Origin of the sequence: Bacillus litorisediminis, from assembly GCF_022808645.1 — a bacterium.
Lineage (GTDB): Bacteria > Bacillota > Bacilli > Bacillales > JC228 > Bacillus_BF > Bacillus_BF litorisediminis.
Genome location: NZ_JAKZKT010000029.1, coordinates 1 through 57,671, shown reverse-complemented (window position 1 = coordinate 57,671; position 57,671 = coordinate 1). Strand labels below are relative to the sequence as shown.

Below are 57,671 nucleotides of genomic sequence, written 5' to 3'. Positions count from 1 at the left end.
AATAAAAAACTGTGTGAGTAAGGAACCGTACGTATTCCTTACTTACACAGTTTATATTACACTCCCGAATAAGGAAACAAAGAAGAGTGTTCGCGCTGAACACTCTTCTTTTTCATTAATATGGATCTGCTTCATGTCCTTTTTCAACTGCTTCCTGTGGTGCATTCTCTCCGCCTTTGACGCCTAACGTGTGAATGCCAGAACCGCCTTCTTTCGCAGCCTTTTCAAGTCCTTCCCGCAAACGACGGCCGTATTCCTCATCAGCTTCCTCAGCAAGAGCAATCATTTTATCCTGAATGCGCTTATCGCATTTGGATAGGTCTGTAACTAAATTGTTAATTAATTCGTCCTTTTCCCACTGTTCAAATTCACGATAGGTTTGTCCTGCTTGCTTCGTATTATCGTTGCGGTCAATGGATTGACGAACCAGATTACCCTCTACCCAAGGCGTATACTCAACCCCGGTCTGTTCTGCTTCTTTCAAACCGCCTAAAATCGATGGCTCATAATTAATATGAAGGTTTTGGCCAGGAGCTTTGTCCTTATAGTACCTCATTTGTCCGCCTTCTTGATTTGTGGCCACTCGTTTTTTAGCTGCGTTGATTGGAAGCTGCAGATAGTTAGCACCTACACGATAACGTTGTGTATCTGAATATGAAAACGTGCGTCCCTGCAGCATTTTATCATCAGAGAAATCGAGACCGTCGACAAGGACACCTGTTCCGAAAGCAGATAATTCGACTTCATTAAAGTAGTTTTCAGGATTTTTATTTAATACCATTCTTCCAACTGCACGCCAAGGGAATTGGTCCTTTGGCCAAAGCTTTGTATCATCTAGAGGATCGAAATCTAGCTCAGGGTGCGGTCCGTCCTCCATAATTTGAACGAACAATTCCCATTCAGGATAGTCTCCGCGTTCAATCGCTTCATACAAGTCCTGCGTTGCATGATTAAAGTTTTTCGCCTGAATTTCTTCAGCCTCTTTTACAGTCAGGTTTTTAATACCCTGTTTTGGCTCCCAGTGATATTTGACTAGAACTGCTTTTCCTTCTTTATTCACCCATTTGTATGTATTCACGCCAGAACCTTGCATCATGCGGTAATTGGCTGGAATTCCCCAAGGTGAGTATACCAATGTAACCATATGGAAGCTCTCAGGCGAGCTCGCGCAGAAGTCGAAGAATCGTTCGGGGTTTTGATAGTTCGTAACCGGATCTGGTCGGAAGGCATGAATCATGTCAGGAAATTTCATGGCATCCCGAATAAAGAAAATTTTTAAATTGTTCCCTACTAAGTCCCAGTTTCCGTCTTCTGTATAAAACTTAACAGCGAAACCACGCGGGTCGCGAACAGTTTCGGGAGAATGGAGGCCGTGAACAACGGTTGAAAATCGAACAAAGACGGGTGTTCTTTTTCCTTTTTCCTGGAATAATTTCGCACGGGTGTATTTGGAGATTGGTTCATCTCCGCACATACCATAGGCTTCAAAATAACCGTGTGCTCCGGCACCGCGTGCGTGAACAATCCGCTCAGGCACTTTTTCTCTGTCAAAATGGCTGATTTTTTCAATAAAATCATAGTTTTCCAATGTCGCTGGACCCCGGTTGCCTACGGTCCGGATGTTTTGGTTATTAGTAATCGGGTGTCCTTGCCTATTTGTCAAAGTGTCATCATGTTCAATATTGTTTGGCTGGTTTTGGTCATTGATCATCCTTTGCCCTCCTCAAGCTAAAATTAATTATTTTGGTGTTTTCTACCACCCATACTTTGCCCATGTGATGGGATAAATATTCTGGTTTGGGGGTGGATTTTCAGATAGAGAAGAGGGCGACAATGATTGATGTATTTGTGAAGTTTCATAACTAATTTGTCATTATCAACGGAAGTTTGTAAGATATCAACAGATTTACGGATATATCAATCAATTTTTGCAGGTTACCAACGAATTAAAGATTTTATCAACAAATATTAGTCGTTTATCAACAAATTAGAACTTTATCAACAAATATAGTTCACTTATCAAGGATGTTTGGCAGATACAAACAGATTGCCTGTTAATCAACTACTTTATCTTTCCCAATAAAGTACTTTCTTGATTTATTTGATCCTGTAAAAGATAATCCCATTGACATTAATAAGTGATGAGCTGTGCTCGCAGATGATATTTTAAGGAAGTCCCTGCATTCTCTATTCGTTATAGACGGCTTAATTAATAATAAATAATCCAGTATCGCCTGCTTATGGGCATTACGGGAAGCAGCCTTACAATGTGGGCAGGCCCATTTCTGCTGCACTCTTTTCATTTCGAATTTTTCGCACTTTGGACATTGAATGCCTTTTATAATGTCAGAGGATGAGTATTGATACGTTTTTTGCGGATCGATTGCAAGGGGGTTATGGCTATTTAAAATTTGGGTGGTTAATTGTTTGAAAGCCTTATGACTAAGAAGATCAGTTTGATAATTGCTTGATATCTCTTGTACTTTTTCTTCAAGTGCATGGGCATGAAGAATATGATTTCTATATACTGGTCCGGATTTTGGGTCAATATAAGTACGCGGATTTCCAATCACGACCAAATGTTCTATAGGAATGTTATGATGTGAACCTATCCATTTTACAAACTGCCGGCTTTGCCTTTTTACTTGTTCGAGAGGGTCTTGTATGACTTGTTCATCACCATCGTCATTGGTCCAAATTAATTGTTTATAAACTTCGTCAAAGTATAGTTTACCGCTGATGTTTTTTACTTCGATAAGAAGAATGAACTTTCTGGAGATAAGTAATGTATCAATTTGAAAGGGCCTGTTATCGCAGATTAAGCGGAGACCGTGAAAAATGTGGAATTGATTTGGTGGCAAAAACTCAAGGTAATAGTCAATTTTATTTTCACCTGCAAGACCTTTTTTCCTTTTATTATACTCTTCTCTTAGTTTTGGAAGCATCCTATGGTTAGGGGAGAGCCTTCTAAATAAAGCCTCAATGATTAAAATTTGAATTGGAATGGATCGTGTTAAAGAAATCAAAAGCATCACTCCTTATTAATTTTTTATTTATTTCAATAAGGTGGGGTGAAAATCCTTTATTTATTGTAACGAAATGATTAATTTTAAAGTCATTTTTACTTTATCAACGGCTTTTGATTGTTTATCAACAAGTATCAGGTTTTATCAACAAATGAGAATCGTTAATCAACAAATATCAAAATTTATCAACGAAATCTGGTCGTTTATCAACAATTTTGAGATTTATCAACGACTTTTAGCGATTTATCAACACCAATCCTCTGTTTATCAACAAATATCCGGAATTTATCAATAAAAAACGAACCCTGATCAGGGTTCGTCTATATTAAAATGCCCAGTTTCCATTCCGGAAGATTGGTTCAACGGATCCATCTTCTTTAATGCCGTCAATATCCATGTCGGCCGAACCAATCATGAAGTCGACGTGCGTCATGCTTGAGTTAACCCCGTGTTTCTCGAGTTCTTCTTCACTCATTTTTTTACCGCCTTCCACACAGAAGGCATATCCGTTGCCAATTGCTAAGTGATTCGATGCATTCTCGTCAAACAGCGTATTATAGAAGAGCAAACCGGATTGTGAAATAGGAGAATTATGAGGAACAAGTGCGACTTCTCCTAAGTAGTGAGAGCCTTCATCTGTTTCCACAAGTTTTTTCAAAATAGCCTCGCCTTGCTCCGCTTTTACGTCAACAATTCTTCCGTTCTCGAAAGTTAATGTAAAATTATCGATAAGATTGCCGCCATAGCTTAGAGGTTTAGTACTTGATACGGTTCCGTTTACTCCGTCTCTTAAAGGTACAGTAAAGACCTCCTCAGTCGGCATGTTAGCCATGAAGGATACGCCATTTGGGTCTTCGCTTCCTGCACCGACCCATTGATGCTTGTCATGCAGCTCAATCACTAAATCGGTTCCCTTTGCTTTATAGTGCAGCTTTTTAAAGCGCTTGCGATTTAAATGTTCAACTTTTTCATGAAGCGTTTCGTCATGCTTTTTCCAGGCTGCCACAGGATCTTCCTGATCAACGCGAACGGCTTTAAAGATAGCATCCCAAAGCTTTTCGACGCTGTTGCTGTCATTCGGGAATACTTTATCGGCCCACGCCTTCGAAGGAACGGCAATAACGGTCCATGCCACTTTGTCTGATTGTGTGTATTGACGATATTTTCTTAATGCTTGACCGGCCGCCTTTTGGAAATTAGCGATTCTTTCTGAATCGACACCTTTTAATAAATCAGGACTTGAAGAAACAATCGCCATAAAAGCAGCACCATTTTCAGCTAATTCTTCTCTTTCTTTGGCTCTCCATATTGGATACTCTGTAAAAGCTTCATCTGGTGCCATTTGATATTTGATGCGGGTCAGTTCATCATCAGACCAGTCGACCATTACGTGTTTAGCCCCAGCTTCATATGCCTTTTTCGCGACTTCCCGTACAAATTCAACCGCGTCAAATGTGGCGGTTACAACTAATGTTTGGCCTTTTTGGACGTTGACACCAACTTTGACAGCCAGTTCAGCATATTTTTCTAATTGCTGTTGGAATGTTGACATATAATCTCTCCTTTACAGTCGTTTATTTTGTTATGTATATAGTGAATCTTCCTTATTTTATCAGATATCAAATTGGAATTAAATGAAAGTTATGAATATATTTTTACCCTGAAAATAGATTGGTTTACTTACCTTTCCTATTCTTTTTATATACAATAAACGTATGACAATTTTTGAGACGGATGTGTTTTTATGAATTCAATATTTATCCGAAATAAAACGGAACAGCACTGGGTCGAAAAGGCTAGACAATTAGCGGAAGAATTTAAAGTAACGTCGACTGAACACGATTGCAACGCCACTTTTCCATTTGATCATTTTGCAAGATTAAAGGAGGAAGGCTTTACGAAGTTAACCGTTAAGGCAGAGTATGGCGGTTCTGGCTTCACATTATATCCCTTCTTATTAGTTCAGGAGGAACTTGCAAAAGGGGATGGAGCCACTGCTCTTTGTCTGGGCTGGCATAATGGACTTTTCCTGCAGCTTAAAGAAACAGAAAAATGGGAATCAGCGATATTTGAACGGTTATCTAAAGAGGCTGCTCAAAAGGGATTTCTTCTGAATAGTGCAGCGACAGAGCCAAAGACCGGAAGCCCGGCTCGGGGCGGAAGGCCTGAAACGGAGGCTAAACGGACGAAGGACGGCTGGATCATTACAGGAAGAAAAACGTTCACTTCGTTAGCCCCTGCACTGGATTATTTTATTGTGACCGCTTGGATTCAAGAGAAAAATGCAATTGGTGAATTCCTCATTCCAAAGGAAGCTAAAGGCCTTGTGATTAAAGAAACCTGGAATACACTCGGAATGCGAAGTACGAGAAGTGATGATTTAATCTTAAATCAGGTTTTAGTTAGTAACGAAGCTTTTGTCAGTCTGAAAGGAATGGGGAAAAATGTGCCGCAAGCCTGGCTCCTGCATATTCCGGCTGTATATTTAGGGATAGCTCAAGCAGCTAGGGATTATGCGGTTCAGTTTGCGACGGAATATCAGCCGAATAGTTTGCCTCATCCAATAAGTGAGGTTCCTGAAGTGAGAAGAAAGGTCGCACTAATGGATCTTCAGTTAATGAACGCCCGCCATTTTCTGTATCATGTAGCATCCTTATGGGATTCACAAGAAGAGGTCCGGTTAGAGCTCGGTCCTGCCCTAATGGCGGTAAAAACCGCAGTGACCAATGCAGCGATAGAGGTGGTCGATTTAGCGATGAGAGTAGTTGGGGGCCACAGTTTATCGAAGAACGCTCCTTTAGAAAAATATTATCGGGATGTAAGAGCGGGACTTCATAATCCGCCTAGTGATGATATTACTTATAAAGTTCTGGGGGATCAGGCATTTAATAACTAAGCCAACTTTCGCACTAAGTGCATAAGTTTAATCGTTGACTGGGTCCAAGCTTAATTCGTGAGATTGTTTTTGCGGTTTAGAGGAAATGCACAATAATGGGACTGGGTACCAGAGTAATAACGGGCCCTGGTTCCGTTATTTGTGTTGAAACGGGCATTTTTCAAAGGGTATCGGTCTCTGGTTCCGCTAATTGCCCTAAACCGAGCAATTTTTGGATGATTTTCGGCAAATAGCGGAACGTAAATCCGCTTCGGTCCGGAAATCAGTGGTTTATTGCGAAATAGCGGAACGTAATACCGCTAAGAAATGTAAAAAGCAAATGGAACGAACATTGGAGTAGCGATCCCAGGTCTCCTGCCGGTGTCACTCTGCGAAAGTTGACAGTTCACCAAATTTCCATAAACAAAAAACTCGCTATCGAGCGAGTTTTTTTATGCCATTTTGCATCGGGAATAGCCAATTCTGCCTAAAGATTTTCCAAATTCCTACAATAAATAACTTTCCTGGATAATGCATCCATGTTATGATGTAAAAATAGTGTCGAAATATTCAAATTGGGGGGATTCATCTGAGACTTACACCGATTCTTCTAAAACAATTGTTAATTTGGGTGATCATGACACTAGTCCTAATCATTCTTTTAACAATTCCTAGAACAGTAGAATACGAGGCAGGTAGAGGGGGTATGTTTTTAGATGCTAATCCGACCTATTCCTTTGAACTTCATAAGGAACAGTTCCTCTCTTTTTTTGCTTCCTTTATAAACGGTGACCTTCAGGAGATTCAAGTCTATGAAAATCCGATTATTAAACATGTATCAGATTCAGTGCTGAAAAGTCTCATTATCGTAGTTCCTGCTATAGTAATTGGCTTTTTAGGCGGGATTATAAAAGGAGCTTTTGATTTTAAATACCGGAAAAGCAAATTAAACATATTCGGGAAGCCATTGACCTGGCTTTCCATCTCATTGCCGGATTTGTTTTTTATCGTGATGATTCAATTCTTTCTTATTTTCTTATACAAGGAAAGAATTCTGGATGAAGTTCATTTAACGGGTGATGAATACATACAAAACTATGTATATTGCATTATTTTTCTGGCAATCTATCCATTTTTCTATACAGCGAGGACAACCTTTATATCACTTGAAAGTGAAATGGGATTTGACTATATTCGCACGGCGAAGGCAAAGGGAACGCGAACCAATAAAATTATTATGACCCATGTTTTAAAAAATGCGCTGCCCGTTATTTTAAGTCATTTCGATACAGTTGTTCTTTACGTTTTATCGAATCTATTTATTGTAGAGCTATTAACCGGGTTTCGGGGAGCTGCTTACTTTTTCTACAAGTCTGTCAGTCCGCCTTTTACATTTACTGTTGGCCAGCAATTTGCGATTGATTATCTGCAGGCATTACTTTATACAATCTTCTTTACGTTGATCATATTTATTGCGAGGGCGATTGCCGCTATTAGTTCAGCCTCCATTACACCAGATGGGAGAGGGGAGACTGTATGAGAAACTATCATCTTCTTGTAGGAGGAACTCTGCTTTCTCTTATAATGTTGCTTGCTTTTTTTGCTCCTTACCTTCCATTTGTGGATGCTGAATTGACAGAGCAAGTAATGTATAAGGATGAGGAGGGAGTCATCCATGTTCCTCCTTACCCTCCTTCTGCAGAATTTCCGCTTGGTTCGGATTGGGCTGGAGTCGATTTTCTAAGCATGCTCTTAATGGGAGCAAAAGAAACCTTATTTATGGTATTTGCAATCCTGATTTTAAGGTATATCATTGCGGTTCCGCTAGGGATTGGTGCTTATTATTCAAAGGTGCTTCGGTTTATTTTAAACTGTTTTTATCAGTTTTCGATGAGCATGCCTCCCGTTTTTTTAGTTTCGATATTTATCGGTTTTCCGATTATACTTTTTTCGGATGTAAGGCCGATCTGGATGGTTACTATTATTGCTCTTATTGATGTCGGGAGAATTGCAAAGCTGTTCTATCAGTCTTTAGTGGAAATTGGGAAAAAATCATTCGTAGAAAGCGGAATTGTTTCAGGCTGCACAAAACCTAGGCTGTTTTTTAAATATTTTTGGCCATTTTTACAGCCTCACCTATTCACCAACCTTACCTTTGATGCTGGCAGAATTCTCTTCCTTCTAGCACAATTTGGGGTGATGGGAATTTTTATTCAGCATACCTATGAGTCACAGCTGGGGGGCTATTACCAGCTCATGAGTGACTCAATCGCATGGCCGATGTATTTTTATGAATTGCTTGCCAAGATCCGTGTGTATGAATGGATTCCATTATCGGCAGTCGGGGCGATTTCGATTACGATGATTGCGATTTATTTAACAGGTGAGGGACTGCAGCGCTACTTTCATCAGAAATATAACCGCAATGGCAGTGTGGACTTATAAAGTATAAAAAAGGATTGGGGAATTTGTGGTCTTCAATCCTTTTATGTTTCTAACTCAATTTTCGCAAATCGCAGGCAAATATGTGGCGGATTTACTAATGGATATGGGTTCCGTTATTTTTGACAAAATCGCAGAATTTCAAAGTTTGGCGGACATCAGTTCTGTTATTTGATGAAATGCCGGCTATTTTTTAATGATTTTAGTCAAATAAGGATCGTATGTCCGTACAGATAATCATCATGACAAATCCAATTGAGCCTGTTACGAGTCATACTTCCCGAATGTGATCAAAAATTCAAGGCTGCAAATGTATGATTTGGGGTATATGGCGGGAATGCAGAAAAGGAAGTATTCATTGGGAGCGAACTCCCAATGAAGTGAAAGCCTAAACTTCCTCGTCTTCAACCCGGTTTTTAAATGCTTCCTGAACAACCAACAATTCTTCATCTTCTTGGGCTTCCGTATTATGTTTTTCGACTAGGCTATTTTTAGGAAATTGACCTGGATGTCCTTTTTTCTTATGGTCAAATGCTTTGCCTCTTCCCACGATCAACACCCCTTTCACCACATAGAATACCCAAGCTTCTTGCATTCATCCCTACAAATAAAACCCCCAATCATCAATCTGACCGATTCATGAATGGGGGTAAACAATAAGCATTTATGATGAGACCGTTGTCGATTTAGCTTGTGTTTTATTTCTTCTTGTAAAGAGATAAAATAAAGGCGTATCCAATAAAGCTAATACACACTTAATTGCAAATTGAGACCAAATCATCGCCCAAAGGCTTGGGACTTGGCCAGCAAAGGCAATCGTAATAAATATCGCTGTATCAATAAATTGAGATGAAATCGTACTCACATTATTTCGAATCCATTTGTGCTTACCATTGAATTTATTTTTAAGGAAAGAAAACAAATGTACGTCTATATTTTGTGATACCAGATAGGCAATCAGGCTAGCCATCATATTGCGAAGGTTTGGTCCAAGCAGCACTTCGTATGCTTCCTGTGCAGACTGCGCGAACGGAGCTGCCGGTAAGACCATCCCTATTAGAATCATCACACTAGCAAATAGCTGGGCAATAAAACCATAAAAGACGGTTCTCTGTGCCTGTTCTTTTCCGTAACGCTCATGAATGATATCCGTTAATAGAAAAGTAAAAGCATAGGTGACAACAGCAGCTGGAATCACAAAGGTTTCTCCAAGGGAAACGACCTTTGTCGCCGTTACATTGGCCACTACTAATGATGTCGCAAATAAGACTGAGTAAAGCGTAAGAAGCTGATCTTTTGGCTGATTAATCATTGTTTTTCTCTCTAATGGCTGTTGTTTTTAGTTCGATTCCGCCACGAGGAGATTGGTAAATCGTCACTTCTACACGCTTTGGATCAATCGCATAGACGATATCATCAGCAATACGGGCTGCTAATGTTTCACAAAATGCACCTTCATCACGGTAAGACCACAAATAAAATTTTAGTGATTTAGACTCAATACACTTTTTATCGGGTGTATAAGAGATTTCAACCTGACCAAAATCTGGCTGGCCGGTTTTCGGACAAACGGCTGTAAATTCTAATGCTCTAAAGGTTATATTACTTACATTCGGACTATCGAAGGCTTCTTCTTTTAAAGCCTCTCTCCCTTCCTCGACACTCTTTGGTCTTGGCATCGGTCCGGATTGCGGAATCCAAGAGTTTTTCATAATAAAAATGGCCTCCTTAGTTTTGATAAAGCAGGATATCGCGAACTGCTTTTGGGAACAATATATTTCTTTCCCGACAAATTATTGTAACACAAATTAAAAAAATAGCACTCCTTTAATGTAAGAAGGTAAAAATTTCGTATTTGAAGAAGGAATGTAAATATTTCACAGAAAATTCAGAAACAGTTTAAACATTCAGTATTTCTATTGGTACAATAAAAGTGGAAGGCAAAAACCATTGGGGTGATCTCGTAATGGATCTTTTTGATTTAATCACGGAAGACCTTATTAAGAAAGCTTATAAAGAAGGCGAATTTGATCAGCTGCCAGGAAAGGGGAAGCCTCTTCCAAAGGATGATTTAGAGCATATCCCGCCAGATTTAAGGATGGCTTATCGTTTAATGAAAAATGCTGGTTTTTCTGTTGAAGAAAATCAGCTCAAAGCAGAAGTGATGACCATTGAAGATTTAATAAAAAACAGCCAAGATGATGAAGAACGAAAAAAGCATAAGGAGAAATTAAACGAAAAGCTTCTGCGCTGGAATCAAATGCAGGCGAAAAGAGGGATGAAAACAAACAGCGCTCTCTTTAAAAATTATGAAAGCAAAATTGAAAGCAAGCTCTTTTCAAAAAAAGAATGATAAGAAACAGTAGGCTGAAGAGGCAACTTTAAACTAAAGTTTGCCTCTTTAATTTTGTCCAAAGCTATTAAGAAAGAAGGGGGAGGAGTCGATATAAAGAGTAGAGAATTTTTTCTCACTCATTGCTGTAAATGCATGTAATGAAAAAAAATCTAAGAAATACAGAGGATGGGTGCAGTTTATGGATAAAACCTCGATAATAGGTCTGATATTAGCCGTCATAGCGATAGGATTTGGGATGGTGCTGAAAGGTGTTGAAATTGGTGTCCTTCTCAATCCGGCAGCGTTATTAATTATCTTTCTGGGGACAGCAGCTGCTGTTATTATTGCTTTTCCTACCAAAGAAATTAAACGGGTACCTAAACTATTAAAAATAGTGTTCACTGAACAAAAGCTTGTACCGGATACTGAATTAATTCAAAAGTTCTCAGAAATGGCACAGGTGGCCAGAAAAGAAGGTCTTCTTGCCCTGGAAACAATAGCAAGTGATATAGACGATCCTTTTTTGAGAAACGGGCTGACACTTGCAGTTGATGGACAAAATGCAGAGTACATAAGAGATGTATTAACAGAAGAAATCGAAGCGATGGAAGAAAGACATTATTCCGGGGCGGCCATCTTTTCTCAGGCAGGAACGTATGCACCGACACTCGGGGTGCTTGGAGCCGTTGTAGGGTTAATCGCAGCACTCACCCATATGGAGGATACGGAAGCCTTAGGGGCATCCATCAGTGCCGCTTTCGTAGCCACATTAATGGGGATTTTCTCCGGATACATGCTGTGGCACCCATTTGCAAATAAGCTCAAGCAAAAATCCAAAGCGGAAGCGAAACAAAAAAGAATGATCATTGAAGGCATTCTATCCATTTTAGAGGGAGAAAACCCTCGTTTGCTTGAACAAAAATTGGCTTCATTTTTGCCAGAGGATGAGAGAAAAAATCTCTTAAAAGAAGGCGTGAACGATAATGCGTAAAAGCAAAAAGAAAAAAAGTGAGGAACATGTTGATGAAGCATGGCTTTTACCATATGCGGACCTTTTAACCCTATTGCTTGCAGTCTTTATTGTATTGTTTTCAATGAGTACTGTGGATGCGACTAAGTTTGATAAACTTTCCAAAGCGTTTAACGATATTTTTACCGGCGGGACGGGAGCATTGGATTATCCAAGTCCAATGCCAGAAGGGAACGCTGAAGCAACAGATGAAAATGAAGAGCCTGATAAAAGAGATATAGCGGGTACTACGGTAACAAATACCCCTTCAGAAGAAGAGAAGCTTCAGGCCATTCAGACAAAAATGGATGCCTTTATTCAAGAAAAGGGGTTAGAAGAGGAGTTAGAGACATCTCTTACCGACGAAGGACTAATGATTACCATTGGTGATAATATCCTATTTGAATCAGGAAAGGCAGAAATAAGTCCGGAAAATATAAAAGTTGCTCGGGATTTATCCGAATTATTAGTGCTGGATGAAACCAGAAATATCATTATTAGCGGACATACGGATAATGTTCCGATTCGGAATGCACAGTTTGCATCGAACTGGGAATTAAGTGTAATGCGGGCTGTTAACTTTATGAAGTTGCTGCTTCAAAATGATAAACTAGATCCGAGATGGTTTAGTGCAAAAGGATATGGGGAGTTTCAGCCTATTTCTGATAATCGTACTGCTGAGGGACGAGCTAAGAATCGCAGAGTAGAAATTTTGATTTTGCCGAATCATCCTCCCGATGAAACGGCTAAAAATCGTACAAACTAACCGTACTGTATAACAGTATGGTTTTTTTTATAGTAAAATAATCACAAAAGACACTTGTTATATTTATGGACATTTGTTTAAATGAAGATAGGGAGATGGGGGGATATCATGAACGAAAAAGAACAAATTATTGTAGAAATTATTAAGGAAAACCCATTCATTTCGCAAAATGAGATCGCAGAGAGAACGGGTTTATCACGGTCAGCGGTAGCAGGCTATATTTCTTCACTGACGAAACAAGGAAAGATTTTAGGAAGGGCTTACGTACTTCCGGAAAAAATTAATTTCACTTGTGTAGGCGGGGCCAATTTTGATCAAAAGCTGCAGGTTTATAACCAAATTATTTATGGCACATCGAACCCGGCTTTCAGTGTGAAAGCTTGTGGCGGAGTTGCAAGAAATGTAGCTGAAAACTTAGGCAGACTTGGCTGCAGTGTTTCACTTATTACTGTTGTCGGGGATGACTATGAGGGTCAGTGGCTTTTGGACTATACCAAGGATTTCGTTGATATTACTCCTTCTCAGGTTTGGCCGGAAGAAGCAACCGGTACCTACACCGCTATATTAAATGCAAACGGCGAGATGGAATTAGCTATTGCAGACATGGGAATCTACAGTAAGGTTAATATTCCTTTTATTGATAAAAGATGGGGTTACCTATCATCTTCAGACATGATTTTAATGGATACGAATTTTTCAAAAGGTGTCCTTGAGCATGTCATTAAACGCTGTGCTGAGGAAGACCTCCCCTTAACGATTGCACCAGTATCTTCACCAAAAGCGAAAAAACTGCCGCAGCAGCTAAAAGGAGTAACTTGGTTAATCGCAAATCAGGAAGAAGCAGAAGTGATTGCTCACCAGCAGATTACTTCAGATGGGGATTATTTTAAAGCAGCGGAAAAAATCGTGAAAAAAGGGGTAGAACATGTGGTGATTACCCGTGGCGATAAGGGACTCGTTTTTTATACAAAAAGAGGGGAAGCAGGTGCTGTGATTCCACCTAAAATTGACGTTAAGGATGTTACAGGCGCAGGGGATTCGCTAGTTGCCGGAATTCTTTACGGAATATCAAAAGGTTTTGGTATAGAAGAGGCTTGTAAACTAGGGGTAGCCAGTTCTATCTTAACGCTGCAAACAACAGAAACGGTGTTTTCATCGATGAATCATTCAAAACTTCTTGAAACCTATTATAAATACTTCTCATGAGAACATAAATCATAAATAAAGGAGCTCCTAGATTTGAAAGTTCAATTAGTATTTTCAGAAGAAGTCAAACAGGCAAAGGAAAACGGCAAACCGATTATAGCATTAGAATCTACGATTATCACTCATGGAATGCCATATCCGCAAAATATTGAAACAGCCTTTGAAGTTGAAGAGATTATCAGAGAAGAAGGGGCTGTTCCGGCTACGATTGCGATTCTGGATGGCAAGATCCATATTGGGTTAAGCAAGGATGAAATTAAACAGTTAGCTGACTCTAAGGATGTCATAAAAGCGAGCAGGAGAGACCTGCCTTATATACTGGCGCAAAAGAAAAATGGCGCCACAACTGTGGCTGGAACGATGATTTGTGCACAACTTGCGGGAATTCCGTTATTTGTTACAGGAGGGATTGGCGGTGTCCATCGAGGTGCAGAGGAGACGATGGATATCTCAGCTGATTTAGAAGAGCTTTCGCAAACCAATGTCGCTGTTGTGTGTGCAGGTGCTAAATCTATTTTAGATTTAGGCTTAACGATGGAATATCTGGAAACAAAGGGTGTACCTGTAGTCGGTTACCAAACGGATGTGTTGCCTGCCTTTTACACGAGAACGAGCCCTTATGAGGTAAACAATCGATTAGATGATCCAAAAGAGATTGCCAAACTAATCCGAACTAAGTGGGATCTAGGGTTAAAAGGCGGTATTGTTATTGCCAATCCAATTCCCGAAGAAGATGCTCTTGATGAAAAGTTCATGAATCAGATCATAGAACAAGCATTAGCAGAAGCAGAAGCAAATCAAATCAAGGGAAAAGAGGTAACCCCTTTTCTTTTAAGTAAAGTAAAAGATTTGACGGAAGGAAAAAGCTTAGAAGCCAACATAGCTCTTGTTAAAAATAACGCCAGGTTAGGTGGAAAAATCGCAGTAGCGATGAGAAACCTTTCCTGAAAAAATGTGGGGTCTGACAAATGTCTGACTCCTTTTTTCATTATTCAAAGCTCTGTTTAAGCATAATGATGATTTTTAACTGCAGTTGTAATGAGCTAAAATCCACGTGACTCCTGCGGAAAAACGAGCCAGCCGATACCCCGCAGGTGAGGTGCGAGCGAGGAGGCTCGGTGGTTCGTCCGCGGATAGCGAGTTTATTTTAGCAAACAGTACTGTTTAACATAGCCTTATCAAAAGTGAAAGGGTTAGAATGACGATAAGGAACCAAACTATAGGGAGAAAAACTCAAAGAACACCTTTTAGTTAAATAAAATAAGATTTTAATGTAAAATGATTTTGTAACAGCACAGCTGTGTGAAGGGATGAAAAAAATGATTGTACTGAAATCACCAAGAGAAATTGAAAAAATGCAAAAGTCTGGGGAGCTTTTAGCTAAAGTTCACCAACAAATAAAAAAATTAATTTCTCCTGGAATCACAACTTGGGAAATTGAAGAGTTTGTCGATCGTTTCTTGAGGGAACATGGCGCAACACCTGAACAAAAAGGCTATCGCGGCTACCAATATGCAACCTGTGCAAGTATCAATGATGAGATTTGTCATGGATTTCCCCGTAAAGAACCATTGAAAGATGGCGATATTGTAACCATCGACATGGTTGTAAACTATGATGGAGCTCTTGCTGATTCTGCTTGGTCTTATCCCGTTGGCAATGTTTCTGATGAAGCGAAAAAATTATTGGAAGTAACCGAAAAGGCGTTATATTTAGGAATTGAGCAAGCGAAGGCGGGCAATCGTGTAGGGGATATCGGCCATGCGATTCAAAGCTTTGTCGAAAGTCAAGGATTTTCGGTTGTACGCGATTTTATCGGGCATGGAATAGGAGCCGTTATGCATGAAAAGCCGGATATTCCTCATTACGGACTTCCCGGAAAAGGAATTCGATTAAAAGAAGGTATGGTCTTTACGATTGAACCAATGGTCAATGTAGGAGCCTATCAATCAAAAATGGACAGCAATGGCTGGACTGCCCGTACGGTTGACGGATCTCTGTCTGCTCAGTATGAACATACCATTGCGATTACAGCGGATGGACCAATGATATTGACAGAACAAAAGAAGAGTCTGTAAAAACAGACTCTTCGTCAAAAAATGTAAGAGCTTTCAAAGACTTTTACAAATTTTTTATTTCCACGGCAATAATATTCGAAAATCGACAATCCGCTATTTTTGAACTTTTAATGAACCGATTTCCTCCACAATGGCTTGCATTTCATTGGGACTAAAATGAGGCTTATTCATCACCATTTTATGCAAAAACTTTAGATCTTCCAATGCGTCTTCTTTAAAACCTTCTGGCTTCAACACTTGCATATTGATTAGTTTAAGCTTAGTTGCGATATCGTTTAAAAGGTCAGCAATTACTTCTTGATTACTCATAAAGGGCCCCCTTTCCAAAAGAATCAATAAAATTTTGTATCATCATTTCATGAGCTGCAGACATTGTCAATCAAAGAAAGAAGGTTTTTCTATGATTCGAGTTTTATTTGTGTGTTTAGGAAATATTTGTCGTTCTCCATTAGCTGAGGCTGTTTTTCGACATAAGGTAAAACAAATTCATCTTGATCATCTAATTGAAGCTGACTCAGCGGGCACGGGTGGATGGCATATTGGGAATCCGCCTCACAAAGGAACGAGGGACATTCTAAAACAAAATAATATTTCCTTCGATGGGATTGTTGCGAGGCAAGTTAGCGCCAAAGATCTTGAAGAATTTGATTATATTATTGCCATGGATGCCAGTAATATAGAAAACTTAAAAAAGATAGCAAAGCAATTTCCGGCAGCTAAGGTGTACAGATTAATGGATTTTGTTAATCAGCCACTTATCATGGATATACCAGACCCGTATTTTACCGGAAATTTTGAAGAGGTTTATCAGTTAGTTGAGCAAGGCTGCACACATTTGCTCCATTTTATCATAAATCAGCATGAAGAGCTGAAACAAAAAAAATAAAAATTTACCAGTCAAGCGAAACGGCTAGAGTTCGCCGATTTTATTAAAATAAACGTAAGCTGGATAGGAGGCATGATGAAAATGGGGAACAATAAGTTCTGGAAAGGTGTATGCTGGGGTGCATTGATAGGCGGAGCGGTTACTTTATTCGACAAGCAGACAAGAAAAGATGTAGCTAATTCAGGCAGAAAAATAGCAGGAGCTATAAAAAATCCAAAACAGACAGCTCAAAAGGTAAAGACAATCGTAAGGAATTTACAAGATGCCTATGAGAATATTCGTGATGATGTTACATTTATATCAGACAAGCTGTATGAATTAAAGGATGTTCCGACAAGGGTTTCCGATATTATTACTGAATCCAAAAAAGTAGTGGAAGGTAAGGGGCCAAATTTTAATCAAACTGCAATCCAGTTACATTCTGGCAAAGAGGACAACCACACCGATACTGATAAGTAAGGGGTGAGTGAATGGGGAAGGTTGAGAACCCATCATTGATCTATCATTTTTACCAGAGGTTTGCAAATGATGACGTATTCGGGCTGGCCGCACAGCTCGCCTATTTTTTTTTATTATCGCTTTTTCCTTTATTGATTTTTCTGGTTTCATTAGTGCCGTATTTACCAATCTCTGAAGCAGACATCTTAAATGTTATTAGAGATTTTGCTCCCGGCCAAACGATGCAGCTGATTGAAAGTAATTTGCACGAACTGATGGAGCACCATAGCGGCCAGCTTTTAACCTTCGGGGTTATCGCAACTCTATGGTCTGCATCTAATGGAATAAATGCGATCGTAAAAGGGTTTAACCATGCGTATGATGTCAAAGAGACTCGTCCTTTTTGGCAGGCAAGAGGGATGGCCATCGTTTTAACAGTGGCAATGGTCTTTGTATTTATTGTGGCTCTTCTGCTTCCGGTGTTTGGGAAACAAATTGGGCTATATATTGCCGCGCATTTTAATAATTCGTGGGAATTTTTAGAGGTATGGGGTACATTACGCTGGGTAATTAGTACTGTCATTATTTTTATTGTGTTTCTAGGACTGTATATCATAGCTCCTAATAAGAAAGTAATGTTGGCAGATGCGATTCCGGGTGCTGTGTTCGCTACAATCGGATTTGCGGTTGTGTCGCTCGCTTTTTCATTTTATGTTGATAATTTTGGCAACTATGCTCATATGTACGGCAGCCTCGGGGGAATAATTGTCTTATTGATTTGGTTTTATTTAACTTCTTTTGTCATTATCATTGGCGGAGAAATAAATGCCTATATGGCTTTGGTAAGAAAAAGATAATTTGTTTGAGTAGAAATTAATACCTGCTTTTTTCGAATGCCATCTCGGAAACCATAGAAGTAAGGGGGGACGAACATGGCTAAGCATACGAAAAAAGATGGGAACACCAAGCAAAACAAGAAAAGTCATCCGAAACATAAAACATCTGGATCAGCTAATGGCCAAAATGGCTACCACTAGATCTTCATACGTATTTAAAGGGTCAGTTCCCCCGTTTATTTTACGGGGTCTGACCCTTTTCCTGTTCATGCGCTTTATTTCCAAATAACAGAATGACAAGAAACATAACAAGTAACATAGCGCTAATTATTAAAAAGAAGCTACTATTTTCGAAGAATTGAATAAAGGTTCCGCCAATGTAGGGACCGGCAAGACTTCCTATGCTAAACGCGATACCGCATAACAAATTCCCCGTCGGCAATAAATGTCTGGGCGTAATATCTGCCATAAAACTGATTCCGAGTGAAAAGGTGGATCCCACAAGCATACCAGCTACAAATAAGCAGATAGTTAAAGCAAATACAGAATCCTCGAGAAAACTGGCCATAGTAAAGCTGATAAATCCAAAAAGCAGTACAAATGTTAAGATCCTTTTTCTGCCCCATTTGTCACTCATAATCCCAAGCGGAAGCTGAAACACGATGGCCCCAATCGCAAACGCTGCTAAAAGAACTGAAATACTGGACACATCGATGCCAATCCGTAATCCGTAGACCGGAAAGCTTCCATTCAAGGAGGATTCTAAAAAGCCGTATCCGAGCGGAGGTAAGAGCGCAACCCACGCATATTTGATGGCATGGCCAAACCGCTTTAGCGTAACTCGTAAAGAATGAACCTCTATCGTTTGCTCCGGATAATCATTTTTCAAAGCGAACACAAAGATCCAGGCAAGTAAACATAGAATAGAAGATACAATAAAGGGAAGTGACTGATTGAAATTCACTAATGGAGTCATTAATGGTCCCACAGCAAAGCCTATGCCAAAAAATAAACCATAAAGAGAAATATTACGGCCGCGTTTGGCTGGATTCGAGAAAGATGTAATCCAGGTCTGTGTTGCAAAATGCAGAGCATGATCTCCAATTCCGATCAAAAGACGCAAAATAAACCAAAACCAAAAGGATGTCCACAATGGAAAAAGGGCCAATGATACAAAGACGAGCAGTCCTCCCAAAATAATCACTGGTTTATAGCCATATTTTCGAAGCGGCTGCTCCATAAAAGGGCTGATCAGCAGTATTCCAATATAGAGTCCCATGGCATTTAAACCATTTAGGCTGGAGGAAACCCCTTCATTTTCAAAAATAATCGCGATTAACGGGAGAAGCATTCCCTGACTGAAGCCTGAAATCCCAACAATACTTATCAACACCCAGAAGCGGAATTGATCTGATTTCATAACGCAAATCCTCTGTTTCATAATTTAGGTAACATACTGATGGTAATCCGAATTGCCGAACTTGGCAAGAGAAATACTGCCGAGTAAAATCAAGTAAAAAGAAAGGTGTGGGAGAATGGAGTTTATCTTAAAAAAAGCTGGAGGCTTTATGACGGAACTTCCATATGGGGAATTACATGTGTCCTCTGATGAGACTAAGGGGTTCCGCCCATTTCAGCTTCTAGTCTCCTCTATTGCAGTCTGCAGCGGCGGTGTATTGCAAAGGATCCTGGAGAAAAAAAGAATGAAGGTTGATGGTCTGAAAGTTAGGGCAGAGGTAAAAAGGAATGCTAACGAGGCAAACCGAATTACGGATATTCATTTGCATTTTGAAATTGAAGGTGATGTTAATCAGGCCGCCATGGAAAAGATTTTAGATATAACCAAAAAGAATTGTGCGATGTATCAGTCTGTTAAAGACAGCATCAACATCACAGAGAGCTTTGAAATCTTTTCTTAAAAAAACAAATAATAAGACCCCCGCAAACAGACTCGGGGGTCTTGAATTTTTTATCTTACTTGAAACGAAATCCATGTTTCATTGATAATTCTTTAACTATCGGAAAGCAAACGAACAAGTTTTTGCATGAAAGGTTGAAGCACTCGCACTAAAGTTAGTCATGCATCCCCCCTTGGGTCATGTTGTCTCGTGTGCCGCTAGCCCTCCTTTGATTAAAGTTAGGATTATTATAAAACAGAATCAGATAGTTGTAAATATTCTAAATATTACAACATCGTTACAAAATATATCCGATTTTTTATTAGGATGGATAATCCGAAGGCACAACGAAAAAAATAGGGGGGAATACTAGTGAGTATGAAAGGAGTAGAACTTCTTTGAAAAAAATATGTATGGCTTTCATTACTGTCTTTTTGCTGATTGGTACAATGGGAACAGCGGTCGCTGAAAAAAAATCAGAGCAATTATATCAGATTCCCAATTCTGTCTTAAATATTACGAAAGAAAACACGTATCCAAATCCAACACAGGATTTGCCTCATTTGCAGCCAAGCGATTTTACGGAAAGCCTATTGAATTCATCGAAAGTTCGGATTGAAAATCCAAATTTAATCCGAATGTTAAATGAATCGTCAGTAAATAAAACACCTTTTGCGCTTGGACTGAGAGCAACGATTTATCTCGGTGAATGGCCATTGTATTATGAATCAACCGAAACTTCTCCAAATTGGGAATACCAAAAGATTAATACCAATTATTATGATAATAGAGGCGGAAGAACGCCTTATCAAATCCACTATGTTCAGGAAGCCCAAAAAGTAGTAAGGGGCGGCTTAACAGCAAAGGTTTCCAATGCGGATGATGTTATGAAAATGATGATGTTAAAAGCAGCGGAAAAAACACAGCTTCCGCTTGCATTTGAAACAATTGTAGGGGCAGGAACCAAAAAGGATCATATATACAATATCCCTCCTAAACGGCTTGGTTACTTATATGCGTATGCCCCAGCGATCAATGAAAAGGGAAAAGTAACCTACGGTGAAGTATACATCACTCTTAAAGGAAGCAAACGGCAAATCGTCGTCAAAAACGTTACAACTCAAGGGATTGGAGCCTGGATACCGGTTCAAGACCATCTCTCCTTCTCCTTCGTCGCATCCGAAGTTCCTAAATAAAACGGGTTTTAAAAAGAAAACCGGGTATATTTTTCCCGGTTTTTTTGTTTTACGATATTAAATTTGAGATTGTTTTGAAGTAAAATCGACGTCTTGGTAGTACATGTTTTTAACCAGAACATTAGGACCTAAGCAGCTCACGGATGGACAGTGACAGAGCAGTTGCTTTGAAACGGATTCGTTTCTCCATTTTTGATACAGGTCAGGTAAGGAATCAGTTTGAATATGACCAAATGAGGGAACATCCCCAAAATCAGTTACAATAACTTCTCCAGAAAAAATATTAACATTTAAGCGGGAGCGGCCATCAGGGTCATTCCTTACTGTAATCATCGGATCCTCCAATAACCGTTTATACAATTGCAAATCGGCTTCATCGGCATGACATGGATAGAATGGCAAAGTTCCAAAAAGCATCCATACAGAAGGATCCCTGACATCAAGCAAGTGACGAATGGCTGCTTTCATCTCATCCAAAGATAAAGCTTCCAACGATGAAGCGTAGTCTACGGAGTACATAGGGTGAATTTCATGTCTCGCGCACTTCATCTCTTCAACAACCTGCTTGTGAATCTTCTCTAAATAAGGAACCGTTTTTTTATTTAGCATAGTCTCGGCAGATACGAAAACTCCTGCTTCAGCAAGACGTCTGCTATTTTCAATCATAGTGGTGAAAAGTTTAGCACGCTGCTCCCTTGTCGGCTTCTTCTCCATCATGGCAAAACCAGTATCAACAAACTCATCGACAGTACCCCAGTTATGCGAAATATGAAGTACATCGAGATAAGGTATGATGGGTTCGTATCGAGAAAAATCCAGTGTTAAATTGGAATTCAGCTGTGTGTATACCCCGCGCTGATGTGCATATTCAAGCAAGGGCAAGACATAATTTTTCAAGGATTTTAAGGAAAGCATTGGCTCCCCGCCCGTTATGCTGATTGCCCGCAAATGTGGTATTTCATCGAGTCTATGTAAAAGCAAATCTAATGGAAGTGCCTGCGGATCTTTCGTTTGTAAGGTATAACCGACCGCGCAGTGAGCACATCTCATATTACAAAGAGTTGTTGTTGTAAATTCAATGTTGGATAAAGTTAAATCCCCGTGCTCAACTAAGTCTAAATAAGCTTCCCATGGGTCGTGTTTCGGTGATATAGTTTTTTTCACCGGTACATTTTTTATGTCTATCATCTTTTTCATGCTCCTTTTTTATTCCAATCGTTATTATTGCATCTATATTGGATATGTCAATGGGTGATGACGAAAAATAAAGATGTTCATAAAAAAGGACAGCGTAATCCTTACGGGAACTGCATCACGATTTATGATAAAAGTGATAAGAAAATCGGTGAAAGGAGAGAGCTTCTTGACAAATAGCACTCAAAAAGACGAACCCATTCAATTGTTGAAACAAAGGCTTCATCTGTTTTTAGAAACATTAGAAAATATCGACCCTGAGGAAACGGAAATAGAGGATATTGATCGCTTATTAGCGATAATTGAGGATATGGAGGTAAAACTTCAGCAAGTAAAATAGTGATTCGTCACAATAAAAATGGTGTAAAACGAGAACAATCGCTTTACACCGTTTGTCTTTATCCTTTTTTTGTTTTATAAGCAAGAAACCCATCATCAACTGGGACGGTGGAACCATTGATTGCACTTGCAGCGTCTGTAAATAAGAATGTCACAACACTCGCTACCTTTTTCGGATCAATCAGTTTACCGCGCAAATGGAGGGATGCCAGACCTTTTTTCATTTCCTCATTTTCTCCTAAAATCGGAGTATCGATAAAACCAGGTGCAACACCGACTACCCGTATGCCGTAATCAGCTAATTCTAAGGCACCTGATTTTGACATCATCACGACAGCAGCTTTGGCCGCATTATAATTAAAGCTTCCAAGGGCTGCTCTGAATCCGTAAATAGACGCGGTGTTTACGATGGTACCCTGCACCTTAAGCTCCACCATTTTTTTGGCTGCATAATACATCCCGTAATAGACACTATGCTGATCGACATCAATAACACGATGATAGGATTCCGGATCCATTTCTAAGAAAGGTTTTACCAAACCAATTCCGGCATTATTAAAGATTCCATTTAACGTCCCGAATTTGTCAGCGGTCCATTCAATCATCCCTTTGACCTGCTCGGCTTTGGATACATCAACTTTGTAGGATGCAGCTTTACCCCCGTTGGATTCAATCTGACTCACAACATCTTTGGCAGCATCTTCATTATAGTCTGCTACTACAACCGTTGCCCCTTTTTCAGAAAGCTGTAAGACGGTTTCTTTCCCGATTCCGCTGGCTCCGCCTGTTACAATGATGACTCTATCTGCTAATTCAGCCACTTATGTAAAACCCCTTTCAAAAAAGATTATTCCAATTTCAATTTTATATTGTTCTCTTACTTCTATTTTTTATCCTGAATTGCTTTAAAAGAGTAAAATGTTTTATTCAAAAATAAGTGAAAAACGGGTATAATTGAAAGCGTTATTAAACGGCTTAGTTGCCTGAGGGGGAACATAAAAGATGAATTTAGAGAAACTTCAAGAGAGTATCTATCAATTGATTGTCGAAACATCTACAAACCTTCCAAAAGATGTTCGCCGCGCGATTCGCAAAGCCAAATCATTAGAAAACGCAGGAACGCGCGCTGCGATGAGTTTAGCTACGATTACGAATAATATTCAAATGGCAGATGAAAATGTATCTCCAATTTGTCAGGATACAGGATTGCCTACTTTTAAAATTAAGACGCCAGTCGGAGTAAATCAGCTTCGCATGAAAGATGCAATTTATGCTGCGATTGCACAGGCTACAGAAAACGGAAAGCTGCGTCCTAACTCTGTTGATTCCCTTACTGGCAAAAACAGCGGGGATAACCTTGGATATGGCACGCCTGTTATCAAATTTGAACAATGGGAAAAAGATTACATCGATGTTCGTTTAATTTTAAAAGGCGGCGGCTGTGAAAATAAAAATATTCAATACAGTCTTCCTTGTGAATTAGAAGGACTTGGACGAGCAGGAAGAGACTTGGACGGCATCCGCAAATGTATTTTACACTCTGTCTATCAGGCACAAGGGCAGGGCTGCAGTGCTGGCTTCATCGGCGTTGGGATTGGCGGAGACCGCACTTCTGGATATGAATTAGCAAAAGATCAATTATTCCGCAGTGTAGACGATGTGAATCCAAATGAAGATCTTCGCAAATTGGAAGAGTATATCATGGAGCACGCAAATGAACTTGGAATTGGGACAATGGGCTTTGGCGGTGAAACGACACTGCTTGGCTGTAAAATTGGGGTCATGAACCGAATTCCGGCAAGCTTCTTTGTATCAGTAGCGTATAATTGCTGGGCATACAGACGCTTAGGAGTTTTAATTTCTTCGGAAACGGGAGAAATCTCAGAATGGCTATACCAAGAAGGCGAAAAGGTTGAGTTTAACGAAACGGCTGAAACAGAGGTAGCTGCAGCTGCAGAAGCTGCTCCGCAAGTAATCACATTAGAAGCTCCAATTACAGAAGAAAAAATCCGTTCCCTTAAAGTAGGCGATGTTGTACAAATTAACGGAATGATGTACACAGGTCGTGACGCCATCCATAAGTATTTAATGGATAACGATGCGCCTGTGGATTTAAATGGCCAAGTGATTTATCACTGCGGACCCGTTATGCTAAAAGATGAAGATGGAAACTGGCAGGTTAAAGCAGCTGGTCCAACAACCAGTATCCGTGAGGAACCTTATCAAGGCGATATTATGAAAAAATTCGGTATCCGCGCGGTTATCGGAAAAGGCGGTATGGGACCCAAAACATTGGCAGCATTACAAGAGCACGGCGGCGTTTATTTAAATGCAATCGGCGGGGCTGCCCAATACTATGCAGATTGTATAAAATCGGTTGAAGGCGTTGACCTCATGCAATTTGGGATTCCGGAAGCCATGTGGCATCTGCGTGTAGAAGGCTTCACAGCGGTTGTAACCATGGATTCCCACGGCAATAGCCTGCACCGTGATGTAGATAAATCCTCACTTGAAAAATTGGCTCAATTTAAAGATCCTGTTTTTAAATAAAAGTGTGGCTAGATAACCGACCCTGGCTTGGGTCGGTTTTTTAGTTTGTTTCTGTACTAAGTTCGGTTAAACAGGTTCTTTGTTCGTTTAACCTGATGTGAGTTTCTTTGAAGGGTGTCTGAGTTCAGTTAACTAGTTATCAGTTCGTTTAAAGAGTATCTAAGTTCGTTTAACCGGATCTGAGTTCGTTGAAAATCGATCTGAGTTCGGTTAACCAATCTTTAAGTTCGTTTAAACCATGCTGAGTTCTTTTAAAGAAGTCTGAGTTCGGAAATACGAGGGCACAACGTAAAAAAACTTGGAAAAACAGCTCTAATAAGGTCATAATTGGCAGCAAAGCCATTGCATTGAACATTTTTCCCAAGCGGAAACTAAGCAAAAACGTTTCTGGGGGGAATATGATGAGCTTATTTAAAAAAATCGCAGTACTCATAATGGCATTGATGCTGGGATTGAGCCAAACAACTTTTGCGGTTTCCAATCAGTCGATTGGCTGGGGATTCAAAAGAGCCACAAATGGCGAACCGCCTGATGCCGGCAAGAAATACAATGAGCTTTTAGAAAAATATGATGCTATTTATAAAGGGCCAGGAAATCGGAAAGTTTTATATTTAACTTTCGATAACGGTTATGAAAACGGCTATACTGAAAAAGTATTGAACGTATTAAAGGAAGAAAATGTACCGGCTACTTTTTTTGTGACCGGACATTATATTCGAACCGAACCTGAGCTTTTAAAAAGAATGGTCAATGAAGGCCACATTGTAGGCAACCACTCCAATTCTCATCCTGATTTCACCCAAATTTCTGATGACCAGATCAGAAGAGAATTAAAATATGTAAAAGATGAGGTTGCCAAAATCACTGGCCAAAGACATATGAACTATTTACGGCCTCCACGCGGCGTATTTAGTGAGCGGTCTTTGAAAGTGGCAAGAGAAGAAGGGTACTTTCATATTTTTTGGTCACTCGCATTTGTGGACTGGAATGTGAATCAGCAAAAAGGCTGGAGATATGCTTATGATTCCATCATGAAACAAATTCATCCAGGTGCGATTATACTTCTTCATACGGTTTCAAAGGACAATGCCGATGCGCTGCAAAAAGTGATACAAGATTTGAAAAAACAGGGCTATACCTTTAAAAGTCTCGATGATTTATATATGATGAACTCATTTTAAGAGGCTTAGGTTAAGGAGTCTCTCGCAGCTTTTATGATGTTTGAAGAAATTTTTATATGGAATTAATGAAATGCCGGTTATTAGGGAACCAGTTAACCGGAATTTTGTTAATTTGAATGGTTTTTTATCCATTTTTACTGTGAATAATGTAGGAATCACTGGAATAAGTGATCGTTGCTAGACTCTGATTTTGCGCGCAACTTTTTAAAAATACGCGCAACTTTAAAACGAATGCGCGCAAGAATTGAAAAATACGCGCAACAATAGGGTCGATTCGCGCAACTGTAAAATTGTGGCACTGGAAAAGTTAAATCGAAAACGATTCTCGGCATCGAACATTTGTGCTATAATGGGCACAAATTAATCGATCGGAGATAACAGAGATGGTTCAAATAAAGGAAAAGATTCAAGGACCGTATCATTTTGATGGGATCCTGCAAAGGCTGGCACTTGACCCGTTAAACAATGTGGACCTCAATAACCGAGAAATTAAAATTCCTGTATATCTTCAACAAGCCAATATTCCTGTTACAGTAAAAGCAATCGGCACCATGGAGCATCCCGAATTTCAACTAACTTTTGAGGAGAAAGCAGGAACAACTGCCGAAGCCGTTAAAAAGGAAGTGGAACGTTTATTCCAATGGAATACCAATATGGAACAAGTTCATCAGCACTTCCTCAATACCGATTTAGCCCCTATTTTTGAAAAACATAAAGGGACACCGCTTGTGCTTGATTTTGGCCTGTATTCTTGTATAATCAAGTGCATTATTCACCAGCAGTTAAATATGGCTTTTGCTTTTACATTAACGAAACGATTTGTTGAGACCTATGGTGAAAAAATTGATGGAGTTTTATTCTATCCGTCTCCAGAAACTGTCGCGAATTTAACAGTGGAAGAGTTAAGGGAACTGCAGTTTAGCACTCGCAAAGCGGAATATGTGATTGGGGTTTCCAAGCTGATTGCTTCTGGTGAATTAGATTTACATATGCTGCAGGATAAAAACGATGAAGAGATCACCAGCACATTAATCAAAATAAGAGGCATTGGAAAGTGGACGGCAGAAAATTTCCTATTGTTCGGGCTCGGAAGGCCAAACCTTTTTCCTGCAGCAGATATTGGGCTGCAAAATGCCCTTAAGCAACTGTATAATATGGACCGAAAGCCTACCTATGAGGAAATGGACCGATGGAAAGAAGCATGGAAGCCTTACATGACTTATGCTTCTCTCTATCTATGGAGGAGTATCGAAAGTGGCACAAACAAGAAAAAAGCAGCATCCAGCTAATAAAACTCAGATGGCCTTAAAAGCGGGAGAAACCTTTCCGTTAACAATCAAGAAGCTTGGTATTAACGGAGAAGGTATCGGATACTTCAAAAAAGGTGCTGTCTTCGTTCCCGGTGCTCTGCCGGGTGAAGAAATTGTCGCAAAGGCTACTAAAATTCACGAACGATTTGCGGAAGCCGAGATTCGTAAAATCAGAAAGAAGTCGCCTTCGCGGGTGATGCCTCCCTGCAAGGTGTATGAGCTTTGCGGAGGCTGTCAGCTTCAGCATTTGAATTACGAGGATCAGCTTGGCCATAAACGAGACCTGGTCATACAATCCCTTGAAAGGTATACAAAAATCCCAACGGAAAATATAGATATCCGTCCAACCATTGGCATGGAGAACCCTTGGCATTACCGGAATAAGAGCCAGTTTCAAGTGGGAATGAGGGATGGAAAGATCATCGCCGGTTTGTACAGTATGGATAGCCATAAGCTGATTGATATTGGAGAGTGCATTGTCCAGCATCCTCTCACGAATAAAGTGACTGGCACTGTCAAACAGATTCTTGCGGACTTACATATTCCAGTCTATGATGAACGTTCCCGAAAAGGGAGTGTCAAAACAATCGTTACAAGGATTGGGGTTGAATCCGGAGAGGTACAGGTCGTGATTGTGACCGCAACGAAAGAATTACCACGAGAAAAAGCAATTGCAGATGAAATTCAAAAACGTTTACCTGAAGTAACTTCGATTCAGCATAACAGCAATCCTAAAAAGACCTCTCTGATCTTTGGAGAAAAAACAAGGCATCTCAGAGGAAAAGAAGCAATCCAGGAGCAATTAGACGTTTACACCTATGAGCTTTCAGCCCGTGCCTTTTTTCAGCTGAATCCATACCAAACGAGAAAGCTGTACAAAGAGGTGGAAAAAGCAGCTGATTTAACCGGGAAGGAAAAGGTTGTGGATACATACTGTGGCGTGGGGACGATCGGAATATGGCTAGCTGGTAAAGCAGGGGAAGTTAGGGGCATGGACGTCATTGCCGAAGGAATCGAGGATGCCAAAAGAAATTCCGAGATCCAAGGGATCAAGAATATCTCCTACGAGGTTGGAAAAGCGGAACAGATTTTACCGAAGTGGGTAACAGAAGGATGGAAGCCAGATGTGATTGTAGTCGATCCGCCGCGTACGGGATGTGACCAAGCCTTACTGAAAACTATACTGCAGGTCAAACCGAAAACATTTGTGTATGTTTCCTGTAATCCATCGACACTTGCGAAGGATATCGATGTGTTAAGTAAATCATATAAAATTGAGTATATGCAGCCGGTCGATATGTTTCCGCAGACGGCACATGTAGAGTGTGTTGCGAAGTTAGTTTTAAAATAGTCAGTCATCACCACTTAGCCAATGGCATAAATAGGGACGGTTCTTGTTCCTCATTTTTTAACAAAAAAATGAAAAACGAGAGAACTGTCCCCTTTTTTTGCGGGCTCTTTTTATATAGAATTTCTCCTGTAACTCTAACAAACTTCGGGTTGGTGACAGTCAGATTCAAACTGTTACCGTCATAAAATTCAATGTTTCTTCGATTATTATAGGGAATGATGAATTGCAATAGCTGTCACTATCATTTAGCGAAGTTTTATAGAATAAAATTGTTTTAGTTTCGAAATTCTACATATACTTCTAATATAGTACTGCGAGGGATTAAGATGAACTTAGAGAAGGAACTGGTTCAAAAATCCTACTATGAACACTTCATAGAAGGACATAAAAAAGGTCACCCAATTCAGATTTTGGGTGAAATGTACATGGATGAGAAGAAAAAAGAAATGCCCGATTTTTCCTCTATCCGCTTTTGCCAAGGCGAGGTTTATTTCCTGAATAAAGATTATGAAGCAGCCATTTTTAAATGGGAAAATGTTGAAAATGAATTAAAACCATGGGCACTGAAGAATATTGCAGATGCCCATTATGAAATGGATTTGCTCGCAATTGCTGAAGACTATTACAGGTCAGTAAATACCGATTCGGTTATTTTACAAACAGAAGTCCTGCTGCAGCTATTTTCATTAAACATAAAACTCGGCAAACGTGAGAAAGCAGTCGAATTCATCAAGAATGCGGTGAACTTAAATCCAGATTATTCTGGTGTGACAGATCTGGCTCGGACGTTCTTTGAGGAATGCAAGGATTGGGACAACGCTGTAGAGCTTGCTGTGAATGAGGCAATTCGAACAGAGTCACTTTCATGGTTTAAGGTTTTAGAAGAGTATGTGGAACGAAAGATTACAGTAAACATGGAGCCAAACTATTTTAAAGAAGCCTTGAGAACTTTATCAAGTCTCGATCAGTTTCGTTTTGAAAGCCTTGCTGCATTATTGTGGAATAGTTACAAACAGACTAATTTGTTTTTTTTATGGCTAAGAGAGATAAACGATCTTCTTCTAGAGGTTGATTTGGAAACGAATTATATATGGAAGAAGCTGCCAGACTTATATAAGGAAACGTATTTTGAACTAATAAGCGGAAAGTTTTTAATAAGAGACTTTTCAGATCTAATCCCTAATCATTTAATGAATTGGATGAAAGTTTCATCACCTTCAAATTCCCTGATTTCTTCATCAGCCGTACTAGCATGGCGTGAAGTTTTTCCAACTGATCTGGATGCATCTTTGGTTGGCCAGGCGAAAAATTTGCTGAATATGGCTAGCCATTATGATATTGGTATAGAAGAGGGATTAAGACTTTATGAATCTATTAAGAATTGGGCCGAGAAAGAAGGCATGTTAGTAGGTGAACACTTTGATTCTCTTATTAGAGAGTTTAAGGTGGAAGAGCTGCGTACCTCCAAAATCCTGTCTATTATTAGAAAGGTGATTGAGTTTCTGCTTGAAAAACGGGTAGAAATGGAAAAGGCATTAATAGACAAAATTCAATGGAACGAAGAGCTTTTAGCCAGACTTAACGGTATTCATCATCAGTTGAGTGACATGGAAGAAGAAAAGGCTCAAGCTATTACAAAGTCATTTCGCAATATTAAAGATGAATTCAGCCAGACTTTGATGATAAAGATACCTGAGTTGCTTCGAAATTGTTCGGATCTTGTAAAGGAAGACAGTGACTTTGGTAAAATCCATATCGAAATCAATGAAGAAATGAATAAGCGGATTGCTGATTATATGGAAGAAACAGCTATACATCATTTTCATGATGCTATTCAAGGCTGGGTTAGTGAATGTGAGGATGCTTTAAAAGATTCTCAAACCTTCTTAAATGAAATGAGTGAGAGTATTAATAAGCTATACCGTGAAGAAAAGATTACATTGGATTGTGACTTTAAGGTACTGGATGACTGGAGGAGAGACATTAATCGGTTGACGAGAGGAATTGTACATCTCGATAATGCGAATATAATAATGCGTTCCACTCCTTCTCAATTGGTTTTGAAAAGCGTAGGAAAACTGTTAGGTCAATTATCAAAGAATAAAGAGAAACTCCAAAATATCTATAAAAATTTCATTCAAAGCACGGACTATAGTCAAACAGTACAATCTATTATTAATCCTTTTATACAGCAGTTAGAGTTATTCGAGATGTCTATAGCAAGGGATATAAATATGTTTTATAAGAGTCCGTTTGAAGCTCTAAATAGAGCGATAATGGAAGCAGATGATCACATTACTAGAAATAAAGATAGTCTAAACAAAATACGGAAAAATCCTGAAATTTACCGGGATCCCATCACTTTGTTTGAACTAAGGCTCCGTCAATATGAGTTAATGAATAGTGCAGGTGAATCGATCTCTGAGTAGGTTTAATCAAATGCATGACTGCCTAAGGCTGCTGTTCGTAAAGGTGTCGCTGCTAAAAAAGTAACCCTTCGTTCCGGTTGGTACGGAGGGTTATTTTTATTTGTGTTTGGCAAGATAAACGAACTAATGCTACTTGTAAAAGGTAAAAAAATTCCATTAAATAGAATATAGTATTAGGCAAATAATACGTACGGTTATTGGAGAAATTGAGGTGGTTATTTGAAGAAGGGAATGCCATTTCTGACAGTTCTTTTTATTGGCATCTTACCGGATAGTCTCTTTTCCTACTATTACAAGAGCTTGTTGATGCGCAGAATTACCAAAGGGCCAACCTCAATTGAGATTGACCCTTTTATCGTTTAACCTGCCTTCACCTGAGAAACCTTGTTAGAGGACCGCTCTTTATTCATCTTATCGACTAAGACGGACAAAGCACCGTCGCCTGTTACGTTCGTAGCCGTACCGAAGCTATCCTGTGCAAGATATAAAGCAATCATAAGCGTTAATAAGGTTTGATCAAATCCAAGCATCGTTTCTAATAACCCGAGTGCCGCCATTACAGCCCCGCCAGGCACACCTGGAGCAGCGATCATGGTAATTCCCAGCATTAGAATGAATGGGAAATAGGAGCCTAATGCAGGGGTGTCTCCTGTCAGGAACATAATTGCCATGGAACAGCTGACAAGAGTAATAGTACTACCTGATAAATGGATCGTAGCCAGTAATGGAACCGTAAAGTCTGCTACTTTTTCACGCACTCCAATTTTTTTAGCCTGTCTTAATGTAACTGGAATGGTGGAAGCAGAGCTCTGAGTTCCAAGAGCTGTAAAGTATGCAGGCATCATGCCTTTTAATAGGGCAAAAGGATTTCTGCGGGCTACTACTCCACCTGTTGTATATTGAATGATGAGCATCAGAATATGAAGAGCAATGATCATCACAAATACTTTCGCAAAGACTGACAATATCGTTTCGACCTGACCGCCGTTTGTCATATTTGCGAGAATCCCAAAGATATGAATAGGCAGAAGCGGGATAATGACAGCTGAAATCACCTTTTCTATAATTTCACGAAACTCTACCAAAAGTGTTGTTAGTGTATCGCCCTTTATAAAAGTAACCCCTAATCCCAGTAAAAATGCAGTCAATAAAGCTGTCATAACACCCATTAACGGTGGCATATCTACTGTGAAAAATGGCGAGAGCAACGCCTCTTCAGGACTTGCAAAACTTCCAAGTGATGCTTCTTCTTGTAAAATGTTTGGATAAATTAGAGAAGCTGCAAAAAAAGCAAGAAGGCCAGCCAGAATGGTAGATACATAAGCTAAACCAGTTGTAATTCCGAGCATTTTCCCAGCACCCTGCCCTAACTGTCCAATTCCTGGTGCAATAAAACCAATGATAATCAACGGAATCACAAAGCTTAAAAAGTTACCGAATAACCCATTAAATGTTGCAAAGGTTTGAATCGCCCAATCTGGAGCAACCTTGCCGACAATAATACCAAGAATAATAGCAATAACAATACGGGGAAGAAGTCCTACTTTCTTCATGATGTCCTCCTATAATGTACATTTGTGCTTCCATAGTGGATTATACATTATTTTAATAAAATAGTTAACAAAAATTTTAGATTTATAACATTTTCCAGTTTTCAAAAAATCGCTCAGTCTGCTTTTAATGACTGAAAACCTATTTGCAAAAGGCCCAATCCTGTATTTTTACGTTACTTTCTATTATCCTAGAATAAAAGTCACCTAGAAAAAGAGGGATCATTCGTGAAACAAATATACAGCGAAATCATCCAATTTCGCGGTACTCATTATGATTTTGGTTTTATGCAGGGGAAAAGACTAAAGGATACACATACTGTTATAAATCGTGATAATCAGTGGAAAGTAAGAAAACCACGGTTTACGGTTGATATGGAAGAGGTTAAAAATGCTATTACCCGATTTGCTCCTGGTATATGGGAGGAGCTCCTTGGTCTCCATGCTGCGCTAGAGTGGCCGATGGAAAAGGTACTGCAGGAGTTCGGTGGCTATCGGATCAACTATGTTAAGTCAGGCTGCTCGATTTTGACCGGGGACAATTACTTAATCCGCAATTATGACTACCACCCAAAGACGTATGAGGGGCGATATATTCTATTTCAGCCAACCGACCAAGGCTATGCCATCATCGGCCCCAGCCAGCGCATAACGGGGAGAATGGATGGAATGAATGAAAAGGGACTGGCCCTAGGCTATAATTTCATGCACCGTAAGAATCCTGGAGACGGCTTTATTTGCTGTATGATCGGACGCATCATCTTAGAAGTTTGTGCGAATGTAGACGAAGCAGTGGCAATGTTAAAAGAAATTCCGCATCGTAACTCATTTACGTATGTGGTATTTGATAAAACCGGTAAAACGTATGCGGTCGAAGCTTCACCCCGAGGAGTCGAAGTCCGGAGAACGAATGCCTGTACCAATCATTTTGAAATCATGACCCATGAAAATCGAAATCACCTTACAGATTCAAAACGTCGGTTAACCATTTTACAAGAACAACGGGAATACCTATCGAATGCTGCTGATGCTTTTCGTTTATTGAACGATACCGATAAAGGAATATTTTCCGATTTATACGGAAGCTGGGCAGGTACCATCCATACATCGGGTTACCTTCCAAGGGAAATGAAGGCCTGGTTCGCATTAGGTGGAGACCAAGAACCAATTGAATTCGATTTTACCAAATGGTTAGCGGGAGAGGACTTAGAGATTGACAAAATCCTGGGTGAGGTTGATACGGATATTCCATTCCTGCATATGGATGAGAATGCGGATTGGTTTAGGAGATAGGGTTTCGTAATTGAAAACTTTTTTAATTCCATAGCCGCAGAATTAACAGTAAATTTAACATTAAAAAATGCTTGGTGAAAAATCCAAGCGTACTCTCTAATAATATTCCAACATGATTTTTTGATCTATTACTTTTAATAACAATTTACGATGTTCTCGACATATCTAATTAATTTCTGTGAAACCCTGATAAGCACTTCTTAATGAAGCCCCAACATGGGAATTTTCAATCGTTCTTTGAGGAAAGTTTTGGGCGCTAAAGATAAAGACTTCCTTCATTTCTCCTGTAAATAAGACACTGTTTCCCTCTGAAATCGCACTTTTTATTTTTGACCAAGATTCAGTTGTTTCTATTTGACCTATGGATACAGCTGAATCTTGGTTTTTGTTTGCTTGGTTAAATCCAAATAATAGAGGAGTTAAAATATGAGCATGTATAGCCTCTTGATCGTTCAGCGAATTTAAAAAGACAAGGGCAGCGGAGCTTTGTGTTTGTTTATGAATGAAATGCTTCACAACTAAATCTGATTCTTCATTAAACAACTTTTTAATTTCTGCAATTTTATCATACAACTGAGGAACGTTTGCAGAATGCAGAGAGGTTTGGAAGGAAGCTGCAAATGGTTTTTTTAATTTTTTTATTGGCCTCCGAAAAAAAATCATTGTTATCTTCACCTTAGCTAGAGTAGATAAATTAAGTATGTGACATGAGGAAATAATTATGCAGGAATATCCAACATTGCCATTCTTTAATTGACATATAAATATATATGCGATATATTTCTGATAAATCAAATAATTATGAGGTGGATGAAATGCCTATACCGGAAAATTTCTCCTCGCCAGTTCGGATGTCGGCAAAGGAAAGAGCGTTTAATCAATTGCAGCGTTGGATTATTGATGGAACGCTTGAACCCGGTGAGAAGATATATGACATGGAAATCGCGCAAGCTCTTGGGATAAGTCGGACTCCGACCCGAGAAGCACTGCAACTGCTTGAGGTTCAAGGTTTTATTGAAACGTATCCAGGAAGAGAAACACGTGTGACGATGATTAAAAAGCAGGATGTACTGAAGATATATCCGCCACTTGCTTCATTACAAGCTTTGGCAGCGGAAGAGGCGGCTAAAATCATCAGTTTAGATCAAGTTGAAAAATTAAAAGACATTAATAAACGGTATGAAGAGGCAATCATAAGTAAACAGCCTTTCAAGGCAATGGAATATGACGAGGAATTTCACAATCTTATTATTGATATTGCGGATAACTCTTATATTTCTCATTTTTCTTCGATCTTACAGCTGCACATTAGACGCTTCAAATATGTATTTTTAAATAAAGAGCTAACTCACAAGAAAGATTCGTTACAGGAACATGAAATTTTGCTGCAGGCTTTTAGTAATCGTAATCCACAGTTGGCTAAATCCATAATGGAACAAAATTGGCTTAGGCCGATGAATGAGGTTTATCACCTGCTGTAAATCATCTGAAGTTGAAAATGGTGGTTTGTCGGTATGCAATAAGATCAGAAAATCATAACTAAGGGAGATGGGAGGATGCGGTCACAAGACAAAAATAAAGTCAGTATTTATTTTTTACTGTTGCTTGTTCCTTTATTTTGGGGAGGTGCATTTGGGGCTGCAAAGCATGTAATTACCGAAATTCCCCCTATTACTGCAGCTACTTTACGATTTGGCTCGGCAGGCTTAATTTTATTTGCAATAGCTGTGCTGAGATCTGAATGGAAGATGGATGTTTTAAAAAAACAATGGCCGGGTTTATTGATGATGGCTCTTACCGGCATTTTCGGATATAATGCTTTTTTCTTTATGGCTCTTGATTACACCTCGGCTATAAATGGATCATTAATTATGGCAACTACCCCCGTTTTTGTAACACTTGGGGCGGTTTTATTTTTTAATGAATCGTGGAATAGACGTCTTGGATTAGGACTATTATTATCACTTATTGGCGTTTTGATCGTTATATTTAAAGGGACGTTTAAAACAATAGCTTCACTCACTTTTAATGAGGGAGATCTATTGTTTGTGGCTGGTCTTATATCTTGGGTCACGCACGGCTTAATTGGAAAAAGTGTGATGAAAGGAGCTTCCCCACTTTTTACGACAGCCATAACAACGCTGTTTGGTTCATGTTTCCTTGCTATTTGGTCCCTTTTTGAAGGGGGATGGGGAAAAGTCCTTCATATGTCTGGGCAATCCTGGATCGAGATGCTATTTATGATCGTTTGTTCAACCGTGGTCGCTTTTTTCCTTTGGAACAAAGGTATCCATCAAATTGGTGCTAGTAAGTCAAGTATGTATATGAACTTAGTGCCTATTAATGCAGCATGGATTGCTTTACTCTTCTACGGATCTGTCATTACCTGGCAACAACTTGTCGGCATGGTAATGGTAATCATAGGAGTGTACATTTCAACCATGAACCATAAATTTAGTTACACTAATTTAAAGAAGGGAAAATTGAATAAATCACTATCCCGGTAAGCGAAAATATACCTATTTCCATCAGAAATGTTGGATCAAGAACAATTAATACTTCTTATAGAGTATAAAAAGCAATCCTAACATCACAACATCCAATCTTGCATGGAAGGCAAATTGGATCAGGTCTGTGTGCAAAGCAGGAACCTTTGTTAATAGAAGTGCTCCAATCATAATCATAATTAAAGGGATTGTTGCCGATTTGACTCTTTTATTTAAGGCAATCAATAGTCCGCAGATGATTTCAGTACAAGCCACTGTATACATAACCTGAGCGGGGAAGGGCAGCGGCAAGCTATTAAAAACGTTTTCTAGTTCTTCGCTCCATAATTTCATAACCCCGGATGTTATAAAAACATAGGCAATTAAATATCGAAGTAATTTAGTTATAGATAAATATGTATTCATCTTGATCCCTCCATACTAGAATGTATGCAGGCGCGTGGACAAACCATGACTTATTTAATTTTTACATGATTTTAATTCATGAAGCATTTTGCTAGACATCCTTATGACAAATAGATACAATTTTTTCACATGCCCGCATTTGCCAAATAGAGCAATCAGGCTATAAATGACGCGGTATTAGGGAATAATGGTTTTTGTTATAGAAGTGATCAAAGCGTCAGAATAGGAGAATTGGAATATGAAATGCAAAATTAATCGTAACGCTGCCAAAGTGTTGAAAAAAATGCTTGAAAGCGAAGAAGCAGAGGGTAAAATGATCCGGGTGTATGTAACGCATCATCATGGCGATCATGCACATTATGACATTAAGTTAGATACGCCTACTGAGCACGATGAAATCGTACATACCGACAAGGATATTGATGTTCTTCTCGATAAACGTGATGATTATCTTGATGGAGTTTGGATTCAGTACTTTTACGTGCCGAAAGAGGAAATGGTTATTACCAATCCATCAAAAGGCTGGCATAGTCATCATTAAAACAAGGCGTAACCAATAAAAAGGAATGCACTTTTCTTATTTTTTCACAATCGAGATTAATCACGAAGGCTTTACTTTTATTCTATATACTTATTGAAAAAGCACTTTTAAAATATTTGTCATTAAATTGTGCTATCTACCCCTTTGGACATACCTGTCTAAAGGGGTGTTTTTTTAAAATTAGTAGCCTGAGTTAAAGAACAATGAGTAATGATCAAAAACTACTTTTTTGAACTAGAGAATTAGAAGAAAGCTTGCCTCCTGTAGACGTACGTGTTCTGAAGAGAGATAAGAAGAGAACATATATTCAATAAGAAGAAAAATCCCTATAGAATCAACGTTATAATTGTTTATGGCAATGTGTAAATGAAATTTAGTAATCAGATAAAACTAATTGGAAAACTTCTAATTAGTTTTTTTGGTAAAAAGTTAAACCAAGGGTAAACATAAGAATATCAATAAGTAGGTATTTTCTGCAAAATTTTTACAAGAAAAAAAGGAACTTAATATTGCTTAAGAAAAGTTATAAAAAAATAATATGGTTTTAGAAAGGATGCACTTAAATTGGAGAAAAAACTTCTAAGTCTGTTAACAGTCTATGTATTGTTGCTTTTCCTTTTTTATTTAGAGGTTCAAAAATGAGGGAAAATCTGCTCATATTCTTTTCTAAAGGGGTATTGTCAACACTGATAGACGCTTATGTTGTAGGGTCAAAAAAAATTTCGTATCCCTGCCGTCCTTTTCCAAAAACTTTTAATACCAACATTATATATGACATGCTGTTCTTTCCGCTTTTAAGCGTAATATGGGTGAAAATATCAAGTAATGATAAATTGGGTATGATTCTCCTGAAAAGTTTGATATTTAGTGTTCCGATGAGTTTAGGTCAATGGTTATTCGAAAGATACACCGGTTTATTTGAATGGAAAAAATGGTCGCCACTGCATACTTTTGCAAGCGTAAATTTTACTTTATTTACAATAAGAGGTTTTGTTGCTCTTACAAGTGGCTTGGATAAATTAAAGAATGAACAGATTAATGTAACAAAATAAACCGATTATTAAAAGGCTGATTATGAAAAAAGAACAGAAATTAGAGGCTGTTCTTTGGAGTAACTCTTCAGTGAAGAACGCCTTAGTAAAGCTAACATGTTTTAAACATAAAATATTAACTGGTTGGCGGCTCAGTCGCTAGGAGGGAATTTGCTCTCGGTATAGCGTTCAATAACAAAAAAATAATAAAAGTAAGTATTGAAATTAAATTCCGACTTGGATAGAATATACAAAATACGAAATATTGAATAAAGTAATGACAGGATTCAGTAGTTTTTTATCTCCCTGGTTTAGAGAGCTGATGGTTGGTGAAAATCAGTCCAAAGATAAAAGCGAATTACCTCCTTGAACTTTCCTTGTGAACTTTAGTAGCAAGGAACGGCCGAACCGTTATAGACCTAAGCGGAAGAGTGTCTCTTCAAGTTAGGGTGGTACCGCGTTTTCCACGTCCCTTTTTTAGGGGCGTTTTTTTATTTTATCGAAATGGAGGAGAGAAACATTGAGTCATTTTTTTGAACAGTTGTCTCATCAGCAAAAAAAAGAAGTTGAACGGCAGTTTGAGATATACAAAAACGGAGTTCATGAGATTATACCAGCGGTGGAGCTGAAGTGCAAAATTGCCCAGTCACTAGTAGAAAAACGTCCTTTAAGAATAAAACTCGGATTAGACCCAACTGCACCAGATGTTCATCTTGGCCATACAGTAGTCCTAAATAAACTGAAGCAATTTCAGGAGAATGGACATATAATCCAGTTAATTATTGGGGATTTTACCGGGAAAATCGGAGATCCAACAGGTAAATCTGCTGCAAGAAAACAACTAACGGATGAAGAAGTAAAACATAATGCAAAAACATATTTTGAACAGTTTAGTAAAGTGCTGGACATGGAAAAAGTAGAGCTCCATTACAATTCTAAGTGGCTCTCAGAGCTTCAATTAGCAGATGTGATTCAGTTATCAGCCAGCATAACGGTTGCCCGTCTGCTGGAACGGAATGACTTTTCTGAAAGGCTAGCAACTGGAAAACCTATTTCTCTGCACGAGTTTTTCTACCCGTTAATGCAAGGCTATGATTCAGTGGTACTCCAAAGTGATGTGGAACTGGGCGGGACAGACCAGCATTTTAATGTTCTGATGGGGCGGCATCTTCAGGAACACTTTCGTAAAGAGAAGCAAGTCGTTGTTCTTCTTCCATTACTGGAGGGTCTTGATGGCGTCGATAAAATGTCCAAATCCAAAAACAATTACATCGGCGTAGACGAGGCTCCAAATGAAATGTACGGAAAAACGATGTCAATTCCAGATGAATTGCTTTCAAAGTATTTTGATTTGGTCACAGATCTCCCATTAGAACAAAAAAATCAAATCAAAATACAACTTCAAGAAGGAACGCTTCATCCCAGGGATGCCAAAATGCTATTAGCCAAAACGATTGTCCGGATCTACCATGGCGAAGAGGCATCTGAGAAGGCAGAAGCGAACTTCAGGGCAATTTTCCAAAGAGGTTCACTTCCTGAAGATATTCCAATTGTTATTTGGAATGGAGAAACAGAAGTTCCGATCCTTGACTTGCTGGTGAACTTAGGGTTGCAATCATCCAAAAGTGAAGCGCGCAAGATGATTCAAAATGGCGGTGTTCGCATAAATGAAATGAAGGTAGAGGATATTCACCGGCAGGTTAAAGTAGCAGATGGAATGATAATTCAGGTCGGAAAAAGAAAATATATTAGGCTGCAAAAACAGTAAAATAAAGTACAGAGGTACAAAAAAATGGCAGGGGAATGGAGAGAGGTTTCATGTATATACCTAAGCATTTCCAAATGAAAGATGAACAACTGATTCTTAATTTTATTGAAGAAAATAGCTTTGCCACCTTGTTTTCTACAGTTTCGGGAAGTCCATATGCGACCCATCTTCCTTTACTATTAGATAGAGACGAAAACGTTTTAGTTGGCCATTTTGCCCGGGCAAATAGTCAGTGGAAGGATATTGAAAACCAAGAGGTGCTTGCTGTATTTCTTGGTCCTCATACGTATGTGACTCCTGTTTGGTATGATACAGATTTGGCAGTACCGACCTGGAATTATGTTGCAGCCCATGTATATGGGAAAGCCGAACTAATCAAAAATCAGGATGAGTTAATGGAGCATTTGCATGTTCTGGTGGATAAATACGAAGACAAAAACAGTCCATATCGGTTAAATGTCCTGGACTCAAAATTTGCAGAGGGATTAAGTAAAGGTGTGGTTGGCTTGAAAATAAACATTGAGAAAATAGAAGCGAAAGCAAAACTGAGTCAAAACAAGTCAAAGGAAATTCAAGAGCGGATCATTGAGCACTTAGAGCAATCAACAAGTGAGAATAGCAGGAAGATAGCAGAATGGATGAGAGGTAACTGATTATAAAATTATGAAGCAAAAGGAAGTTTGACTCTTTAAATCAGGGAAAGGGGTATGAAAAACATAATAGATTATTATAGCCAATTTGATGAATGGGGTAGGCTTGAGTGTGAGCCAATCGAATTTCAAGTGAATTGGCACTATATCTAAAAATATTTGCCGGTAACAGGACACATCCTGGATAATGGGGAAGGACCTGGAAAATATACGTTTTCCAGAACTGTAAAGTTAGATTATCATTACCAAATAATACTGGAATAATTCAATTCGGAAAAAACTTGATCCAATAATAGAAGTTGAGGATGACCATTATGAAACTCTTAATAGTAGAAGATGATAAAACCATTGCCTCGGGGCTTGAATATTTTTTGCAGCAAGAAAAGTTTGCAACAACGGTTTGTTATAATTTTTCATCAGCAAAACAATTATTGGAAAATGAACAATCTTCCTTTGATTTATGCCTATTTGATTTATCATTGCCAGATGGAAGCGGGTACGATTTATGCAGAATGGTAAAACAAAAGGGAGATATTCCTGTCATATTTTTAACCGCGATTGATGATGAGGTCAATGTCGTGATGGGGCTTGATATGGGAGCGGATGATTATATTACGAAGCCGTTTCGGATCCGTGAGCTGCTCTCAAGAATTAAATCAGTCCTTAGAAGATATCAAAAACAGAATACACCTCAGTCTGTACTTAAGATTGGATCACTACAAATCAATATGCATGAAGGGAAAGTATATAAAAATGGAAAGGACACATTTTTGACAGCATTAGAGTATCGATTATTGCTTATTTTTATTCATCATAAGGGACAAGTTCTTTCAAGGAATCAATTGCTCGAGCAGATTTGGGATGTAGCGGGAGATTTTGTGAATGATAATACGTTAACAGTGTACATAAAAAGGCTGCGGGAAAAAATAGAGGACGACCCGCAAAGCCCCTCCATTATCAAAACCGTGAGAGGGCTTGGCTATAGGATGGATGATACCGATGCTTCGAAATAGAGAAATTCGAACTTACCTATTAATCATGTGTACAGTTGGCGTAACAGGAACGATACTGGCAAATTTGCTTTCCTTCTTTGCCGGTCCTTTTGTTTTTATCATCTCTTTCGCATTGATTAGTACCAGTGTTTTCTTTACCAGGTGGCGGTATAAAGAGATAGAAAAGCTTTCCGGTTATTTACGGAAAATTGCAGCGGGTGATTATTCTTTGGATGTCCGTGATAACGAAGAGGGTGAGTTAAGTATTTTAAAGAATGAAATTTACAAGGTGACCATCATGCTTTCAGAACAAGGTGAGCAATTGAAAAAGGACAAAATCCGGTTAATGGATGCTATTTCTGATATTTCCCATCAGCTTAAAACGCCGCTTACTTCCATGATGGTAATGGCAGATTTACTTAGTAATCCACAGTTAACGACTGACAAAAGAATTGAATTTACGCGAAATATTGAAATTCAATTAGAGCGGATTGAGTGGCTTGTGTCTTCTTTATTAAAGCTTTCAAAAATTGATGCGGGCACGGTACAGTTTAAAAAAGAGACCGTGAATGTTCGTGAGTTAGTTTCTAATTCTGTGGAACCGCTGCTGATTCCGATGGATATTAAGGACCAAACCTTATTGATCGAGGGTGAAGATTCTACTCGTTTTATCGGAGATTTCAATTGGTCAAGAGAGGCGCTTCTTAATATTTTAAAAAACTGTGTGGAGCATACGCAAAAGGGCGGAACGATTTCCATCCGTTTTGAGGAAAATGCGCTTTTTACTGAAATCATCATTGCGGATAACGGAAAAGGAATTGGTAAGGAAGATCTTCCTTACATTTTCAAGCGTTTTTATAAAGGGAAAAATGCTAGTGATGATAGTGTGGGCATTGGCCTTGCGATGGCTCATAGTATTGTTACAAGCCAGATGGGTGACATTGATGTAAAAAGTGAACAAAATATAGGAACCGAGTTTCGGATTAAGTTTTATAAACAGACGATTTAAAACAAAGTGACTAAATTGTTATTTTCCCAGTCACTTTCTAGTCATTTTAGGCAGATATACTGAACTCATCATCACAATTATGGAGGGTACTATGGAAATTTTAAAAATAGAAAATCTGTCTAAAATTTATGGGAAGGGTGAAACTGCAGTCAAAGCCTTAGATGATGTCTCATTTTCAGTTAACAAAGGCGAATTCGTTGCGATCATTGGTCCTTCTGGATCGGGGAAATCCACGCTTCTTCATCTATTAGGGGGTGTGGATTGGCCGACTGCAGGAAAGGTGTTCGTCGATAATACGGATATGTATCAGCTCAACGAAACACAGCTGGCCATTTTCAGAAGAAGACAAATTGGCTTAATCTATCAGTTTTATAATCTCATTCCGGTTCTAACAGTTGAAGAAAATATTACGCTTCCACTGTTGCTGGATCAGCACAAGGTGGATCGGAAGCAGTTTAACGATATTGTCAAACTGCTGAATATCGAAAATCGCTTACACCATTTACCTAATCAATTATCCGGCGGACAGCAGCAAAGAGTCTCCATCGGTCGAGCTTTAATCAGTAATCCTTCAATTATGTTAGCAGATGAGCCGACTGGAAACCTCGATAGTAAAAACAGCAGCGAGATTATTGATTTATTAAAAATGTTTAATAAAACCTACAATCAAACGTTAATCATCATTACTCATGATGAACGGATTGCCCTTCAGGCTGATCGAGTGATTGCTATTGAGGATGGCCGGATTGTCAAGGATGAGGTGATTCGTCCATGAACATTGTCAACAAGGTAACCACACGAAATTTAATAAAAAACAAAAAAAGAACGATTATTACGATTATAGGGGTTATTATTTCTGTTGCGATGGTAACCGCGGTGACCACCCTCGGGACTTCTTTTATGGATTTATTCAAAAGACAGACCATTGCAAACAGCGGAGAATGGCATGTGTTATACGAGGATGTGAACAAGGCACAGCTCGAAGCAATTCAAAGTGATGAGGTCAACAAAACGACCATTATTTCAAGAGATGTAGGATATGCACAGCTTGTCGGCGGACAAAACCGGAACAAGCCTTATCTATTTATTAAAGAATTTAATAGTGCTGGCTTTAAACAATTTCCTATTGAATTAAGTGAGGGCAGACTCCCGCAATCAGACAGTGAAATCGTCATTTCAGAGGAAATCTCGGGCAATGGTAAAGTGGACTATGAAATAGGTGATAGGGTAACCCTCCTTGTGGGAGAACGAGTTTCGGATAAAAGTGAGGCAGCTTTCTTCGGGCAAAATACTCCGCTGCAAAAAGACGAAGATGGTGCAGTTATAGAGAAATTAGAAAATGTCACTTCGAAAAGCTATACAATTGTAGGGACAATTAAGCGTCCAATTTGGGAGCCGACCTGGGCACCAGGTTATACAGTACTTTCGTATGTAGATGAGGATCTAATAGGAAAAAGTGATATAGTGCAGGCATCGGTTGTCTTAAAATCCGTGAACAGCCGCTTATTTTCCCACGCGGAAGAATTTGCAAACCGACATCAAATTGACAGTGTTCAATTCAATGATGAATTATTGCGCTATTACGGTGTGATTAAAGACGATGGTTTTCGTATGACTTTATTTTCATTATCCGCAGTCATCATGCTCGTGATTATCGTTGGATCTGTCTCATTAATCTATAATGCTTTTGCGATTTCAGTCTCGGAGCGTTCGCGTCATCTGGGCATGTTGGCTAGCGTAGGAGCAACAAAAAGACAGAAGCGGAATTCCGTTCTATTTGAAGGAATGGTAATTGGTCTTATTAGTATCCCGATTGGGATTCTCAGCGGTTTAGTTGGGATAGGGATTACCTTTTCCTTTATTAATTCCATGATCCAAGGTGTGCTAGGGGTCACTGAGCAATTAACTGTAACCATGTCGCCGTTGTCAATCATTTTGGCCTGTTTGATTTCAATCTTCACCATCTTTATCTCGGCCTATATCCCTGCAAAAAGGGCTTCAAAAATTTCAGCGATTGATGCCATTCGCCAGACAGCGGATGTTAAACTAACCGGAAAGACAGTGAAAACTTCGAGATTGATTCGCAAGCTCTTTGGCATTGAAGCAGAAATTGGCTTAAAAAACTTAAAAAGAAACAAGCGGAGATATCAAGCGACAGTCTTTTCGCTTGTTATTAGTATCGTTTTATTTCTTGCTGTATCTTTCTTTACCGACAATTTAAAAAAATCGGCTGGGCTGACGCAGGATGGAATCAATTTTGATATTGAGGTTTCCGTTGGTAATGGGAAACAGGAGGAAGTGGAAACACTGTTAAAATCCATTACATCTTTAGAGGACGTAACGGAATCCAGTACTATTACTACCTTCCCTGCCGCTTCATGGATTGATAAGGATTTGCTTGCGGAACAATTAAAAAATATAGTGGATAGAGACAACAGCGCACTGGAAAATGGGAAATATCCTTTAGCTGTTAATATTCAAGCTCTTGATAATCAAAGTTTACAAGAATATGCAGAAAAAATAGGGGCAGATTACGAGCAGCTCAGAGATAGACAGAAGCTGTCAGCCATTGTCGTTGATACCACTATTTATGAAGATTATGAAGCGAGAAAATTCGTTGAAACAAAGCTCGTAGAAACAGAAGTTGGCCATAACCTGGATTTACATTATACAGACCGGGAAACAGGGGAAGAAAAACCTTTAGCTACAGTTGAAATTGCTGCTTTAACAGATGAGGTACCAATGGGAGTCGGTCAATCGGGAATTGGTAGTATTCATATGATTGTTTCAAAGGAAGCATTAAATGAGATCACAGGCAGTGAGCATGCGGCTGAAACCTATACCCAAGTGTTTCTAAAAAGTATTGACCCAATGGGAACCCAGCAAGATATTGAAGAAATGGAAAACACTATGAGCAGCGGGCATTTGAGTGTATACAATGTATATCAGCAAAGACAACAGGAAGAACAAATGATACTAATTTTGTCCGTCTTTACTTATGGATTTATTATTTTAATCACTGCAATCTCGGTTGCCAATATCTTTAACACAATTTCAACGAGTATCTCTTTAAGAAAACGCGAATTTGCCATGCTAAAGTCGGTCGGTATGACACCGAAGGGCTTTAACAAAATGATAAACTATGAAAGTATTTTTTATGGAGTGAAAGCAGTGCTCTATGGCATTCCTATTAGTATAGCTGTCATGTATATGATCCATCGATCTCTAATGGGAACCTTTAGCTATTCATTTACAATTCCATTGGATAGTCTTGTTTATGCAGTATCGGCTGTTTTTGTCATCGTCAGCGCAGCGATGCTATACTCAAGTGCAAAAGTCAAAAAAGAAAATATTATCGATGCTTTAAAACAGGAAAATATTTAAATAGTGGAAGGCATGCAAGGGGTGGTCCTGCATGCCTTTATTTAATAAAGGAATCAAATGTATGAAAACTGAATTTAGTAAATGGCGTGAACGGCACATAAACGGTGCAGAACGGCACATAAATGGTGTGGAACGGCACATAAACGATGAGGAACGGCACATAAACGGTGCGGAACGGCACATAAACGGTGTGAACGGCACATAAACCGTGTGAACGGCACATAAGTGATGAGGAACGGCACATAGACGGTGCAGAACGGCACATAAACCGTGTGAACGGCACATAAACGATGAGGAATGGCACATAAACAGTACGGAACGGCACATAAACACCCGCGGAACCCACATCGCATTGCCAGGATCAATTAAATAAGGCTCTGGTGTAAATATTAAGTTATCCGCCTTTAAATCATAAGGAGTACTGACAAAAGGAATACCGGAATTTTATAATTCTTCCTGGTGCTGTACGATTTGTACGAATTTTTCCTTCATAAATATAAATCAAGTTTTGATAACTTGGAAAATATTCAGTCTATTCATTATAGGATAAAATTGGTAAACTTATAGTACCTTTAGTACCATTTCGTAAGAGAGGTGCGTACCTTGCTTTGGTTCGAAACGATTGATTTGACAAAAGAACGTACTAGAGTCATAGAGTTTCGCAAGGATTCCTTTAAAGAGAGTTTCGGGAATTCATCAGATTTTGACGAACACGACTATCTCATATGGCTGCAAGAGCAGGTTAAAAATTTCCCGGACGGATTTGTGATGGTTGAGGAAAGAGGAAAAACAATAGGACAGCTAGAACTCTCTATTAGATCCTTTCAGGGAAAGGATATTGGATACGTCCATCTTTTTTACTTAATCCCCGAAAAAAGGGGACTGGGTCTCGGAAAAGAGTTATATGCTTATGCCAATGAGTTTTTTAATAACAATAACGTAGAGGAATTTCATTTAAGAGTTTCTCCTACAAACGTTAGAGCTCTACATTTTTACCAAAAAAACGGTATGGTAGAGGCAGGGACCGAAGTAAATGGAAAAGTTATTCGGATGAAGGGTTCATTATATAAGAACGATCTAAAGAATTTTTGAGATAGCCTTAGAAAAAGCTCTATAGAAATAGATGATTTAAGAATAGAAACAACGGGGGTGGTTAAGGTGAATTTCCGGGACTTATTTAACTGGAATGGAAATATTTATTTAAATACCATTGTAGAATCAGAACCTTGCCATTTAACGGTTTATGTAGATCGATGCAAAGTCAGTGATCAGAGTCAGGATTTAACGTGGGGAGAACAAGTTATTCACGATGTTAGGCCAATTGTGGTAGATGAGGGTCTCCCCATTTTAAAGGTTGACTTCAGCACGTACATCTCTTATTCCGTATTAAATGAAACTTATTTTCCTTTCAATAATTATGATGTATTTGAAGGCAGCTGTTTTAAAATTGCCAAACAATCCAGGTACTTTGAATACATTCTCTCTCAAACTATGGCACATCACATTCACCCTAACAAACAACATGTTCATTACGGAATTTATTGTCTAAACCATATCATTGATGTTATTTCATATGAAGAGCCGCTAGTTTGTGAAGTGAGCAGAGATAGCTTTTAATATAGCAAACTTTTATAAAGGAGAGACAATATGGGTACATATATCCTAACCACTGACCGTCTTAAGTTAAGAGAAATGACAAAAAATGATGTGCAAAACCTAATGGAAATCTTTTCGGATCCAGTAGCAATGAAATATTATCCTTCTACCAAGGACGAAAAAGAAACGATGAGCTGGATTGAGTGGACGATAAACAACTATAAAAACTACGGAGTGGGCCTTTGGATTGTGGAACATAAAGAAACGGGACAGTTTCTTGGACAGTGTGGAATAGTTCCGCAAGAAGTCGATGGTAAAATCGAAATGGAAATTGGCTATTTGTTTGTAAGGCGTGAGTGGGGAAAAGGCTACGCAACTGAAGCCGCTGCCGCTTGTAAAAAGTACGGATTTGAAAAGCTGAACCTTAAAAAGATTATTTCCTTACCTGATGTCAATAATACACCTTCTGCAAAAGTGGCGGAGCGAATTGGGATGAAGGTAGAGAAGACGATTCATAAATGGGGAAAGGAAGTATTGGTTTATTCGATTACAGCCTAGTCTTTGTAAAACAACGGTAAGAAATAGAGAGTAAAAGCATAAGGAGGACAAAAAAATGCCGCAAGCAGGAAAGTCGATTTACGAACTTGACACTCCGACACTCCTTCTGGATAAGGATAAGTTAGAATCAAATATTGCCGATATGGCTAGGTTCGCTAAGGACCATGGGCTAATGCTAAGGCCACATATTAAAACCCATAAATCTGTACACATAGCAAAATTGCAGCTGGAGGCAGGAGCTGCCGGTATTACAACAGCTAAAATTGGCGAGGCTGAAGTGATGGCTAATGCCGGAATCAAGGATATTCTGATTGCCTATCCGATTGCAGCTAAAAAGAAGGTTAACAGACTCATAAACCTGCTTGATCAGGGAGTACATTTGAAAATTGCCGTAGATAATCATGAGCAATTGGAGTTATTGGATCAATTAATGTCGCAAAGTCCACACCAGTTGGAAGTGTGGATCAAGGTAAATTCAGGCTTGAACCGATGTGGGGTGGAGCCTGGAAAAGAAGTTGTTAAACTAGCAATAGATATTACATTAAAGAAGAGTCTAAAGCTCGGCGGTATTTTTACACATGCAGGCCATTCTTATGCGGCTCCCTCTATGTCAGAGATTGAACAGATTGGATTATTGGAAGGGAAGGCTGTTGCTGAGAGTGCGGAAGCTTGTGAGCGGGAAGGAATTCCGATTGCCGTCCGCAGTGTCGGCTCAACCCCAACCTACAAAGTAGCTGGTAAAGTAAAAGGAATTAATGAAGTGAGACCGGGAAATGCCGTGTTTTTTGATGCGATTCAAACCGGTCTCGGGGTAACCGACATTGACCGTTGTGCGTTGTCCGTATTAGCGACTGTAGTAGGGAAGTATCGAAATTCGAGACTTGTTTTGGATACTGGCAGTAAAGCACTTTGCTTAGATCAGGGGGCACATGGAAACAAAAGTGTAAAAGGCTTCGGACATGTTATTAGTCATCCGGAAATTACAATTGAAAGATTATCAGAAGAACATGGTGTTGCGTCTATTGATGGGGAAACTCCCTTAGGTTTGAATGATGTAATCCAGATTATTCCAAACCATGCATGTCCAGTTGCCAATTTATTTGATCAATATGTAGTACATCAAAATGATAAGGTCGTGGGGGTTTGGGATATTGAAGCACGCGGAAAGGTAACGTAAAATAGACGACTCTAATTTAAGAAGAACTGCTGCTAGGAGAAAATTATAAAATAGCATGTTAATTTAAAGCCTAAATCTAAAAGTGATTTAGGCTTTAATCTATTTGTGCAAAGGTATTGGAGTTTTTAGTAAAAATAAGCTCACAATAAACAGCCTTGATAATGACTTTCTTACTAGATTCTGATATTAACTTCATAAGCTGCTCGTATTCCGGATTCCACGGCACCTTCGTTGTAGGAAACATTTGAGTTCAGAATATGATTGGGATAGGAGGAAAATAATAAGCAAAAAAGAAATGGAGGAGGTTGCCATGCATACGATTAAACCAATTAAATTAAGTTCAAATAAAACAAATACTACCGAAAAGCTAACATCGGCGGAAATGGCTAAACTGTGGGCTACTTATATGGGGAACAGCATGGGGAAATGCATTATAAGCTATTATCTCCAGCACGTTGAGGATAAAGATATTAAAATATTATTACAAAATGCCTTACAACTGGCAGAAGAATTATTAAACACAATTAAAGATATTTTCAATAAAGAAAATTTCCCTATTCCTCAAGGCTTTACGGAAGAGGACGTAAATGTAGGTGCTCCTAGGCTGTTTGAAGATGAATTCTATGTTCATTACTTGAAGTATGCATCAAAAGCAGGAATGAGTATTTATAGTATAGCTATACCCCTTGTTTATAGAAAGGACGTTAAAGAATTTTATAGGTATTGTTTGAACTCCACAATGGATTTAATGGAACAAATCAATGAAATATTAATGAATAAAGGGTTTATTATCAAGCCCCCTTTAATTCCAGTTCCTGAAAAAGTGGAATTTGTTCATGAAAATTTTTTGAACGGATACTTTGGATATGTACGACCTTTGCACGCAATGGAAATTACTCATCTTTACGATAATATTGAAAATAATATGACGAGTAAGGCACTAATTACAGCGTTTGCCCAAGTAGTAAAGGATGAAAAGATTCGGAAATTGTTTGAAAGAGGAATAAAAATAACAACCAATAATATTGAACACTATATGCAAAAAATGCATGATGAAAATTTGCCAACACCATCTTTTCTGGACCATTTAGTGACAACATCTACCTTTTCTCCTTTTTCTGATAAGTTAATGCTATTTCATAAGATGGATATGTTTTCTATAAAAATTAGAGCATTTGGAAATTCAGTAGCGGTAAATGGAAGACATGATTTAGGGCTAGTCTACATGAATGCCTTTATGAAAAATTCATCTTTTGTGCAAGATGCAGCAAAAATTATGATTGAGAAAGGCTGGTTTGAAAAAGCACCACAAGCAGTTGATAGAGAAAAAATAATTTCTGATTAGTTACTTTTTTATCCACCTGTATAGTTAAATCTTGTAATTCTTGAGGTTGTAATAAGGATTTTCTATGAAAAGGAATAAGAAAATCATGACGTAATTTTTAAAATTGTTAGCTTTTGGCTTTATTTATAAACGTACCGGAAGAAAGATCGCCAAGGGAGTCGATCTTTTTTCTTTTATTTTTTCGTCATACAATTCTTTTCATAAAAATGCTTGTAGGCTTTATCTCATCTTCTGCATGAAATTGGCTTCTCCAGCGATAAAAAGGGCATACTCCATTTCCTCCTCATACCAACTAACCGGGAATTCCAGCATGTTTTTTAAATGTATCAAAATGGATAAACTAAAGTTATAAAGAGAAAGATAAGAGGGAAGAGGGAGGATTATAAATCAATGAAATTACAATTGATACTGAATATTCTAATGGTCGTACTATCATGGATGTCATTACCCTTATTGGGTTCACGAAATATAAAAAGATTTCTTCCTGCTTCAATACTTATAGTTCTTTTAGAAGCTGTTAATGTTCAAATTGGGAGAAGGAGAAAATGGTGGATTTTTTATAACAAACCCAAATCATATTTTACAGGAGAATTTCCCTTTAATATAGGTCCTCATTTAGTTGGATCAATGTGGATTTTAAAATGGACATACGGGAATTTTAAATGTTTCATTTTACTTAACGCCATAGTTGATGCTTTCTTTTGTTACATAGTCCCAAGTTTTTTAAAACGAGTAAAAATTGCTGCGTTACATCGGATTAATAATTGGCAATTTTTCCTTTATATATTCCATAAAGCATTTATTTTATATGGAATTCAATATTTTCTTGAAAAGAAGTTTAATCAGACTGCCTTATAATTCCCAAAAATGTGAAAAGCCCTTCTTTGGTGAGAAGGGGCTTTTTGATCAGCTCATTATTAAGGGTTAATACTTCGGATTTATTTTACTTTATGGAGATTCCATAATCCAACCTTTTTCTCCTTGAACAACAACAAAAGGTCATCACTTAAAGTACTACCAAATACTGAACTTAAGAGTTTATGGGTTAATCATCATTTTTATCAATTTTTCCATCGTTCCCCTTGTCAAGACCAGTTGCATTATTAACTGTCTGGAATATTAAGTTTAATCCCTGATCCATGGTATTCATTGATTCGGATTTTTGGCCAATATCTTTAGATTTTTCTTGTTTTTTCATTTTAGAAGAACACCTCCTAAAAGGTAGGATTGGTAATAAACAAGCAAATATTCACTGCGCATAGTGTGTTTGGGCCAATTATTTTAATTCCTGCTTTTATACTTGGATATTTATATGACAAAAAGAGAAAAAGAATTTATATTGTACTTATAAGGGCAGAAGAAATTACTTAGTAAAGTAACTATCTGAATGAGAAAATAGTACAACTGCAATTGAGAACAGTAATATGGACGACAATACTAACTTATAATGAAAGTCTGCAATTGCAATCAATAAACCAAAATGTGCAACACTGATGAAATTGAATTATAACTGGGAGAGGTTTGTTATGGCGGAAGTAAGCGAATTTCCAATACTTGAAACGGATAGATTGATATTAAGACAAGTAACTAAAGATGATGCGAGCAGCCTATTAAAGTATTTATCTGATCAAGAAGTAATGAAATATGTTGGATTAGAGCCTTTTAAATCCATTGAAGACGCATTGGATGAGATTTCGTGGTATCAATCTATATTCGAAAAGAAAACAGGAATAAGATGGGGGATTACGATTAAGAACAACGGAGAAGTGATTGGCAGTTGTGGTTTTCTTAAGGTGGTTTCACAGCATTACCGTTCTGAAATTGGTTTTGAGTTAAGCAGAGAATACTGGGGAAAAGGAATAGCAAGTGAGGCATTTGAAGCGATTATTAGGTATGGATTTGAAGAGATGAATTTACAAAGGATTGAAGCGCTGATAGAACCTCCTAATATACCTTCGCAAAAATTAGTAGAAAGACATGGGTTTATTAGAGAAGGACTTTTGAGAAATTATGAGTTTACTGGCGGAAAATTTGATGATTTATATATGTATTCATTGTTAAAGCAAGACTTCAATAAAACAAATAATTTCAAATTGTGATCGATTACGTTTAAATAAGATGCCCTGGTCAATAAGAATTAATCTCCCTCATCAACCTATAATTGTTAATGCCCTTCCTTGATTTAGAAAGGGTTTTTTTTGGTCTAAGCATTGGCGAAGCAGTTCTAATTAGTACATTCAATTTGTACTTCGTGTTTGTCTAACTAAGGGATCAGTATTTCATATTTCTGCTTAAAAATGGGGAAGAATACTAAAAGAAGAGTAGGACAAAATCATTATCAAAAAGGAATCTTTTTATGATTGGACTTATCATTGCCATTATCCTTTTTAATATTGTTGCATTCGCTACCAATAAACGCCTTACCATAAATCAAATTGTACATATTTGGGTATTTACCGGCTTTTTTCAGGGTCTGGCTGATTTATATATTGACCAGAAATATCATGGGTATTGGTACTTTTCAAAAGATATTGAATGGGCATCTTTACTTAGCATAACCGTACTTATACCGCCAGTAAATATGATGTTTTTAAATTGGTACCCTTTTAACGCCTCATGGTTAAAAAAGACTTTATATTTTATATATTGGCTGATATTTATGTTGGCTTATGAATTAATAGCATTGCTCCCTGAACCTTGGGGCTATTTTAATTATGGCTGGTGGAGCTTGTGGTATTCATTAATTGTAGATCCCCTCTTACTATTCATTGTGTTAAGCTATTATAAGTGGATTTGTAAAATTGAACATAATCCATAACAAAGCATCTTAATTAAAGGAAAGTGTGCTTAAGTGCTATAAAGAGATCATGATTAAAAATTTTCATTAATTGTGTACTTAATAAGAAGTATTTGCAGCCATTAGAACAAATCAGCGTCTAATGGTTTTTTATTTGCAATTTTAGTACGACTGTACTAAAATTTAGTCATGAGTAAAAATAATAATACAACCGTTAAAAAACAAATGACTTTTATTGAAGAAGCACGCAGAGCTCAAATTGTGGAATATGCGATCGAGACAATTGCAGAAGTGGGTTATGCACAGGCATCATTAGGTGAAATTGCAAAACGTGCCAAAATAAGTAAGGGGGTTATTTCTTATCATTTTTCAAACAAAGAGGAACTTCTTAAGCAAGTGGTGGTTGACTATTACTTAGCTTGCCAATCCTTTATCCTTCCGCAAATTCAAGCTCAATCGTCACCGAAAGATATGCTTAAGAGATATATTGAATTGAATCTGAGATTTGTAGATGAAAATCGCAAGCATGTATTCGCTGTTATAGAGATTGTCTCTAATGAGAGAACCGATGATGGAAAACTTCGGTTTGCAGCAGAACATGATGAAACTATTTTCCTTCCAATTAAAAATATTCTTCATATGGGTATGAAACAAGGAGTTTTCCGAGAGCTCTCCCCTTTATCGGTAGGGATCATGGCATCAACAATCAGGCATGCCATAGATGGGTTCAGCATTGAATTAATGAGAAATCCACACTTGGATGTTATGGCCTATACTCAAGAATTAGTGACCATCTTTGATAGAGCAACCAGTAAGTAATTACCTTGCTGAGAGGGGACATACAATGTTTTATTATGAAGTCCATTGTTATAGCTGTAAAAAAGTATACAGGGTCTATGAAGGAACAAAAGAATATAAACATTACAAGAAAAAGCGCGAAAAGGGAATATATTGTTGTGAAGATTGTAGCCATAACATAAGAATTGAAGCTATTAAGAATTTTTTTAGATAGTATGGCATAGTTGATTCCTTAATCGCTCAAAAAAATAGATATTAAGATAATCAAAAAGAGGACCATCATTGGATGGTCTTTTTGTAGCTGGGAAAGATTAAAATGCTCATTTTTTTCCTATACTGGTAATCGTGTGTATAATCGTAAAGCATTTGAGTACAATATATTGTTTATTTGAAGTAGTTATAAGTTCCAGTGACGATATCACGTAATTCTGTGGTACAATCGTTGTTGAATAGCTTGACGGAGGAGATAAAAAAATATGATAACTGTAAGCAATGTAAGTCTTCGCTATGGTGACAGAAAATTGTTTGAAGACGTTAATATAAAATTTACCCCTGGCAACTGTTATGGTCTCATTGGAGCGAACGGAGCAGGGAAATCCACCTTTTTAAAAATATTATCTGGCGATATTGAACCGCAAACTGGTCATGTATCGGTCACACCTGGTGAGCGTTTAGCCGTACTAAAACAAAACCATTTTGAATACGAAGAAAATGAAGTCATTCAAACGGTTATTATGGGGCATGAACGCTTGTATCAAGTGATGCAGGAAAAAGATGCAATTTATATGAAGCCCGATTTTACGGATGAAGACGGAATGAAAGCAGCTGAATTAGAAGCTGAATTTGCGGAGCTTAACGGGTGGGAAGCTGAATCGGAAGCAGCGATTCTATTAAAAGGTCTCGGAATTGGCGAAGAACTTCACAATAAGAAGATGGCGGATTTGTCTGGTTCTGAAAAGGTAAAAGTATTACTGGCACAAGCTTTGTTTGGCAAGCCAGATATCTTGTTATTAGATGAGCCGACGAACCACTTGGACATCCATGCAATCCGGTGGTTAGAAGAATTCTTAATTAACTTTGAAAATACTGTAATTGTTGTTTCCCACGACCGTCACTTCTTAAATAAGGTATGTACTCATATGGCGGACCTCGATTTCGGAAAAATCCAGATTTACGTAGGGAACTACGATTTCTGGTATGAATCGAGTCAATTAGCTTTAAAAATGGCCCAGGATGCCAACAAGAAAAAAGAAGAAAAAATTAAAGAACTGCAAAGCTTTATTGCCCGCTTTAGTGCAAATGCATCTAAGTCCAGACAGGCAACATCCCGTAAAAAATTATTAGATAAGATTACGCTAGATGACATTAAACCATCGTCAAGACGTTATCCGTATGTTCATTTTGCGATGGACCGTGAAATCGGAAATGACTTACTGCGGGTTGAAAATCTAACTAAAACCATTGATGGCGTTAAGGTGCTGGATCAGGTCAGCTTTATAATGAATAAGGATGACAAAATTGCCTTTGTAGGGAAGAACGAGCTGGCAATTACAACTCTTTTCAAAATTTTAATGGGTGAGATGGAACCGGACAGCGGGTCCTTTAAATGGGGAGTAACCACGTCTCAAGCCTATTTCCCAAAAGATAACTCAGAGTACTTTAATACGGACCTGAACCTTGTAGATTGGCTCCGTCAGTTCTCACCGAAGGACGACAGCGAAAGCTTCCTTCGCGGCTTCCTTGGAAGAATGCTGTTCTCCGGAGAAGAGGTTTTGAAAAAGGCTTCTGTTTTATCAGGTGGAGAAAAAGTTCGCTGTATGCTGTCTAAAATGATGCTAAGCGGAGCAAATGTGTTAATTTTAGATGAACCGACGAACCATTTAGATCTTGAATCGATTACAGCACTAAACAATGGCTTAATCAATTATAAAGGATCAGTCTTGTTCACATCCCATGACCATCAGTTTGTTCAAACGATTGCGAACCGTATTATTGAAATTACTCCAAACGGTTTAATCGACAAGCAAATGACATATGATGAGTTCCTTGAGGATCAAGACGTACAAAAGAAAAGAGAATTAATGTATCAATAATATGTGATTATGGTGTGAAACCTCGTGTTTCACACTTTTTTTGTGGCTGTTGTCGGGTGAGGAGCCGCTGAAATGCCCTCATAAGGGGGATGAAAGACAAAAATGGATGAGAGAGCCGGTGAAATGTCCATCATAAGGGGGATGAAAGACAAAAATGGATGAGAGAGCCGCTAAAATGTCCATCATAAGGGGGATGAAAGACAAAAATGGATGAGAGAGCCGGTGAAATGTCCATCATAAGGGGGATGAAGGACAAAAATGGATGAGAGAGCCGGTGAAATGTCCATCATAAGGGGGATGAAGGACAAAAATGGATGAGAGAGCCGGTGAAACGTCCATCATAAGGGGGATGAAGGACAAAAATGGATGAGAGAGCCGGTGAAATGTCCATCATAAGGGGGATGAAAGACAAAAATGGATGAGAGAGCCGCTGAAATGTCCATCATAAGGGGGATGAAGGACAAAAATGGATGAGAGAGTCGTCGAAAGGTCCTTCATAGAGTCTCTAAGGGCCAGAAATAAGTGAAAAGCATCGCAAAGTATCTTTTTTAGAAGATCTCATGGCCATAAATAAGTGACAAACAGCCAAAATGTCCTTCATATAGGATCTCAAGGCCTAAATTAAATAAAAGAACAGCAGAAGTCTCCTTGAAAACCAGCCTTATAGCTAAATTAGGAACAGATGCAACTAAAAAGTCATTTATAGGGCTTGTCAAGAAAAGTGTGTAAGTTATTCTAGATATTTCTTCACACGTTTCTTCAGGTGGTCGTGAACTAATAGTTGATTCATGATCATGGCCCATTGTTGGATGTGTCCACCTTCCCATTTCTT

57 protein-coding genes, 1 pseudogene and 1 other annotated feature are annotated in these 57,671 nt (G+C 38.6%); of the genes and pseudogenes, 43 read left to right on the top strand and 15 right to left on the bottom strand.

Annotated elements, in window-relative coordinates; genetic code table 11:
- Window positions 1-115 precede the first annotated feature (115 nt).
- From MLE14_RS14985 to MLE14_RS14975, 3 genes are all read right to left on the bottom strand, one after another.
- Window positions 116-1,711 carry a catalase gene (locus MLE14_RS14985; protein ID WP_243299225.1) on the bottom strand — a complete coding sequence of 532 codons (1,596 nt, stop codon included), beginning with the start codon at window positions 1,709-1,711 and terminating at the stop codon, window positions 116-118.
- A gap of 343 nt (window positions 1,712-2,054) precedes the next feature.
- Window positions 2,055-3,026 carry a nuclease-related domain-containing protein gene (locus MLE14_RS14980; protein ID WP_243299224.1) on the bottom strand — a complete coding sequence of 324 codons (972 nt, stop codon included), beginning with the start codon at window positions 3,024-3,026 and terminating at the stop codon, window positions 2,055-2,057.
- 325 nt (window positions 3,027-3,351) lie between these two features.
- Window positions 3,352-4,578: an aminopeptidase gene (locus tag MLE14_RS14975; RefSeq protein ID WP_243299223.1), complete on the bottom strand. Its 1,227-nt coding sequence runs from the start codon at window positions 4,576-4,578 to the stop codon at window positions 3,352-3,354.
- 192 nt (window positions 4,579-4,770) lie between these two features.
- Here MLE14_RS14975 and MLE14_RS14970 point away from each other — a divergent pair, with 192 nt between their 5' ends.
- From MLE14_RS14970 to MLE14_RS14960, 3 genes are all read left to right on the top strand, one after another.
- The gene (locus tag MLE14_RS14970; RefSeq protein WP_243299222.1) at window positions 4,771-5,922 is read left to right on the top strand and encodes an acyl-CoA dehydrogenase family protein; all 1,152 of its coding nucleotides are present in this window, start codon (window positions 4,771-4,773) and stop codon (window positions 5,920-5,922) included.
- Window positions 5,923-6,538: 616 nt separating this feature from the next.
- A complete protein-coding gene (locus MLE14_RS14965; RefSeq protein ID WP_243299221.1) occupies window positions 6,539-7,441 on the top strand; it encodes an ABC transporter permease subunit in 903 nt (300 codons plus the stop codon).
- Window positions 7,438-8,346, top strand: a complete 909-nt coding sequence (locus MLE14_RS14960) for an ABC transporter permease subunit (protein WP_243299220.1) — start codon at window positions 7,438-7,440, stop codon at window positions 8,344-8,346. Before MLE14_RS14965 ends, MLE14_RS14960 begins: the two co-directional genes overlap by 4 nt.
- Before the next feature lie 385 nt (window positions 8,347-8,731).
- On the opposite strand, the gene MLE14_RS14955 is transcribed toward MLE14_RS14960, so the two are convergent.
- The 3 genes from MLE14_RS14955 to queF form a co-directional block, all read right to left on the bottom strand.
- Window positions 8,732-8,893: a hypothetical protein gene (locus tag MLE14_RS14955; protein WP_243299219.1), complete on the bottom strand. Its 162-nt coding sequence runs from the start codon at window positions 8,891-8,893 to the stop codon at window positions 8,732-8,734.
- 114 nt (window positions 8,894-9,007) lie between these two features.
- The gene (locus MLE14_RS14950; RefSeq protein WP_243299218.1) at window positions 9,008-9,655 is read right to left on the bottom strand and encodes a queuosine precursor transporter; all 648 of its coding nucleotides are present in this window, start codon (window positions 9,653-9,655) and stop codon (window positions 9,008-9,010) included.
- Window positions 9,648-10,055, bottom strand: a complete 408-nt coding sequence (gene queF / locus MLE14_RS14945; RefSeq protein WP_243299217.1) for a preQ(1) synthase — start codon at window positions 10,053-10,055, stop codon at window positions 9,648-9,650. Before queF ends, MLE14_RS14950 begins: the two co-directional genes overlap by 8 nt.
- Window positions 10,056-10,309: 254 nt before the next feature.
- Between queF and MLE14_RS14940 the strand changes: the two genes are divergently transcribed.
- From MLE14_RS14940 to map, 6 genes are all read left to right on the top strand, one after another.
- A complete protein-coding gene (locus MLE14_RS14940) occupies window positions 10,310-10,696 on the top strand; it encodes a DnaJ family domain-containing protein (RefSeq protein WP_243299216.1) in 387 nt (128 codons plus the stop codon).
- A 181-nt stretch (window positions 10,697-10,877) separates the two neighbouring features.
- Window positions 10,878-11,669 carry a flagellar motor stator protein MotA gene (motA, locus tag MLE14_RS14935; protein WP_243299215.1) on the top strand — a complete coding sequence of 264 codons (792 nt, stop codon included), beginning with the start codon at window positions 10,878-10,880 and terminating at the stop codon, window positions 11,667-11,669.
- Complete coding sequence (motB, locus tag MLE14_RS14930) at window positions 11,662-12,453, top strand: flagellar motor protein MotB (protein ID WP_279326852.1); 792 nt, start codon at window positions 11,662-11,664, stop codon at window positions 12,451-12,453. Before motA ends, motB begins: the two co-directional genes overlap by 8 nt.
- Before the next feature lie 108 nt (window positions 12,454-12,561).
- Window positions 12,562-13,659, top strand: a complete 1,098-nt coding sequence (locus MLE14_RS14925; protein WP_243299214.1) for a carbohydrate kinase — start codon at window positions 12,562-12,564, stop codon at window positions 13,657-13,659.
- Window positions 13,660-13,692: 33 nt separating this feature from the next.
- Entirely contained in the window at window positions 13,693-14,607 is a 915-nt protein-coding gene (locus MLE14_RS14920) for a pseudouridine-5'-phosphate glycosidase (RefSeq protein ID WP_243299213.1), read from the top strand.
- Between the two features lie 371 nt (window positions 14,608-14,978).
- Window positions 14,979-15,737, top strand: a complete 759-nt coding sequence (map, locus tag MLE14_RS14915) for a type I methionyl aminopeptidase (protein WP_243299212.1) — start codon at window positions 14,979-14,981, stop codon at window positions 15,735-15,737.
- Window positions 15,738-15,830: 93 nt separating this feature from the next.
- Here the strand turns inward: map and MLE14_RS14910 are convergent, their stop codons facing one another.
- Complete coding sequence (locus MLE14_RS14910) at window positions 15,831-16,046, bottom strand: DUF1128 family protein (RefSeq protein ID WP_243299211.1); 216 nt, start codon at window positions 16,044-16,046, stop codon at window positions 15,831-15,833.
- A 91-nt stretch (window positions 16,047-16,137) separates the two neighbouring features.
- Here MLE14_RS14910 and MLE14_RS14905 point away from each other — a divergent pair, with 91 nt between their 5' ends.
- From MLE14_RS14905 to MLE14_RS14895, 3 genes are all read left to right on the top strand, one after another.
- Window positions 16,138-16,623, top strand: coding sequence for a low molecular weight protein-tyrosine-phosphatase (locus MLE14_RS14905; RefSeq protein ID WP_243299210.1), 486 nt, complete (start codon window positions 16,138-16,140; stop codon window positions 16,621-16,623).
- 81 nt (window positions 16,624-16,704) lie between these two features.
- Window positions 16,705-17,082: a YtxH domain-containing protein gene (locus MLE14_RS14900; RefSeq protein WP_243299209.1), complete on the top strand. Its 378-nt coding sequence runs from the start codon at window positions 16,705-16,707 to the stop codon at window positions 17,080-17,082.
- 11 nt (window positions 17,083-17,093) lie between these two features.
- Window positions 17,094-17,918, top strand: coding sequence for a YihY/virulence factor BrkB family protein (locus MLE14_RS14895; RefSeq protein WP_243299208.1), 825 nt, complete (start codon window positions 17,094-17,096; stop codon window positions 17,916-17,918).
- 220 nt (window positions 17,919-18,138) lie between these two features.
- Here MLE14_RS14895 and MLE14_RS14890 read toward each other — a convergent pair whose 3' ends face one another.
- Window positions 18,139-19,317, bottom strand: a complete 1,179-nt coding sequence (locus MLE14_RS14890; protein ID WP_243299207.1) for an MFS transporter — start codon at window positions 19,315-19,317, stop codon at window positions 18,139-18,141.
- 115 nt (window positions 19,318-19,432) lie between these two features.
- Between MLE14_RS14890 and MLE14_RS14885 the strand changes: the two genes are divergently transcribed.
- Together MLE14_RS14885 and MLE14_RS14880 are read left to right on the top strand one after the other, a co-directional pair.
- A complete protein-coding gene (locus MLE14_RS14885) occupies window positions 19,433-19,816 on the top strand; it encodes an OsmC family protein (RefSeq protein WP_243299206.1) in 384 nt (127 codons plus the stop codon).
- Window positions 19,817-20,244: 428 nt separating this feature from the next.
- Window positions 20,245-20,991 (top strand): YfkD famly protein, encoded by a 747-nt coding sequence (locus MLE14_RS14880; protein ID WP_243299228.1) that lies wholly within the window; start codon window positions 20,245-20,247, stop codon window positions 20,989-20,991.
- Window positions 20,992-21,048: 57 nt separating this feature from the next.
- On the opposite strand, the gene yfkAB is transcribed toward MLE14_RS14880, so the two are convergent.
- Complete coding sequence (gene yfkAB / locus MLE14_RS14875) at window positions 21,049-22,179, bottom strand: radical SAM/CxCxxxxC motif protein YfkAB (RefSeq protein WP_243299205.1); 1,131 nt, start codon at window positions 22,177-22,179, stop codon at window positions 21,049-21,051.
- A 175-nt stretch (window positions 22,180-22,354) separates the two neighbouring features.
- Between yfkAB and MLE14_RS14870 the strand changes: the two genes are divergently transcribed.
- Entirely contained in the window at window positions 22,355-22,525 is a 171-nt protein-coding gene (locus tag MLE14_RS14870; RefSeq protein WP_243299204.1) for an SE1561 family protein, read from the top strand.
- A gap of 58 nt (window positions 22,526-22,583) precedes the next feature.
- Here MLE14_RS14870 and MLE14_RS14865 read toward each other — a convergent pair whose 3' ends face one another.
- Window positions 22,584-23,345 (bottom strand): SDR family NAD(P)-dependent oxidoreductase, encoded by a 762-nt coding sequence (locus tag MLE14_RS14865; protein ID WP_243299203.1) that lies wholly within the window; start codon window positions 23,343-23,345, stop codon window positions 22,584-22,586.
- Between the two features lie 181 nt (window positions 23,346-23,526).
- On the opposite strand from MLE14_RS14865, the gene MLE14_RS14860 reads away from it, so the two are divergent.
- The 5 genes from MLE14_RS14860 to MLE14_RS14840 all read left to right on the top strand — a co-directional run bounded on the left by MLE14_RS14860 (window position 23,527) and on the right by MLE14_RS14840 (window position 31,345).
- A complete protein-coding gene (locus MLE14_RS14860; RefSeq protein WP_243299202.1) occupies window positions 23,527-25,074 on the top strand; it encodes a fumarate hydratase in 1,548 nt (515 codons plus the stop codon).
- 434 nt (window positions 25,075-25,508) lie between these two features.
- Window positions 25,509-26,255, top strand: coding sequence for a delta-lactam-biosynthetic de-N-acetylase (gene pdaA / locus MLE14_RS14855; protein ID WP_243299227.1), 747 nt, complete (start codon window positions 25,509-25,511; stop codon window positions 26,253-26,255).
- A gap of 383 nt (window positions 26,256-26,638) precedes the next feature.
- Window positions 26,639-27,544 (top strand): DNA-3-methyladenine glycosylase family protein, encoded by a 906-nt coding sequence (locus tag MLE14_RS14850; RefSeq protein ID WP_243299201.1) that lies wholly within the window; start codon window positions 26,639-26,641, stop codon window positions 27,542-27,544.
- Window positions 27,545-27,554: 10 nt separating this feature from the next.
- Window positions 27,555-28,916 carry a 23S rRNA (uracil(1939)-C(5))-methyltransferase RlmD gene (gene rlmD / locus MLE14_RS14845; protein WP_243299226.1) on the top strand — a complete coding sequence of 454 codons (1,362 nt, stop codon included), beginning with the start codon at window positions 27,555-27,557 and terminating at the stop codon, window positions 28,914-28,916.
- 326 nt (window positions 28,917-29,242) lie between these two features.
- The gene (locus tag MLE14_RS14840; protein ID WP_243299200.1) at window positions 29,243-31,345 is read left to right on the top strand and encodes a tetratricopeptide repeat protein; all 2,103 of its coding nucleotides are present in this window, start codon (window positions 29,243-29,245) and stop codon (window positions 31,343-31,345) included.
- Between the two features lie 359 nt (window positions 31,346-31,704).
- Here the strand turns inward: MLE14_RS14840 and MLE14_RS14835 are convergent, their stop codons facing one another.
- Window positions 31,705-32,898, bottom strand: coding sequence for a dicarboxylate/amino acid:cation symporter (locus tag MLE14_RS14835; RefSeq protein WP_243299199.1), 1,194 nt, complete (start codon window positions 32,896-32,898; stop codon window positions 31,705-31,707).
- A gap of 225 nt (window positions 32,899-33,123) precedes the next feature.
- Here MLE14_RS14835 and MLE14_RS14830 point away from each other — a divergent pair, with 225 nt between their 5' ends.
- Window positions 33,124-34,188 carry a C45 family autoproteolytic acyltransferase/hydolase gene (locus MLE14_RS14830; RefSeq protein ID WP_243299198.1) on the top strand — a complete coding sequence of 355 codons (1,065 nt, stop codon included), beginning with the start codon at window positions 33,124-33,126 and terminating at the stop codon, window positions 34,186-34,188.
- Between the two features lie 165 nt (window positions 34,189-34,353).
- On the opposite strand, the gene MLE14_RS14825 is transcribed toward MLE14_RS14830, so the two are convergent.
- Window positions 34,354-34,851: a spore germination protein gene (locus MLE14_RS14825; RefSeq protein ID WP_243299197.1), complete on the bottom strand. Its 498-nt coding sequence runs from the start codon at window positions 34,849-34,851 to the stop codon at window positions 34,354-34,356.
- A 152-nt stretch (window positions 34,852-35,003) separates the two neighbouring features.
- Here MLE14_RS14825 and MLE14_RS14820 point away from each other — a divergent pair, with 152 nt between their 5' ends.
- Window positions 35,004-35,669 (top strand): GntR family transcriptional regulator, encoded by a 666-nt coding sequence (locus MLE14_RS14820; protein ID WP_243299196.1) that lies wholly within the window; start codon window positions 35,004-35,006, stop codon window positions 35,667-35,669.
- 75 nt (window positions 35,670-35,744) lie between these two features.
- Complete coding sequence (locus MLE14_RS14815; protein WP_243299195.1) at window positions 35,745-36,695, top strand: DMT family transporter; 951 nt, start codon at window positions 35,745-35,747, stop codon at window positions 36,693-36,695.
- A gap of 45 nt (window positions 36,696-36,740) precedes the next feature.
- Here the strand turns inward: MLE14_RS14815 and MLE14_RS14810 are convergent, their stop codons facing one another.
- Window positions 36,741-37,100, bottom strand: coding sequence for a DoxX family protein (locus MLE14_RS14810; RefSeq protein WP_243299194.1), 360 nt, complete (start codon window positions 37,098-37,100; stop codon window positions 36,741-36,743).
- A 238-nt stretch (window positions 37,101-37,338) separates the two neighbouring features.
- On the opposite strand from MLE14_RS14810, the gene MLE14_RS14805 reads away from it, so the two are divergent.
- The 15 genes and pseudogenes from MLE14_RS14805 (at window position 37,339) to MLE14_RS14735 (ending at window position 52,009) form a co-directional block, all read left to right on the top strand.
- Window positions 37,339-37,641 (top strand): iron-sulfur cluster assembly accessory protein, encoded by a 303-nt coding sequence (locus MLE14_RS14805; protein ID WP_243299193.1) that lies wholly within the window; start codon window positions 37,339-37,341, stop codon window positions 37,639-37,641.
- 638 nt (window positions 37,642-38,279) lie between these two features.
- Entirely contained in the window at window positions 38,280-38,693 is a 414-nt protein-coding gene (locus MLE14_RS14800) for a CBO0543 family protein (RefSeq protein ID WP_243299192.1), read from the top strand.
- A 247-nt stretch (window positions 38,694-38,940) separates the two neighbouring features.
- Window positions 38,941-39,149 (top strand) — a binding site (T-box leader).
- 43 nt (window positions 39,150-39,192) lie between these two features.
- A complete protein-coding gene (tyrS, locus tag MLE14_RS14795; protein WP_243299191.1) occupies window positions 39,193-40,440 on the top strand; it encodes a tyrosine--tRNA ligase in 1,248 nt (415 codons plus the stop codon).
- A gap of 50 nt (window positions 40,441-40,490) precedes the next feature.
- Complete coding sequence (locus MLE14_RS14790) at window positions 40,491-41,093, top strand: FMN-binding negative transcriptional regulator (RefSeq protein ID WP_243299190.1); 603 nt, start codon at window positions 40,491-40,493, stop codon at window positions 41,091-41,093.
- A 54-nt stretch (window positions 41,094-41,147) separates the two neighbouring features.
- Window positions 41,148-41,240, top strand: a pseudogene (locus MLE14_RS14785) (class I SAM-dependent methyltransferase); the annotation flags it as partial.
- Window positions 41,241-41,404: 164 nt separating this feature from the next.
- Window positions 41,405-42,103: a response regulator transcription factor gene (locus tag MLE14_RS14780; protein WP_243299189.1), complete on the top strand. Its 699-nt coding sequence runs from the start codon at window positions 41,405-41,407 to the stop codon at window positions 42,101-42,103.
- Complete coding sequence (locus tag MLE14_RS14775; protein ID WP_243299188.1) at window positions 42,090-43,091, top strand: sensor histidine kinase; 1,002 nt, start codon at window positions 42,090-42,092, stop codon at window positions 43,089-43,091. Before MLE14_RS14780 ends, MLE14_RS14775 begins: the two co-directional genes overlap by 14 nt.
- A 91-nt stretch (window positions 43,092-43,182) precedes the next feature.
- Window positions 43,183-43,866 (top strand): ABC transporter ATP-binding protein, encoded by a 684-nt coding sequence (locus tag MLE14_RS14770; protein WP_243299187.1) that lies wholly within the window; start codon window positions 43,183-43,185, stop codon window positions 43,864-43,866.
- The gene (locus tag MLE14_RS14765) at window positions 43,863-46,475 is read left to right on the top strand and encodes an ABC transporter permease (protein ID WP_243299186.1); all 2,613 of its coding nucleotides are present in this window, start codon (window positions 43,863-43,865) and stop codon (window positions 46,473-46,475) included. Before MLE14_RS14770 ends, MLE14_RS14765 begins: the two co-directional genes overlap by 4 nt.
- Before the next feature lie 594 nt (window positions 46,476-47,069).
- Entirely contained in the window at window positions 47,070-47,567 is a 498-nt protein-coding gene (locus MLE14_RS14760) for a GNAT family N-acetyltransferase (protein ID WP_390628944.1), read from the top strand.
- 66 nt (window positions 47,568-47,633) lie between these two features.
- Window positions 47,634-48,092: a hypothetical protein gene (locus MLE14_RS14755; RefSeq protein WP_243299184.1), complete on the top strand. Its 459-nt coding sequence runs from the start codon at window positions 47,634-47,636 to the stop codon at window positions 48,090-48,092.
- Window positions 48,093-48,122: 30 nt separating this feature from the next.
- On the top strand, window positions 48,123-48,629 hold the full coding sequence (locus MLE14_RS14750) for a GNAT family N-acetyltransferase (RefSeq protein ID WP_243299183.1): 507 nt from the start codon (window positions 48,123-48,125) through the stop codon (window positions 48,627-48,629).
- Between the two features lie 55 nt (window positions 48,630-48,684).
- The gene (locus MLE14_RS14745) at window positions 48,685-49,806 is read left to right on the top strand and encodes an alanine racemase (protein WP_243299182.1); all 1,122 of its coding nucleotides are present in this window, start codon (window positions 48,685-48,687) and stop codon (window positions 49,804-49,806) included.
- Window positions 49,807-50,116: 310 nt separating this feature from the next.
- Entirely contained in the window at window positions 50,117-51,151 is a 1,035-nt protein-coding gene (locus MLE14_RS14740; RefSeq protein WP_243299181.1) for a DUF3231 family protein, read from the top strand.
- A 390-nt stretch (window positions 51,152-51,541) separates the two neighbouring features.
- The gene (locus MLE14_RS14735; RefSeq protein ID WP_243299180.1) at window positions 51,542-52,009 is read left to right on the top strand and encodes a hypothetical protein; all 468 of its coding nucleotides are present in this window, start codon (window positions 51,542-51,544) and stop codon (window positions 52,007-52,009) included.
- Window positions 52,010-52,196: 187 nt separating this feature from the next.
- Here the strand turns inward: MLE14_RS14735 and MLE14_RS14730 are convergent, their stop codons facing one another.
- Window positions 52,197-52,349: a hypothetical protein gene (locus MLE14_RS14730; RefSeq protein WP_243299179.1), complete on the bottom strand. Its 153-nt coding sequence runs from the start codon at window positions 52,347-52,349 to the stop codon at window positions 52,197-52,199.
- A gap of 328 nt (window positions 52,350-52,677) precedes the next feature.
- Here MLE14_RS14730 and MLE14_RS14725 point away from each other — a divergent pair, with 328 nt between their 5' ends.
- The 5 genes from MLE14_RS14725 (at window position 52,678) to MLE14_RS14705 (ending at window position 56,839) form a co-directional block, all read left to right on the top strand.
- Window positions 52,678-53,250: a GNAT family N-acetyltransferase gene (locus tag MLE14_RS14725; RefSeq protein ID WP_243299178.1), complete on the top strand. Its 573-nt coding sequence runs from the start codon at window positions 52,678-52,680 to the stop codon at window positions 53,248-53,250.
- Between the two features lie 257 nt (window positions 53,251-53,507).
- Window positions 53,508-53,969 (top strand): hypothetical protein, encoded by a 462-nt coding sequence (locus MLE14_RS14720; protein WP_243299177.1) that lies wholly within the window; start codon window positions 53,508-53,510, stop codon window positions 53,967-53,969.
- Window positions 53,970-54,137: 168 nt separating this feature from the next.
- Window positions 54,138-54,767 (top strand): TetR/AcrR family transcriptional regulator, encoded by a 630-nt coding sequence (locus tag MLE14_RS14715; RefSeq protein ID WP_243299176.1) that lies wholly within the window; start codon window positions 54,138-54,140, stop codon window positions 54,765-54,767.
- Between the two features lie 25 nt (window positions 54,768-54,792).
- Window positions 54,793-54,960 carry a DUF2197 domain-containing protein gene (locus MLE14_RS14710; RefSeq protein ID WP_243299175.1) on the top strand — a complete coding sequence of 56 codons (168 nt, stop codon included), beginning with the start codon at window positions 54,793-54,795 and terminating at the stop codon, window positions 54,958-54,960.
- Between the two features lie 262 nt (window positions 54,961-55,222).
- Complete coding sequence (locus tag MLE14_RS14705) at window positions 55,223-56,839, top strand: ABC-F family ATP-binding cassette domain-containing protein (protein WP_243299174.1); 1,617 nt, start codon at window positions 55,223-55,225, stop codon at window positions 56,837-56,839.
- Window positions 56,840-57,387: 548 nt separating this feature from the next.
- Here MLE14_RS14705 and MLE14_RS14700 read toward each other — a convergent pair.
- On the bottom strand, window positions 57,388-57,671 hold a 284-nt coding region (locus tag MLE14_RS14700; protein ID WP_243299230.1), incomplete at its 5' end, for a hypothetical protein.

Coding starts and splice junctions, on each gene's coding strand:
- MLE14_RS14910 (WP_243299211.1), bottom strand. CDS start 16,046: ATGAGTAATCAAGAAGTAATTGCTGACCTTTTAAACGATATCGCAACT.
- MLE14_RS14745 (WP_243299182.1), top strand. CDS start 48,685: ATGCCGCAAGCAGGAAAGTCGATTTACGAACTTGACACTCCGACACTC.
- MLE14_RS14895 (WP_243299208.1), top strand. CDS start 17,094: ATGGGGAAGGTTGAGAACCCATCATTGATCTATCATTTTTACCAGAGG.
- MLE14_RS14800 (WP_243299192.1), top strand. CDS start 38,280: ATGAGGGAAAATCTGCTCATATTCTTTTCTAAAGGGGTATTGTCAACA.
- MLE14_RS14985 (WP_243299225.1), bottom strand. CDS start 1,711: ATGATCAATGACCAAAACCAGCCAAACAATATTGAACATGATGACACT.
- MLE14_RS14885 (WP_243299206.1), top strand. CDS start 19,433: ATGGAGTTTATCTTAAAAAAAGCTGGAGGCTTTATGACGGAACTTCCA.
- MLE14_RS14805 (WP_243299193.1), top strand. CDS start 37,339: ATGAAATGCAAAATTAATCGTAACGCTGCCAAAGTGTTGAAAAAAATG.
- motA (WP_243299215.1), top strand. CDS start 10,878: ATGGATAAAACCTCGATAATAGGTCTGATATTAGCCGTCATAGCGATA.
- MLE14_RS14860 (WP_243299202.1), top strand. CDS start 23,527: ATGAATTTAGAGAAACTTCAAGAGAGTATCTATCAATTGATTGTCGAA.
- MLE14_RS14740 (WP_243299181.1), top strand. CDS start 50,117: ATGCATACGATTAAACCAATTAAATTAAGTTCAAATAAAACAAATACT.
- MLE14_RS14765 (WP_243299186.1), top strand. CDS start 43,863: ATGAACATTGTCAACAAGGTAACCACACGAAATTTAATAAAAAACAAA.
- MLE14_RS14890 (WP_243299207.1), bottom strand. CDS start 19,317: ATGAAATCAGATCAATTCCGCTTCTGGGTGTTGATAAGTATTGTTGGG.
- MLE14_RS14835 (WP_243299199.1), bottom strand. CDS start 32,898: ATGAAGAAAGTAGGACTTCTTCCCCGTATTGTTATTGCTATTATTCTT.
- MLE14_RS14880 (WP_243299228.1), top strand. CDS start 20,245: ATGGGAACAGCGGTCGCTGAAAAAAAATCAGAGCAATTATATCAGATT.
- MLE14_RS14940 (WP_243299216.1), top strand. CDS start 10,310: ATGGATCTTTTTGATTTAATCACGGAAGACCTTATTAAGAAAGCTTAT.
- MLE14_RS14970 (WP_243299222.1), top strand. CDS start 4,771: ATGAATTCAATATTTATCCGAAATAAAACGGAACAGCACTGGGTCGAA.
- queF (WP_243299217.1), bottom strand. CDS start 10,055: ATGAAAAACTCTTGGATTCCGCAATCCGGACCGATGCCAAGACCAAAG.
- map (WP_243299212.1), top strand. CDS start 14,979: ATGATTGTACTGAAATCACCAAGAGAAATTGAAAAAATGCAAAAGTCT.
- pdaA (WP_243299227.1), top strand. CDS start 25,509: ATGGCATTGATGCTGGGATTGAGCCAAACAACTTTTGCGGTTTCCAAT.
- MLE14_RS14815 (WP_243299195.1), top strand. CDS start 35,745: ATGCGGTCACAAGACAAAAATAAAGTCAGTATTTATTTTTTACTGTTG.
- MLE14_RS14735 (WP_243299180.1), top strand. CDS start 51,542: ATGAAATTACAATTGATACTGAATATTCTAATGGTCGTACTATCATGG.
- MLE14_RS14960 (WP_243299220.1), top strand. CDS start 7,438: ATGAGAAACTATCATCTTCTTGTAGGAGGAACTCTGCTTTCTCTTATA.
- MLE14_RS14705 (WP_243299174.1), top strand. CDS start 55,223: ATGATAACTGTAAGCAATGTAAGTCTTCGCTATGGTGACAGAAAATTG.
- MLE14_RS14775 (WP_243299188.1), top strand. CDS start 42,090: ATGCTTCGAAATAGAGAAATTCGAACTTACCTATTAATCATGTGTACA.
- MLE14_RS14710 (WP_243299175.1), top strand. CDS start 54,793: ATGTTTTATTATGAAGTCCATTGTTATAGCTGTAAAAAAGTATACAGG.
- MLE14_RS14950 (WP_243299218.1), bottom strand. CDS start 9,655: ATGATTAATCAGCCAAAAGATCAGCTTCTTACGCTTTACTCAGTCTTA.
- MLE14_RS14770 (WP_243299187.1), top strand. CDS start 43,183: ATGGAAATTTTAAAAATAGAAAATCTGTCTAAAATTTATGGGAAGGGT.
- MLE14_RS14975 (WP_243299223.1), bottom strand. CDS start 4,578: ATGTCAACATTCCAACAGCAATTAGAAAAATATGCTGAACTGGCTGTC.
- MLE14_RS14780 (WP_243299189.1), top strand. CDS start 41,405: ATGAAACTCTTAATAGTAGAAGATGATAAAACCATTGCCTCGGGGCTT.
- MLE14_RS14810 (WP_243299194.1), bottom strand. CDS start 37,100: ATGAATACATATTTATCTATAACTAAATTACTTCGATATTTAATTGCC.
- MLE14_RS14905 (WP_243299210.1), top strand. CDS start 16,138: ATGATTCGAGTTTTATTTGTGTGTTTAGGAAATATTTGTCGTTCTCCA.
- MLE14_RS14750 (WP_243299183.1), top strand. CDS start 48,123: ATGGGTACATATATCCTAACCACTGACCGTCTTAAGTTAAGAGAAATG.
- MLE14_RS14965 (WP_243299221.1), top strand. CDS start 6,539: ATGACACTAGTCCTAATCATTCTTTTAACAATTCCTAGAACAGTAGAA.
- MLE14_RS14925 (WP_243299214.1), top strand. CDS start 12,562: ATGAACGAAAAAGAACAAATTATTGTAGAAATTATTAAGGAAAACCCA.
- MLE14_RS14730 (WP_243299179.1), bottom strand. CDS start 52,349: ATGAAAAAACAAGAAAAATCTAAAGATATTGGCCAAAAATCCGAATCA.
- MLE14_RS14840 (WP_243299200.1), top strand. CDS start 29,243: ATGAACTTAGAGAAGGAACTGGTTCAAAAATCCTACTATGAACACTTC.
- rlmD (WP_243299226.1), top strand. CDS start 27,555: ATGGCCTTAAAAGCGGGAGAAACCTTTCCGTTAACAATCAAGAAGCTT.
- MLE14_RS14850 (WP_243299201.1), top strand. CDS start 26,639: ATGGTTCAAATAAAGGAAAAGATTCAAGGACCGTATCATTTTGATGGG.
- MLE14_RS14720 (WP_243299177.1), top strand. CDS start 53,508: ATGATTGGACTTATCATTGCCATTATCCTTTTTAATATTGTTGCATTC.
- MLE14_RS14790 (WP_243299190.1), top strand. CDS start 40,491: ATGTATATACCTAAGCATTTCCAAATGAAAGATGAACAACTGATTCTT.
- MLE14_RS14900 (WP_243299209.1), top strand. CDS start 16,705: ATGGGGAACAATAAGTTCTGGAAAGGTGTATGCTGGGGTGCATTGATA.
- motB (WP_279326852.1), top strand. CDS start 11,662: ATGCGTAAAAGCAAAAAGAAAAAAAGTGAGGAACATGTTGATGAAGCA.
- MLE14_RS14820 (WP_243299196.1), top strand. CDS start 35,004: ATGCCTATACCGGAAAATTTCTCCTCGCCAGTTCGGATGTCGGCAAAG.
- MLE14_RS14725 (WP_243299178.1), top strand. CDS start 52,678: ATGGCGGAAGTAAGCGAATTTCCAATACTTGAAACGGATAGATTGATA.
- yfkAB (WP_243299205.1), bottom strand. CDS start 22,179: ATGATAGACATAAAAAATGTACCGGTGAAAAAAACTATATCACCGAAA.
- MLE14_RS14825 (WP_243299197.1), bottom strand. CDS start 34,851: ATGATTTTTTTTCGGAGGCCAATAAAAAAATTAAAAAAACCATTTGCA.
- MLE14_RS14715 (WP_243299176.1), top strand. CDS start 54,138: ATGAGTAAAAATAATAATACAACCGTTAAAAAACAAATGACTTTTATT.